We start from the raw sequence: 57,671 nt of genomic DNA on the forward strand, positions 1-57,671 counted from the left end.
CTTATAAAAAGAAGCGGGGCAGGATGATCATCCTGCCCCGCTTCTTTTTATAAGGTTACTTCTTTTGTGGAAGTATCTCTATCCAGTAGTCATCCGGGTCGTTGATAAAATAAAGCCCCATGGCTGTATTCTCAAAACAGACACAATTCATTTCTTTGTGGTATTGCCGTATGGCGTCATAGTCGCCGGCTACACGAAAGCATAAATGACTTTCGTTTTCTCCCAGTTCATAGGGGGAGGTATGATCTTTCAGCCAGGTCAGTTCCAGTAGGAAGCCGGTTTCGTTGTCCGTCAGGTAGACCAGGATGAAAGAACCGTCGGAAGCTTCCTTCCGACTATGTTCTTTTAAGCCAAGCGCTTTTTCATAAAAAGCAATGCTTCGCTCCAGATTCGTTACATTGATATTAAAGTGATCAAATCTACTTTTAATTTCCATGATTGCTATCTTGTTATTTTTTCATCAATAGCTTCACGATTTCTCCGACATACGTACGGGGTTGTCCGGCTTGCGGAGTCGTTTGTGAAGGTAGTTTCTTACATTCGATAACAGCCGAAGGGGTCGTTTGGTTCGGAGCGTATAGTTTCAGTGTATAAGTTTCTGCTTTTTCTATCGCTTCGTAGGGCTGATCGGCAGAAAGTGTGCAATAAGCTACGGCTTTACCGTTTTGATAACCCAGTGCGCCGCCTGCGTTGGCTGTCATATTGGTCATGTTGAATTCATCTTTGCCGATAGAGATCACCAGTTTTCCATTGCCCATCAATGCATATACATCACCCGGAATCTGCTTCAGATCGATTTCTGTATATCCCGGCATATCTGCTGAAGCCTTGCCGACAGGAGTTGCAGGCGTTAAAGTAGCAGCAGGAGTAGTTGACTGATCTGCTTCTGCAGTGGTAACTTTACCGCCTTGACCAATCACCAGCGGACCTGCAGCGGCAACGATAGACGGTTTCTGTGCTTCTTCTTCTTTTTTCTTTTTCTCAGACTTCGGACGAGTATCGGGAGCACCGAAGGCTACAGCTACATCCATAAAGATGTCATCGGCAAAGTCTACCGTTTTTCTGCGCCATTTAGCCAAGCCGCGTACCAGTTTGGTTTTAGCTTTGTTCAGTGCATATTCATCTGTAATCCATTCTTCTGCTTTGTATTTTTCTGTTTCGCGGTAGGTGAAACGGATTTTTTCCAGTTCTACCAAGCAACTGCCCAGTTTGCAGGTAACAGTGATCTGATAATTGACCCAAGTGCGGTCCAATGACAGGGCGCTGGAGTAAAATGTGATCCATTCTTCACCTACACCGGCGATGGTTCCTTGTGCTTCATCGCTGAAAACGACGCGGCTGTCCGGATTATTGTTTTCTTTCAGACGTTCGTTCATCCACTTCATGACAGTGTCGTAGATTTGCTTCTGACTCATTCCGGGAATCTGGAATTCCTTGGAAAATACTACTTTACCATCTACTACAGGAACAGCTCCCGCAAGGTATCTGGTATCATCTCTTTTTTCTTTGTGCGATTCGGCTCTCATTGCCATTGGCAGGCATGTGAGAAGCATGGTAAGAAACAGGATTGTTAACTTATTCATAATTATTATTGTGTTTATTTGGTTATTTCAAAACTTTCGCCCCGATGGGTGATGCTGACAAACCGGCATCCTGCATTTTCGGCAAAATCACGGAGGGCATTTCCGCCTTCGTAGTCTTCACTGAAGTGCATGGGTACAAATATAGTAGTTTTTATTTGTTCGATGAACTGTTTTGCACCTTTCATATAATCTTTTCCCATCCTGCGGTCCACTGGGAACAGCGCTAAATCGATCTTCGGTGCTTTTTCTTTTAAATATTTAACTTCTGCAAGGAAGTCTCCGTTGGCTTTTCGTATCTCCGCTTCGGTAGATTCTTCACTCCAGTGCCAGTTGTTCAGATCGCCTGCATGGAAGATGTTCCAGTCTTGCAGATGGATCAGGAACGAACTGCCGACATCGGTCGAGCCGAATGCTTCGATGCGGATCGTCTCGTCTTCGTAGGTTTCTCCTTTTTTAATATAGGTAGCGTCTTCGGGCTTTGCACGATGGCTTTTCAGAATATCTTTGGAGAAAATGTACCGGATGTCGGGACGTGCTTCTTTCCACGTCAGTATTTCACGGTTGAAGTGGTCGGGGTGAAAGTGAGTGGCCAATACATAGAGTTTACCCGGTCTTTGCAGGAGGTAGTCATGTACGATTCCCCGGTTATGTTCAGTTTCCGAAGAATCTTTGTAATAATCGATGATGACGGTCACACCTTCTGCTTCGATGGCAAAACCGCTATGATAAATATAATCCAGTGTCATGAGCTGATTATTTTTACAGTTGCAATATTACGTATTCTAGTTGGAGTTGGCAAGAAAAATCAGTGAAATCAGGGAGAAAGTCGATTGATTTCCCATTTTCCATCCGTCTTTAGGGTATACAGGAAGCGATCGTGTAACCGGTTGGGGCGTCCTTGCCAAAACTCCATTCGGGTAGGAGTGACGGCATATCCGCCCCAGTTGTCGGGCCGTTCCACTTCTTTTCCCAGCCATCGGGCAGCTTCTTTGACGAAAGCGCGTATCAGTTGCATCCGGCTTGCGATAGGCTGGCTTTGTGGAGAAATACGTGCACCGATGCGGCTTTTATAAGGGCGCTTCCGGAAATATTCGTCCGATTCCTCCGGAGAAACTTTCGCGGCAGTACCTTCGATGTGTACTTGCCTTTCAAGTTCATGCCAGACAAAGGAAAGTGAAATGTACGGATTTTGTGCCAGTTGCCTTCCTTTGCGGCTTTCGTAGTTGGTATAGAAGATAAACTTTCCGTCATGCAGTCCTTTCAGCAGTACGGTACGGGTCGAGGGTCTGCCTTCGGGAGATACGGTACCTACAATGATGGCGGTCGGTTCTTCTACGTTTGCGTCGATGGCTTCCTGTAGCCAGCGGCTGAAAAGTGAAAGCGGGTCGCAGGGAAGTTCGCTTTCCCTTAACCCGCTTTTGGTATATTCTTGCCGGATATCAGCTATATTCTTCATTCATTCAAGATTCATGATTTCTAATTCCAAATTTCTACATCGGTACTTCTATCAATAAGATATGTGAGTCCTTCAATGTTTCGAGTTCGAAACTTTTCGTATCATAGACGCCCATTCCGTCGCGACGTTTCAGTACTTCTCCGTCTACTACGATTTCTCCTTCAATCAGGAAAATGTATACGCCGCCATGACTTTGGTGCAAGTGATAACCGAGTTTCTTTCCGGCTTCCACCTTTCCGATAGAAAACCAGGTGTCTTGTAGAAGTGAAGCGGGAGTACTGCCGTCGGGCGATACAATCACTGCCAGTTCGTTCGGTCGTTCCAGCTCTTTGATGCTAAAATCCTTGTAGACAGGATGTGTATTCCGCTCTCTCGGCATAATCCATATTTGCAGGAATTCTACCGGTTCTACAGGGCTGGCATTCACTTCACTGTGGAAAATACCCGTTCCGGCACTCATCGTCTGAATCTCTCCGACAGTGATGATACGGCTGTTTTTCTTGCTGTCACCATGTTGCAGATGTCCTTTCAATGGAATGGAGATAATCTCCATATTTTTATGCGGATGGGTTTGGAACCCTTCTCCGGGGGCGACTTTGTCGTCATTCAATACGCGGAGGGCACCGAAGTTGATACGGTCAGAATCGAAGTATTCGTCGAAACTGAAGGTATGGTAACTATCCAGCCAGTCATATTGGGAATGTCCTCTTGTATCTGCTTTATGTATTACTTTCTTCATAATTTTCTCCTTTTCTAATTGTTTATATACTTCTGTAACAAGGGAAGTCAGGTAAAGGTTCTATCTCTTCACTTCATTTAGCAAAGACTTGTGGTTGATGAAATCCTTGATATTCTGAAGTGTGGTCATGGCGATATTTCCCATTGCTTCACGTGTGAAAAAGGCTTGATGCGAAGTGACAATCACATTGTTAAATGAGAGCAGACGGGCAAGCACGTCGTCGTCGATGATGCGGTCGGACTGGTCTTCGTAGAAATATTCGCTTTCTTCCTCGTACACATCCAATCCGGCAGAACCGATTTTCTTGTTTTTTAAGCCTTCGATCAGGGCATTGGTGTGAATCAATTGTCCACGACCGGTATTGATGATCATGACTCCGTCTTTCATTTTGCTGATGGAGTAGTCATTGATCAGATATTTGGTGGCTTCGGTAAGCGGGCAATGCAGGGAAATAATGTCGGAACTATGGTACAATTCGTCCAAAGAAGTATAAACGATTTGTTCTTCCCTGGCAAAGTTGTAGTCGGGATAAAGGTCATAAGCCAGTATATTCATTCCGAATCCCTTTAAGATATGAATCAGAATTTTGGCGATTTTTCCTGTACCGATGATACCTGCCGTCTTACCGTGCATGTCGAATCCCATCAGACCGTGAAGGGAAAAGTTTCCGTCTTTTGTACGCCACGAAGCGCGTGGAATCTTTCGGTTGAGAGAGAGCATGAGTGCTACGGTATATTCGGCAACGGCATAAGGCGAATATGCAGGAACCCGTACAACGGTGATTCCGGCAGTGGCGGCAGCGTTCAAGTCTACATTATTGAATCCTGCACATCGGAGTGCCAGCAGTTTTACTCCGTTGGCTGCCATAGCATGAATGACTTCTGCATCGGCCGTATCGTTGACAAAGATACAGACCGCGTCTACTCCTTGCGTCAATAGCACGTTATTCTTATTCAGATGTCCTTTATAATAACGGAATTCAAATCCGAACTCTTTGTTTTTATCGTTGAAAGAAGCTTCGTCATAAGGCTTTGTTCCGAAAAATGCAATTGTATAGGCCATAATATTTTCTGTTTTTATTCTTATTAATAAACGTAAAAACAGGGTGGTTTGTTTATCTTTACCTTTGCTCTGAATGCGAATTGTTTCATTAGAAACAGTTTTTGTTTTCAATTAAAATGAGTGGATAAACGAAAATAAGTGCACAAACATGTGTTGCGTATGCAGGAATATTGTATCTTTGCGCCCGAATTAATTTAAAAAAGATTTAGATGAGAAAAAATTTCTTGATTGGATTTGTAATGTTAATCGTTTCAATTCCAACTTTTGCCGGAGATTATCTAACTAATACGAATCAGAATGCTGCTTTCTTGCGCATGATAGCCCGCGGCGCTTCCATTGATATTGATGGAGTTTATAGTAATCCTGCCGGACTGGCATTCCTTCCCCAAAATGGTTTACAGGTAGCACTGACTATTCAGAGTGCATATCAGACTCGTGATATTGCTGCTACAAGTCCTTTGTGGACTATGGATGGACAGACTTCCGTGCGCAATTATGAAGGAAAAGCTTCGGCTCCCGTTATCCCTTCTGTCCATGCTGTATATAAGAATGGTGACTGGGCATTTTCCGGTAGTTTCGCTATCGTTGGTGGTGGTGGAAAAGCTTCTTTCAATACAGGTTTGCCTATGTTTGATGCAGCTGCTATCGGCTTGGTAAATTCTACAAGTGATATGTTGAAACCTAATATGTACAATATCAATTCAGCCATGGAAGGTCGTCAATATATTTATGGTTTGCAGTTAGGGGCAAGCTATAAGATTAATGAACACTTTTCAGTTTTTGCCGGTGCCCGTATGAATTACTTTACAGGTGGATATAAAGGTTTTCTGAATATTGCCTTGAAAGAAGGAGTAGCAGGACAGATCGGTGCTGCTATAGTACAACAAATTATGGGGGCTAATCCTAATTTGAGTTTAGAACAGGCACAGCAGATTGCACAAGAACAATCTGCACCTATGCTTCAGAAACTGAATGATACGAAGCTTGAACTGGATTGTGACCAGACAGGTTGGGGATTGACGCCGATTATCGGTGTAGACGCTAAGTTCGGTAAGTTGAATTTGGCTGCGAAGTATGAGTTCAAAGCTAATATGAATATTGAGAACAATACACATAAATTGGAATTTCCGGATGCTGCTGCTGCCTATATGGCACCTTATCAGCATGGTGTGAATACTCCAAGTGACCTCCCTTCTATGTTATCTGTAGCAGCAAGTTATGAATTCTTGCCTTCTCTTCGTGCTTCAGTAGAGTATCATTTCTTTGATGACAAGAATGCAGGTATGGCTGATAACAAGCAGAAGACATTGAAACATGGAACACACGAATACCTGGCTGGTGTAGAATGGGATATAAACAAAATATTCACAGTCAGTGGTGGTTATCAGAAAACTGATTATGGATTGAGCGATGCTTTCCAGACAGACACAAGTTTCTCTTGTGATTCTTATTCAGTCGGTTTGGGCGGTCGTATTAATCTTAGTAAGGCGTTAAGTTTAGATGTTGCTTATTTCTGGACTACCTACAGCGATTATACCAAAGAAAATCCACGTGGCTTGGATGGGGCTATGGCTTCAATGGATAAAGATGTTTATAGTCGTACAAACAAAGTGTTTGGTGTAAGTGTAAACTATAAGTTCTAATATTAATCCGCTACGATTTTATATTAAAGAAGCCGTCTCGAACATTGTTCAGAGGCGGCTTCTCATATTATATATACCTAATATTATATATGTAATAGATTAGAAAGAATATTGTACCAGCATATTCAGCCGATTGGCATGGCGAGTAGAAGAGTTGAAATCAGTGCGCCATCCTCTCAGATATTCAACACCTACTTGCATATTGCTAGTCACATTCCAGAAAGCATTTGCTACGAAATACTGTCCTTTTCGGTATGCTTCCGGATTATCACTCGGATAGTTGTTTTCAGAGTAAAGTCTGGATAAGCTGTATGTACCGGATACAAAGATATTCGGGCAAATATTATATTGCAACCCCGCATACCAGCCCAGCATCGGAAGAACCTGCATCTTGCCTTCATTATCCGGATCGGGAACGATGTCCACATTCAGATTACTTAAGTCGTTCAGATAAGAACCAATTCCTTTTCCATAATTAAACTGTCCGAACACTTGCCACTTCTTGGTTACATTAAAGGTGGTAGATGCTTGCAGGCCAAATCCGGTAGTCGAAAAAGCCTTGTCGTGCACATTACTTGAATAAGTCATGCTGCGTACGATTGCACCCAACTTAATATGACTGTTACTATTCCAGTTATACTGTGCAGAAGCTGCAAAATCCGGCATTCGTTGCGTGTTGATAGATACATCGCTATTCGTTGTACCGTCTACCGAAGGCATTTCCATGGCAACGCCGAATCTCCAGTTTTTCAGTTTATCGCACATATAACTCAGTTGAGTGGTACGATAGAAAGCGGAACCGTTCGGACCGGCAAAGTCAATTGTTGCGGGCAGAGCCGAAAGGTCCATGAATGAACCGTAGCTGTATCCGATGGTAAATCCTAAGAACTGCGCATACGCATTTTGAAGTTCAAACGTCTTCCCATCTCCACGGAAGTTTCCGGCGGTATACACCACGAAGTCGCCCAGATGCTTGGTTCGTCCTACCAATTTCAGGAATAGGGTAGAAGTGGTGATGTCCATCTGAAATTGATTCTTGGTAAAATTTCCCTTTCCGGGCTGTCCGATCAATGCCGGATAGAAATCCACATCGTCAACGATGCCGTTGAAATCATACTCTGCCGTCGCACGTACGTAGCCGCCGATACCAAGGGCGAATTTCCCTTTCTGATCCGTCAGAAGGAAGCGGGGAGCATTCGGGTCGTGAAAACGCATCTGAGAGCGGTCGTTCATGATTCGGATGATTTCATCTCCGGCCTTGTCCCTGGAGACGAACATGATGGAATTCGGTTCCTCATCCTCGATGACTACTTTCTTTTGCGCATGAGCACAGACGGGGAAAATTCCGATCCCCAGTAGCATAGCTACCATTTTAAAGCTTGTTTTCATTATCAGTTAAGTTTTAGGTGAATGCCCAATGAACAACTAAAAAAAGAAATGGTTGAGAGGGGCTAAGGAAAAATTGCCAAACTTATCGGAAGAATTGCTATTTATAATCGTTCTAAAAAAGCGGATCTTTGTATCGTACTAATTAGATAAATAAAATACGAGAATGGAAAAAGTAGATTTTACTCAAGGAATATTGGCGATGGAGTCAGACCTGCATCGTTTCGCATATAAGTTGACTTCAGACCGTGATTCTGCCAACGACTTAGTTCAGGATTGTGTATTGCAGGCATTGGATAATCATGAGAAATTTACGCATGCCAAGAATCTGAAAGGATGGATGTTTACCATCATGCGTAATATCTTTGTCAACAACTACCGGCGCACGGTCCGCGAAATGAATTTGATCGATGATACCTATTCCATCAATCAGCAAAGTTTGATAGAAGATGAAGAAGGCGACCGTTTCGAGTTTGCTTATGACATGAAGCAGCTGTATAGAGTGATCCATTCCATCCCCGAAGATATGAAAGTTCCTTTCCAGATGTTTGTAGCTGGATTTAAATACAGGGAAATTGCCGAAAAATTAGGATTGCCGATGGGGACGGTAAAGAGCCGACTTTTCTTTATCCGCAAGCGTCTGAAAGAAGAATTGAAAGACTTCTCCTGATGCAACTTTCTAATTGAGTGATGTGTTTTAAGGTCAAAGTGAAGCCTTCCTGTCAAAATACGACGAATGACAGGAAGGCTTATTTAATTTGAAATATTCTTCCGAAATACTTGGTTTATAAAATAAACCTATTTATATTTGCATCGAGTAAGAGAGATGCGCAGCTCCTTACTTTTTTTAATCTATATATGGTTTATAAAATAAACTAATTAAATCATATCAACTAATTGATTGGAGGAAAGGAAAAGATGAAACGCTTGTTATTCATTGCTTTAGGGATTATTTGTTACCACGTTGTTACTTTTGCACAAGAAGTAAAAGTAGAAGTGCGGGGTATTCGTAGTGCAAAAGGCGCTATTATGGTCATGGCACAACAGGATTCGGAATCGAAGCCGGTATATGCGATGGCTACTGCTGTTAAAGATACAGTGACTGTTGTTCTAAAAGATGTTCCATGGGAAAAGTTTTTAATCTCTCTTTTCCATGATGAGAACGGAAACTGGGAATTGGACATGAATGAACAGGGAATACCGGTAGAAGGGTATGCCCGGGAAAAATGCAAGAAAGAGGCGGATGCTTCGGCTACCGTTAAAATGAAGATGTATTATCCGGTAAATGACTAACAGTATGCGATACCTGATATTTCTGATATTGGCCGGCTTTACCGGAGTTACTGCTTGGGGGCAGACTTCGACGACTGCTCGGCCGATGGCTGTGAATGATACTCTGACAGAAGATTCCACTTATGCGTTGCAGGAAGTGGTGGTACGGACAAGTCCTGTGAAACGGAAGGCAGACCGTTTTATCCTGTCCGTCCCTCCTGCACAGAACAAAGACGGAGTCGAACTCCTTCAACAAGCGCCCGGAGTATGGTTGTCCGACGAGCGGATTTCCATCAATGGTTCTTCCGGCACGAAGGTGTTTGTAGATAATAGGGAGATAAAACTTACCGGAGAGATGCTGATAGGCTATCTCCGTTCTTTGAAATCGGACGATATTGCTCGCGTTGAAGTGCTTCCAATGGCGGGAGCCGATAAGGATGCCGATGCTCAGGGAGGTGCTATACATATTATAATGAGACGTCATACGGACAAAGGATTTCAGGGAAATCTTTCTATGAATGCTTCCTTTGCCTCTTCCTTGCAATCTTATCAGCCTAGTGGTAGCTTGAATTATCATAGTGGGAAGTGGGATACCTATGGATTTGCTTCCGGTACTTTGGTTCCTCAGAATAAAGGAGATTTGTACGTTACCCGTGATTATGTAGCGGGAGATAAAGGTTTTTCCAGTCTGACCCGTATGAAGCAGCCTTCGCGTTACGGGACGATTCGGATGGGAACAGTTTATACGATGGACTCTTCCAATAGTCTGGGAGTAGAGCTGGAGTATGTTCGTCGCGGATACATCTGGCCGTCTCAGAGTTACTCTACTCTGTCGGTAGGACCGCTGGATATGGAAAGTCAGGGTGTGTATCGTCAGAAAGAGACTTACAATATGTATACAGCTACTGCCAACTATATACATAAACTGGATAAGGACGGTTCGGTGCTGAAGCTTGTTACCGACTATATCTCTAAAGATCTGCATGGCAGAAATCAGTATCAAATTTTTCAGGAGATAGGTGCTCTAAATAAAGATACCGTTTACCGTTCCCGCTCTAATGCCACTTATCAGATCGCAACTGCCGATCTGTCGTGGAAACAACAGTTACATAAGAAATCGTTTTTCCAGATAGGAATGAAATATACCTATACGGGAATGAAAGATGATGCCTGTTACGAAGGGCTGGAACCTGACGAAAGTTGGAAGCCCAATGTTGCTTATGGATATGAACTCGATTATCACGAGAATATCGGTGCTTTATACGGAACTTATTCTCTGGATATGAAAAGAGGATCTGTTCATATTGGACTTCGGGGAGAATATACGCAAACCTCCAATGAAACAGAACGTCGGACGAGAAAATACTGGGATTGGTTTCCACATATCGATGGAAATTTCTATTTTGATGAAATTCACAAGTGGATGCTTATCGGTCAGTATGGACGCTATATAGAACGTCCGACTTTTTCGGCTCTCAACCCGAACCGGATTCAGACTTCCGAATACAGTTATCTGATAGGCAACCCGATGTTGCGTCCTACTTATATTAATAAATTCAGTATTACGCTGGTCTATAACTTCCGGTATACATTGACTGTTGGCGGCAATTTGCACCATGATCTGATCCGTCAGTTTGGTAAAGAAGATGCGGAGAATTCGGATATATCATATGTCATCAATGAGAATCACAATCGTGAGAACCATTGGTTCGTAGCCATCACTGCTCCCTGGCAGCCGCTCAATTGGCTGAATCTGAATGCCAGCTTTATCGGAGTGAGGCAAGATATCCGCATGTATCGGGAGGACGATTACTTTGGGCACTTCCTTTATTTCGCCAATGCTAATGCTACGGTCCTTTTACCGTCAGACTATTCGTTGGAAGCACAATATAATGGAGTTAGCCGGTTGTATTCCGGTAATAGCGGGATCGATCCTCGTCATACATTCAACCTGCACCTGCGCAAAAAATGGAAAGACGGGCGTTGTGTAGCTACTTTGGGGGTAGACAATATCTTCAACCGATATAATTCTTATTTCAGCAATGTACCGAGTTATTCATCTCAAAATCGTTTTGAACTGGCTTCGAGCGGAAGACTGATGAAACTCACATTTACCTGGAATTTCAATCATGGAAAGAAATCGGGTGCGGTGACTGTAGAAAAGAAATCGGCAAGTGAAAGAAGCCGTATCGAAGGAAAATAGACAAGGATTTTTGGTTTATTACGTAAACAATATTATTTTTGAAACAAAATTGATAGAATATGGAAGACAAGAGAATTTCAGAGAAAGAGAGTTTGGAACTGATTGCCCGCATGATTCGGGAGACGCAGGACAATACAGCCCGTTATGCAGCCTACCCATTATTGATATGGGGATATACTACTGTGGCTATATCACTTGTGGTATGGTACTTTTATTTGCAGACGGGAGTGTGGCAGATCAATTTTCTCTGGTTTGCTTTGCCTGTCATTGCCGGACCGCTGACTATCTTTTTTAATAGGAAAGACAAGAATAAGGGAGCAAAAAATTACATAGACCGGGTGACTGGTCAGATATGGGCTGTGTTTGGAGTAGTAGGTTTTTGTCTGTCTTGCATGGCATTTGTTGTCCGTATTGATATTCTGTTTGTAATTTCCTTATTGATGGGGATGGGGGCTACTCTTACGGGGTTGGTATGTAAGTACAAGCCGCTTAGTATAGCAGGGATGACTGGTATCGCCCTTTCTTTTTCCATGCTTTTTATTCATGGAAGCGGGGTATATCTGGTGTTTGCTGCCATCTTTATAGTGATGATGATTGTCCCCGGACATATTATGAATAAACAGATGAAGAAGCAATGTTTAAAGAACTGAATCCTATCTTGCATTCACAGCTTCGCTTGGCTATAATGTCGATTCTGCTGACGGTGGAGGAGGCTGAGTTCGTCTACTTGAAAGAGAAGACCCAGTCGACAGCGGGAAACCTCAGTGTGCAGTTGGATAAGCTGAGTGAAGCCGGATATATCGAGGTGGAAAAAAGCTTTGTAGGCAAAAGGCCGCGTACTGCCTGCCGGATCACTGCCGGAGGCAGGAAAGCGATGGAGGAATATGTGGAGACGCTGAAGGAGTATCTTTCGGGGTTGTAGTTCATGCCCCGAATAAAGTTATCGGATAACTTTGCCTTCTCGCTTTTTTCTTCTACCTTTGCACCCCGAAACAAGTAAAAAGATGTATGATGCCGTGAATAGCGGTCGTGTATTCTAGAACACCACGTAAAAAACAGGAGTTATGAAAGAAAAAGTATCAGTACCTTTTATGTTGCTGGGCATTCTCTTCAATGTATGCCTCATTGCAGCCAATCTTCTTGAAACGAAAGTAATTCAGGTCGGCAGCCTGACTGTCACAGCCGGATTATTGGTTTTTCCTATTTCTTATATCATTAATGATTGTATCGCCGAAGTTTGGGGATTCAAGAAAGCACGTCTTATTATCTGGAGTGGTTTTGCCATGAACTTCTTTGTGGTAGGGCTTGGCTTGATAGCTGTTGCGATACCTGCTGCTCCGTTCTGGGAAGGCGAAGAGCATTTCGATTTTGTATTCGGTATGGCTCCCCGCATCGTAGCAGCCAGTTTGATGGCTTTCCTTGTCGGTTCATTCCTGAATGCGTATGTGATGAGTAAGATGAAGATTGCCAGTCAGGGGCGGAACTTCTCTGCCCGGGCTATTCTCTCAACGATTGTCGGCGAGACTGCCGATTCGTTGATTTTCTTCCCGATAGCTTTCGGAGGCATCATTGCCTGGAAAGAACTGCTTATCATGATGGGACTTCAGATTGTCCTGAAATCGATGTACGAAGTAATCATCCTGCCGGTGACTATCCGTGTGGTGAAAGTGATTAAGAAGGTAGACGGCAGTGACGTGTACGATACTAATATTTCTTATAACGTACTGAAAGTCAAAGATATTTAATGAAACGACTTCTTCCGGCCTGCTTCGAGGGCTGAGAATATAAAGAGAATTTTATGATGAACAGAGAGACTGCATTGGTTGTGTTCAGTGGCGGACAGGATTCTACCACTTGCCTCTTTTGGGCGAAACGCAACTTTAAAAAAGTGTACGCTTTGAGTTTCCTTTATGGTCAGAAGCACCAGAAAGAAGTGGAACTCGCCAGAGAAATAGCCCGAAAGGCAGAAGTGGAATTTGATGTGATGGATGTGTCTTTCATAGGAACATTGGGACATAATTCGTTGACTGACACCACGATGGTAATGGATCAGGAAAAGCCCGCAGGCAGCGTCCCCAATACTTTTGTTCCGGGACGTAATCTGTTTTTCCTGAGTATTGCTGCGGTATATGCCCGCGAACGTGGCATCAACCATTTGGTGACGGGAGTTTCTCAGACTGACTTTAGCGGATATCCCGATTGCCGGGACGCGTTTATTAAGTCTTTGAATGTGACATTAAACCTGGCAATGGATGAACAATTCGTGATTCATACCCCTCTGATGTGGATTGATAAAGCAGAAACTTGGGCTTTGGCAGATGAATTGGGAGTACTGGATTTGATCCGTAACGAGACTTTGACATGCTATAATGGCATTCAGGGGGATGGTTGCGGGCATTGTCCCGCCTGTACGCTGCGTCGTGAGGGTCTGGAGAAGTATTTAAAAAAGAAGAATCAATAATATCTCTACATAGAGACTAAAAACGTGTTTTTTATTGTCACTTGTCACTTTTGAAGATTAACTCCTTGATTACGAATGAATAAAGGGTGATAATAGATGGTGATAATAGGGTGATAATAACCGATGAATGCTTTTTTATTGTCACCTTTATTGTTGCTGACAGCTGCTTGCCATTCTATTATTGGTGTTCGTTTCATTTCGGGATGTGCAAGGGTAAAGAAGGCATTGCCGGTTGTTTCAAGAAGTTTCAAGCGGTTGAAACTTTGGTTCCATAGGTTTGAAACCTTAGTTCCATAGGCTTGAAACTTTAGTTTCTATTACTTGAAACCATAGTTTCATACGCTCGAAACTTTTAGTTTCAAGGCTTTGAAACTAGAGTTCCATCATAGTGAAACACTTCATTCCTTTATAGGAAACGACTAAAAGCAACGGTCGTTTTGATAATAGGAGTACCGGATGATAATAGGAATACCGGATGGTGAAAGATGAAAGATCGGTGAAAGATTGCAATAATCAATCTTTCACCGCTGAACCATCGATGGATAAGCCGTTTCAGAGAATATGGTGACAGGTGAAAGATGTTTTGCGTTTTTTTCTATATGAAGAGAGTTTAAAACTATATTAAACAATGGCTGAATTAAAAGACCAACTTTCCTTATTAGGAAGAAAAACGGAGTATAAACAAGACTATGCTCCTGAAGTATTGGAGGCTTTCGATAATAAGCATCCGGAAAATGACTACTGGGTACGTTTCAACTGTCCCGAATTTACAAGCCTGTGCCCCATAACCGGACAACCTGACTTTGCAGAAATACGTATCAGCTACATCCCCGACATTAAGATGGTGGAAAGCAAGAGTTTGAAACTTTATCTGTTCAGCTTCCGTAATCATGGTGCATTTCATGAAGACTGTGTGAACATCATCATGAAAGATTTGATAAAACTGATGAATCCCAAATATATCGAGGTTACGGGTATCTTTACTCCACGTGGCGGTATTTCGATTTATCCGTATGCCAATTATGGCCGTCCGGGAACGAAGTTCGAACAGATGGCAGAGCACCGGTTGATGAATCGGGAATAACCAGATATAAAAATAATAATACGAGCAGAATATGACTCATAATATACCTACTGAATTGCAGAGATACGTGCAGGAAAGGATTATCCCGCAATATGCCGGCTTTGATAAGGCGCACCAGATAGACCATGCAGAAAAAGTGATCGAAGAAAGTCTGAAGCTGGCTCTTCATTATGAAGTCGATTCTGCAATGGTTTATACGGTTGCCGCTTATCACGACTTGGGTTTATGCGAGGGACGTGAATTTCATCATATCGTTTCGGGCAAAATATTGTTGGCGGATGAAACTTTGCGTCAGTGGTTTACCGATGAACAAATGCTGCAGATGAAGGAAGCGATAGAGGATCATCGTGCCTCCAACCGAGATGCTCCGCGAAGTATCTACGGGAAAATAGTGGCTGAGGCAGACCGGATTATTGATCCGGAAGTAACACTGCGGCGTACCGTACAGTATGGTTTGTCTCATTATCCGGAGATGGATAAAGAGCAGCAGTATGAACGCTTCCGGAAACATCTTGCCGATAAATATGCAGAAGGAGGGTATCTGAAGTTATGGATACCCCAGTCTGATAATGCCGGACGGTTGGCGGAGTTGCGTCAGTTGATGAAGAATGAGGAGGAACTGCGGACCGTATTTGATAAATTATATTTAGCGGAAAACTCAGCAGGATAAGGAGAGTTTGCTGTTGAATGGAGGCATGTTATTCATGATGATACGGCCCTCCATTCAATATCGTCATCGCCCGATAAATCTGTTCCACGAAGATCAGCCGTATCATCTGATGTGAAAACGTCATCTTCGACATTGAAATCTTTTCATTAGCTACCTGATACACCTTCTCCGAAAATCCGTAAGGACCACCGATGACAAATACCAACCGCTTATTCACCGTATTCATCTTCCGCTTCATGTAATCGGCAAATTCGAGTGAACGCATTTCCTTCCCGTGCTCATCAAGCAGTACGATCACATCCCCCGGTTGCAACGCTTTCAATATCAGTTCCCCTTCTTTCTCCTTCTGCTGTTCCATCGAAAGGCTCTTGGTGTTCTTCAGTTCGGGGATCACTTCCATATCAAAAGTGATGAAGCGTTTGGTACGCTGAATATAGTCATTAATAGCTGTAATATAGTGTTGTTCTACGGTTCGTCCAACGACGAGCAAAGTTGTTTTCATGCGTCTGATATTCTGATTCGAGCACAAAAATAGGCATTTTTTATGTTATTCTGCAATTAATGCTTACCTTTGCCTATCATTAGTTGAAAGTTTAAGCCTTTAAACTTCAACCCAAAAGCTTGGATTTATGAAGAAACGAGTGCTTTTAGGAATGGCCTCTTTGCTTCTTTCTGTCTCATTGCTGATGGCGCAGGAGATACCGGCAGGAGTGATTACGGCATTTAAGCGGGGAAGCTCGCAGGAACTGAGTAAGTATATGGGAGACAAGGTAAACCTTGTTCTCCAAGGCAGCTCGGCAAACGTTGACAAGAAGAAAGCAACAGCAATGATGCAAGAGTTTTTCACGGAAAACAAGGTCAGCGCATTTGACGTGAATCATCAGGGAAAACGGGATGAATCCAGTTTTGTCATAGGTACGCTGACGACTACAAAAGGAAAATTCCGTGTGAACTGCTTCCTGAAAAAAGTGCAGACTCAATATTTAATACACCAAATAAGAATTGACAAGATCAATGAATAAGGAAAAAGAACTGATCGACAAACTGATCGATCTTGCTTTTGCAGAAGATATAGGTGATGGTGACCATACCACCCTTTCGTGTATTCCCGCTACTGCAATGGGAAAATCAAAACTACTGATCAAAGAAGCCGGTGTACTGGCCGGAATCGAAGTTGCCAAAGAAATCTTCAACCGTTTCGACCCGTCCATGAAAGTGGAAGTGTTTATCAATGACGGCACTGAAGTGAAACCGGGCGACGTAGCCATGATCGTAGAAGGAAAAGTACAATCCTTGCTCCAGACCGAACGCCTGATGCTGAACGTCATGCAGCGTATGAGCGGTATCGCAACCATGACCCGCAAGTATGCCAGACAACTGGAAGGCACTCACACCCGCGTGCTGGATACCCGCAAGACAACTCCGGGAATGCGTATCCTCGAAAAGATGGCAGTCAAAATCGGTGGCGGTGTAAACCATCGTATCGGTCTGTTCGACATGATTCTGCTGAAAGACAATCACGTGGATTTTGCCGGAGGCATCGACAAAGCGATCAACCGTGCCAAGGATTACTGCAAGGAAAAGGGCAAGGACCTGAAGATTGAAATCGAAGTACGCAACTTCGACGAATTGCAGCAAGTGCTTGACTTGGGTGGCGTAGACCGCATCATGTTCGACAACTTTACACCCGAAATGACTAAGAAGGCAGTCGATATGGTAGCCGGCAAATACGAAACAGAATCTTCCGGCGGTATCACTTTCGATACCCTTCGCGACTATGCCGAATGTGGCGTAGACTTTATCTCTGTAGGAGCTCTGACTCATTCGGTGAAAGGACTTGACATGAGTTTCAAAGCATGCTGAATCTATAAGTGATGAACTGATAATAAATAAACGGTGAACAGTGCTGTTGCTATCGTGCTGCAGCTGTTCACCGTTTATTATTTACGAATCATCATTTCTTTAACTTCTTTTAGCAAAACTCTTTGCAGCATTCCTCAAATACTTGCGTCTAAAGGATAAAAACGGCGCAGACATACGTTCGATTTAAAAAAGACAATTGGCATTGGAAAACGAGATAGAACTGATAAAGGGCTGTCGGGCAGGACAGGATTCAGCCCGAAAGGAACTTTACACCCTCTATGCCAAACAAATGTTGGCGGTATGCTACCGCTATACGGGCGATATGGATGCGGCGCACGATGTACTGCATGACGGTTTCATCAAGATTTTTACCAACTTCTCGTTCCGGGGTGAATCCTCGCTTTGTACGTGGATCACACGGGTGATGGTGACACAGTCACTGGACTATCTGAGACGGGAGAAACGAGTCAATCAGTTGGTAGTGCATGAAGAGCAGCTTCCCGACATACCGGATATTTCGTCGTCGGGAGGAGGAGCAGGGATCTCCGAAGAACAATTAATGGCGTTTGTCGCCGAATTGCCGGATGGTTGCCGAACCGTTTTCAACCTTTATGTGTTTGAAGAGAAATCGCACAAGGAGATAGCCGGGATGCTTCACATTAAAGAACATTCGTCTACTTCGCAGTTACACAGAGCCAAGTATTTGTTAGCAAAAAGAATAAAAGAATATAGAAATCATGAAGAAAGAAAATGATGAAATAACCGATCTGTTTCGCACTCGTCTCGCTGATGCCGGGATGACTGTTCGGGATGGCTTTTGGGAAGAGCTTTCGCAGGATATCCCTGTGGCTTGCCAGCATCGCCGTCGGTTGATATTCTTCCGTGTGGCAGCGGCAGCATCTGTGTTGCTGGTATTGGCTGCATCCTCAGCTACTTTCTGGTATCTCTCTCCGAAAGAAGAGATGGAGGAGGCGTTTACCAAAATCGTGGTGGCGAACAGCGGAAGAATGGATGGAGATGGTGTACGCGCTAATCAGTTGCCGACGGCAATGGAACCTGTATTGCCGAAACCGGCACCTAAATCATTCGGATTATTATCGCAGTATCCGGAAGAGGGAGACTCGGTTTCCATTTCCTTCTCCATGTCTTTCTCTTTCTCGGCAACTACCACCACGGGAAATGGCAACCGATATGGCAACCAAGGTCGCAACGGTTATTGGCAGGCGAATAATGGTAACACAGAACCATCCGCCGCACAAGAAGAAAAATATACTACCGGTACACCTGCTCCGGTGGAAAACGTAAAAAAACATCGCTGGGCTCTGAAAGCGCAGATGGGGACGGCACTTCCGGCAGAGGACGGTGCCTACAAGATGCCGATCTCCGCAGGAGTCACTGTAGAGAGGAAACTGAATGACTATCTCGGAATAGAGACCGGACTGCTTTATTCGAATCTGCGCTCGGAAGGACAGCACCTGCATTATCTGGGCATCCCGTTGAAAGCGAATATTACCTTGATGGATACAAAGAAAATCGACCTCTACGCTACGGTAGGCGGAGTGGCGGACAAATGTATAGCCGGTGCGCCGGACAACAGTTTTAAAGAAGAACCTATCCAACTGGCAGTTACTGCCGGTATCGGAATCACTTACAAAATTAATGACCGATTGGCGGTTTTTGCCGAGCCGGGTGTTTCCCATCATTTCAAGACGGATTCGAAACTGGCTACGGTACGCACGAAACGGCCGACTAATTTTAATTTACTTTGCGGACTTCGCATGACGTATTAATCCTTATGAAAATGAAAAAAACACTTATGATGCTGTGGATGGCTGTTAGCCTGATGGTATCCCTGGTGGGATGCAGCAGCGAAGAAATGGACTATGAGAATCCCGATGTAACCGTTTTTGTGAAACAGCTGAAAGCGGGTACCTATAATATGAAGAATGAAAAAGGGGTCGTGGAAGTTCCTCATTTCACTGAAGAGGACATTCCCGAACTATTGAAATATGCGGAAGATCTGACTATTATTCCTTCTTTCCCGTCAGTCTACAATACGAATAACGGTAAAATCCGTTTAGGTGAATGTATGCTTTGGGTGATAGAATCGATCCGTCAGGGAACAGCCCCGTCGTTAGGTTGCAGGATGGTACTGGCGAATGCCGAAAATTACGAAGCCATCTATTTCCTGACCGACGACGAAGTGCTCGACGCGGCAGCCTGCTATCGTCGATGGTGGGAAGGGCGGAAATATCCGAAGACGACCTGGACGATTGATCCGTGCTATGACGAGCCGCTTTGTGGCTCAGGATACCGATGGTGGTAAAAAAAGAAAAATCCTTCGGGACATAAAAACTAAAAAACATGAGGCAACGTTTATTTGTATCAGCAGTCTTTGTACTGCCGACAGGGGCGTGCTATGCCCAAAAGGAAACGAATGCGCTCATGCGTGATGGGGGTACTTGAGGAATATAGAAAACAGAGGTAGAAAGATGAGTGAATTGATAAAACGTTTGATAACAGCTATGACACTGTGCCTGACAGCTTTGCTTGTACATGCGCAGGAATGGACGAAGGAGGATTCCTTGCGTCTGAGAAAGTTGCTGGACAGTGATCAGGAGCTGAATTTGAATCAGGATGCAGTCAGGCAGATTGATTTCGGCAGCGCTGTCGGTACTCCCCGCATGTCGGTGGAAAAGAAGTGGATGCTGCCCGATGAGTCGCTTCCCGAAGCATTGCCTAAACCGAAAGTGGTATTGAGTCTGATGCCCTATAAGGCAAATACTCCTTGTAATTGGGACCCCGTTTTTCAGAAGAAAATAAGAATGGATAAGAATACCTGGCGTGGAGATCCGCATTACGAAATGCGTCATCAAAGGTCGTACAGCAACTGGGCGCATAATCCGATGGCGGGAGGAGTCCGCAAATCATTGGAGGAGATACGGGCGAGCGGGGTACGTTTCCGTCAGTTGAGCGAACGGGCGAATGGAATGATGGTTAATTCGGTAGTGATGGATAGCCCGATTCCTTTGTTTGGAGGCAGCGGCGTGTACATCAATGGAGGAACTATCGGAGGACTTGATCTGATGGCGGTTTTTACCAAAAACTTCTGGGATAAAAAAGGAAAAGAACGTCGGGAGCGTACGTTGGAAGTGTTGAGAACCTATGGCGATTCGACGACTGTACTGATCAATCGCCCCATTGAACAGATTGCCCGCTGAAACTGTTTTATTAAATATGGACATGTCTCATGTTTCATGTTATCAGATTAGCACATTGAAAAACGATTAATTTATGAACAGAATTACTTCTCTTTTCGGTATTCAGTATCCTATTATTCAAGGTGGCATGGTGTGGTGTAGCGGATGGCGTCTGGCTTCCGCAGTAAGTAATGCGGGAGGATTGGGACTGCTTGGCGCAGGCTCTATGCATCCGGAGACTCTTCGTGAACATATCCGGAAATGCCGTGCGGCTACAGACCGTCCCTTTGGAGTCAATATTCCCTTGATGTATCCTCAGATTGAAGAAATCATGGCGATTGTTGCCGAAGAGGGCGTCAAGATCGTTTTCACTTCTGCCGGAAATCCTAAAGCATGGACCGGATGGCTGCACGAACGTGGTATTATCGTGGCTCATGTCGTTTCCTCTTCCCGTTTCGCGATGAAGTGTGAAGAGGCGGGAGTAGATGCGGTAGTCGCTGAAGGTTTCGAAGCCGGCGGACATAACGGGCGTGAGGAAACTACCACTTTCTGCTTGATTCCTGCAGTACGCAATGCGACCACTTTGCCTTTGATCGCTGCAGGAGGTATCGGTACGGGAGAAGGTATCTTTGCTGCCATGGTGCTGGGAGCAGAAGGGGTACAAATCGGTACTCGTTTTGCGTTGACGGATGAAAGTTCAGCCAGCCCGGTCTTCAAAGAATATTGTCTGGGTTTGGGAGAAGGAGATACTAAATTATTATTGAAGAAACTGGCTCCGACACGTTTGGTACGGAATAATTTCCGGGATGCTGTGGAGAGGGCTGAGGATGGCGGTGCTTCTGCCGAAGAATTGCGGACTCTTCTTGGGAGAGGTCGTGCGAAGAAAGGTATCTTTGAAGGGGATCTGGAAGAAGGCGAACTGGAGATAGGGCAGGTGTCGGCTATTGTTTCCCGTCAGCAGTCAGTAGCGGAAGTCATGAATGAATTGGTGGAGGCTATGCAGCGGGCAGCGGAGAAGAAATATTGGTAAAAAAACAAGTTCCGAAGTAGTGGGTTTGGAAAAACCTGACTACTTCAGAACTTTACTACTTCAGAAAGTTGGCTGATTAATCAATTTATAGGTTTATATTTTCATATTTTAGATCGAATACATCCGCTACTGCTTTATATACCACTTTTCCTTCCACTACATTCAAGCCGAGTGCTAGTGCCGGGTCATCTTTACAAGCTTTTTTCCATCCTTTATTTGCTAAAGCAATGACATAAGGGAGAGTAGCATTGGTCAAAGCCAGCGTAGAAGTATAAGGTACAGCTCCCGGAATATTGGCTACGGCATAATGAACGATACCGTCTATCACATAGGTAGGCGCACTGTGGGTCGTGGGGTGTGACGTTTCGAAACATCCTCCCTGATCTATTGCTACATCCACAAGTACCGTACCGGGCTGCATCATTGCAAGCATATTTCGGGTAATCAGATGAGGCGCTTTATCCCCCGGAATCAGCACGGAACCGATGACCAGATCAACATCCGGCAATTCCTTTTTTATCCTTAATTCGGATGCGTACAGCGTCTTGACATTTTTCGGTAATGTCTCGCTGAGATAGCGCAGGCGTGACAGATTAATATCTGCAACTGTAACATCCGCACCCATTCCCGCAGCCATCTGCGCTGCATTACTTCCGACAATACCGCCTCCGAGAATCAATACTTTGGCAGGCTTCACACCGGGGACTCCTCCCAGAAGGATACCTTTTCCTCCTTGCGGCTTTTCCAAAAAGCGTGCTCCTTCCTGAATGGACATGCGTCCGGCTACCTCACTCATAGGGATAAGCAGGGGTAATGAATGGTCTTCCTTTTCTACGGTTTCGTATGCCAGACAGATCGACTTATTGTCAATCATGGCAAGAGTCAGTTCCTTATCGGAAGCAAAATGGAAGTAAGTGAACAATAACTGTTCTTTTCTGATCAGATGGTATTCGGGCGCGATAGGCTCTTTAACCTTTACAATCATATCTGCTGTGGCATAGACATCTTCTATTGTCGGAAGCACCTGTGCACCGACGGACAGATATGCTTCATCCGGAAAACCACTATTGATACCTGCCGTATGCTGGATATATACTTGGTGACCTTGCTTCACAACTTCGGCAACTCCGGAAGGTGTCATGCCTACCCGGTTCTCGTTGTTCTTGATTTCTTTGGGTACTCCGATGATCATATTGTTATATATTAAAGGTTTAACATGGACCAATGTACGAAAAATCCCCTTACGTTGTTATTCGCAAGGGGATGTTTAAGAGCAGAATGCTTATATATAATTCGGTCAATTTAATAAACCCGGATTTGCAGCAATAGCACTTTGTGGAATGCGTAGTGTATAACGTGAATCATCTTGTTCTAATAGATAAGCTTGTCCGTTCAACACTTTTTCAATTCGTGGACGGGTGGTACGACGTAGATCGAACCAACGATGACCTTCGAAAGCAAGTTCAAGAGCCCGTTCTTCCAGAATTTCTTTAATTAAATCTACTTGATTCATAGCGTCCACAGCTTTTTTCTTTTCTGCATAACCTTCCGGAGTGTATCGCTTTTCCATCAATTGTAGCAGGCGGGTACGAGCTTCGGGCAATTTATTCATTTGTGCAGCTGCTTCGGCAGCGTTTAAATAAATTTCTCCTGTACGGAAAGTACAGTTATGCTCTGCTTTTCCGCTTTTTTTCGAGATGTACTTATCTCCACTTAAACTATAGTATTTGTTCCGGCGGAGATCCTTATTAGCATCATATTTTTCCATGAACGCAGGTATCAATATGGATGCTGAAGTAACGTCATCATTGAAAAACTCATAAGCAGTAATCATTTCTGCTGATGTATAATTATTGGGAAGTTTGGCTTCCGGATCATTGAGGTCTTCTAATGTGGATTTTTGAACTAATATGCGTTCTGCCGCATCATAGGCTTCTTTCCAGTTTCCCATGTACAGGCGTACACGTGATTCCATTGCATCCACAGATAGGGTGGAGAAGCGGTAAGCATATACGGCTTCCCATTCTTTTTGATGCATTAAGCCGCGGGCCGATTCTATGTCGGATAGAATAGCAGTATAGACCTCTTTTACGGTGTTTCGTGGCAGTACCACTTCTAGATCAAGGTCCCATTTTATGGGAATGGATTTGGTCTCTGGTGCTCCCTCTTTAGTATAAGGTTGTCCATATAGGTTAGCAAGAATAAAGTGCATGTAACCTCTTAATAAATAAGCTTCTCCAACGAGTTGATCAATGTCTTCCTGACTGCCTTCTTTTATATTATCTTTATTTGCTATTATAGCATTTGCATAATAAATCACACTATAATATACTGCCCAGCCAAATTCCCGGGTTCCATCTTTGGGACTCATATCATTCCACTTTTCAATCTCTGAGTAGAAATTTTGAGAATTACTGTTATCTGTTACCATAGCTATGTCTGTGCGAAATTCAGTGACGGATTTGTCGATGAGTTTTAGTCCGTAAGCGGTAGTCAGTAAAGCACGATATTCTGTTAGTGTAGTAGGGATTACTTGTCCTACAGGTTGAATATCCAGGTAGCTGTCACATGAAGATAGCAGGATGCTTCCTATGACAACCATTATGAAATATATTTTTTTGATCATATATATTTTTCTTGTTTAAAAGTTAAGACTTAGATTGAAAGTAACTGATTTAGGAACCGGCGTTGAATAAAGATTGCTCATTGACTCCGGATCCATGTAGTTTTTGTAACTGGAACCAAAAACAAAGAGATTTCGTGCTTCCAAACCTACAGTTGCTCCACCGATGTTTAGTTTATGCAGCCACTCGGAAGGAAAATGATAGGCCAGGCGTATGTTCTGTAAACGTATGTAACTTAACTTTTTGACCCATATATCCAGCGATTTGTAGAGATCTCTCCGAGTGCTGAATAAATAATAGTCAGCCGGATTAGTATTTAGGCTAGTTAATGCAGGAAACTTTCCATTTTTATTTTCTGGTGTCCATCTATCTAATATATCCCTATTCATATTGCGTCCCGGATCGGGATCTGCTATGTAATAAGTAGGATCTGTTTTTACATGTGCACCTAAGTTATAAGAGAAATTTAAGTTCAGTTCCCAGTTACGGTAATTAAATGTATTCATGAATCCTCCGGTGTAGGGAGCATCGGACGTTCCGGCATAACTATAAAAACCTCTCTCTGTTTCTTTATCTACGCCAATGCTGTATTCTCCGTCTAAATTTCCTTTGTCTGCCATTTGGAATAGTTCCTCAATAGTGACAGCTTCTCCATCTTTATTTTCAATGTATATCTGTCCTGTCTCTGATTTTATCCCTTTGGTTTTTAGGGTGAAAATAGCGCCAACCGGATACCCTTCCAGACTTGGAGTTACTTGATCCTTTTCAGTCATCACTTTCAAAACCTTATTTTGGTTGTATGCAAAGTTAAATGAAGTATACCATGAGAAATCTTTAGTTGCAATGTTACGTGTTTGCAAGTTTATTTCGATACCTTGATTCTTCATACTTGCCCAGTTGACAGCCATACTGGTAAATCCATTTTCCAATGGTAGCATTTTGTTACCAATGAGATCGGTGCCTTTTCTGTAATAATAGTCTACACTTAGGTTGATAGCCTGATTAAATACAGAGAAATCTATTCCGGTATTATAAGAGGCTGTTTTTTCCCAGCGTAATTTACTGTTCGGAGCACTATTGATAGTGATGCTCTCTTCATTTGAACCGGGCAAGATACTTATATTTCCATAAGTACCAACGATAAAGGGTGAAGTGTTTTTGTCAATGTTCCCTTGTAAACCATAAGACAAACGGAGAGCAAGGTTATCAATCCATTTGAACTGATTAATTAACGGTTCGTTTGAGATACGCCACAGTCCACTGACTGAGTAAATAGGTAAATAACGATATTTTTTATCTACACCGAAGAGATCGGAGCCATCCATGCGGACGCTACCTCCCAGAGTGTAGCGATCCATCAGTGTGTAAGAACCATTGGCGTAGAAAGACGCAAAAGCATTTTCCTTAAAACTTTTAGTCTTTAGTTTCCATTCATTGGCTTGTTTGGAATCTCTGAATTCCAGGTTTTTGAACGTTAATGTTTTGGGGTCATATCCATATCCGGTAGATGCTTGATTCTCGTACCAATTTTTACGGATTTCTGATCCCGCCATTATTTGTATGTTGTGGATGTCATTGAATGTGTTCTTGTATTCGCCCTGAACTTTCCATGTAATTTGGGAAGTCGTAGAATTGGTCGATTTGAGCATCCCGCCTTCCGGTATGAGATATATACGGTCGTTTCCTTTGTAATATGCAGAGTTTTCACGTTGGTTACGCAGATTGAAACTGTTAGTACCGGCATATTCTTCCCGGGATAGTTGATCCCATTGTACACCGACTTGTGAAGTAACTTTCCATTGGTCGTTAAAGCGAAGTTCTATATCGAAAATACTATTAATAGCGGTAGTAATTGATTTATTACTGGTATTTTCACGTTCTTCCAGAATATTATATCCTTGTAAAAGATCGGGCATGCTACCTGTTACGACATCATAATCATACAAGTAATTGTTATTATTGTCGAATGGTTCGAAATAAGGATTGGCAATACGGGAATAATAGACAGGATTAGTAAGCCCATAGGTATCTGTCAGAAAGGTGGTGTTTTTACGTCTATTTGCAAAAATAGAAACACCTACTTTCAGTAATTTATTGATCTGATAAGAGGTTTTGCTCGTCAGATTAAAACGACTTAAGCTTACTCCCGGAATATTCCCGTTTTCGAGAGTGTAGCCAAGGGAGTTATAATAAGTCACCTTTTCGCTACCTCCGGAAATGCTGATATTATATTCTTGAGTAATGGCATCTCTGAATAGTATATCATTCCAATCAGTATTAATACTTTTTAAGCGGTTGATTGCGTTTTGAGCTTCAGAAGTAAGCCCTTCCCAGCCTTTCTCCCGATAAATATCCATTAGATTGTATTGTTTTAATATAGCGGCTACTCCTCCTTTTTCTGAATATACAGGTATCGGATAAAATCCCCATTTATTGAAAGGTGCTTCTTTCATCATTTGAAGTTCCAAGTTTACTTTTTCCTCAGAATTTAGGAGATTAAGGCGGGAGGTCTCCAAATTAGGAGTATAGGTTAATTTTGTATTAAAATTGACAACAGGCTTTCCTGTTTTACCTCTTTTTGTAGTAACTACAATTACACCATTAGCAGCGCGAGCACCATAAATGGCGGTTGCTGCTGCATCTTTCAGTATGGTAATGCTTTCGATATCGTTTGGACTTAATCCGGCGATTGATGATTGACCGATGTTGACAATATCATTATCAGAAGATTTATTGTCCATTTTGGGAATATCTGTTCCTTCCAGAGGAATTCCATCCAGTACCCACAATGGGTCTTGTGTTCCGTTCATTGATGCAGTACCACGAATACGAATTTTGGCAGGTGATCCTGGTGCACCGGAAGTGTTTGTTACGGATACACCGGCTATTTGACCTGTCAGCGCCTGGTCAATACTTTTTGCAGCACCTACCATAGCATCCGAAACTTCAACTTTAGAGATCGCAGCTGTTAATTTTCTACGTTCTAGGGTTTGATATCCTGTTACAACTACATCTCCCAATGTATGTGCTGAAGTTTGAAGTACGATTCGGTAGCTTTTTTTGTCGCCCTGAAGAACTATAACTTGTTCTTCAAATCCGATGTAGCTACAATGAATACGGGTTACTTTATCCGGAACGGAAAGAGAGAATTTACCATCGATATCTGTAATAGTACCTAGCGATGTCTGGGATGCTCCTGCCTTTTTCAGTTCATCCGTATGAACGTAGACCGAAGCACCAATCAACGGTTCGTTATCTTCACCGGAGATTACTACCCCGGTGATAGTGCGATTAGCCGCACTGGCCATTGCCAGTGCGTTAACAAGGAAGCATATAATAATGCAAAGATGTTTTTTATTCATTAATTGTAAATAAACGTAAGTGATTGAATCGAATTATTTAATACCTAAAGCTGTATTGATACGTAAAATCATATCTTCGTAATGATAACGTGTTGCTGTATCAGACGTTCCGAGGCGGCTCTGCAATAATTTCTTAATCCGCAGTAACTCTCCGCGTTTCACGGATATTGCATCCGAGATACGATTCAGTTGGCTGCCGTAGAAGTTGAGAACTCGGTGAGCTCCCATTTTATCTTCCTGTCGGAGCGAACGTTGTTCGGCCGCATAGCAGCTGCAGAAAGGAGTGGCATGATCGAGCAAGAAATGATCGTCTGCAATCTTTTTATTGATTTTCACAGCTTCGGGCTCTGCGGCAGCTGTGAGTAATGCATCCAGAAAGTTTTTTTGCAAAGAGCGTTCCATCACATTGGGAATACCTCCTCGTTCGGTAATGCCGAAAATATTCTTGTGGAGTCCGTCCATTAGTTCCACTACGGTAAACGCTTTTTTTCCATTGACTGATTCATTTTCAATCATACGCATCAGACGGGTGTTGCCAAGCAAGTCCCAAAGGATGTAGGCTTGTGCATTCTTCAGTATCTGCGTCGGGGCGTTTTCTTGTTGTCCAACCGGGGTGTTACGGAGCAAATAGGTATATTTTCCTACTTCCGTATCGAACAACCATTTAGGATAAGTCAGTACTTCATCTGTCAGAAACTTCAAGGAAGCCTGTTGCTTCTCTTTCTCAACGAATGTGTAGGTCTGTACACCATCTCCTATGACTGTATTTTCGATATAGATGCCACCAATGTTGGCCAGTACGTGATACAGATAGTTGTTCCATTGATTGATAATTGCGTAATAGAGGCGTGAGGCTTCTTCGTAAGTCTGCCCTTTTTCTCCGGTAGTAGTCCATTGAAGGATTTGCGGAACGATGCGTTTCAGGTTGTCAATGCCAAGTAAGGAAGAACGTACGGGATCATCGCCTAAATCTTCATTCTGTGCACGTGGATCAACGGCATCACGTACATCCTGTGCTTCACTATATTTATAAAGACGGTCGGTATGCTTGCTCAGGAAATCAAATAAGATATCTTTTTCTTCTTCCGGACTATTTTTTCCGTACCAGCGATATCCATATTCGATGGCAAAGATATCGTAAGGACCGATATGCGGGGAAAGAACCTTCACGCCATCTCCCGGTTGGGCTATGTAGTTGAAGCGGGCATAGTCCATAATAGAAGAAGCGGTGGAATTTAATCGGGAAGTGAACGTTGCGGAACGTAAGGAATCAGTTGGGAACGCTGCCGATCCCATCATGTTGTGACGCAATCCCAAAGAGTGCCCTACCTCGTGGCAGGCAACAAAGCGGATAGCATCACCCAATAGTGAATCCGGCAACTGCACGCTGCGTGCTTCCGGGCAAACAGTTCCGGTCTGTACTGTAATCCATTCGCTTACCATAGAGAGCACATTGTGCCACCACATGATGTCTGCTTCCAGAATCTCTCCGGAACGGGGGTCTAACAAAGAAGGTCCCATCGCATTCTTCTTTTCTGAAGCTGCGTAGGTCAGTACGGAATAGTTCACGTCATCCATATCTATTTCCATACTATCGGTAACTTCAATGGCGATGATTGCATTCTTGAATCCGGCTTTTTCAAAAGCGATCTGCCAGTCTTCAATACCTCTTTTTATATATTTGCGCCATTGATAAGGTGTGGAATTGTCAATATAGAATACGATTGGTTTGGCGGGTTCTACCACCTTTCCTTTCAGGTAAGCCTCCCGGTCTTCCGGTTTGGGTTCCATACGCCAACGGGTGATAAACTGCTTTTTATCCGTTCTTTGCTGTGCATCGCTGAAACTCAATAGCGGATTGGTGAAATAACCTATTTTCTGATTATCAAAACGTCCCATCATTGGAGTTTCAGGTAGCAGAAGGATAGAAGAACTGACTTCTACCGTTACATATACGCTTGTTGTTCCTTCCGTCACTTTAGTAGTTAGCTCGGAAGTGGCAACTACATTGTTCGGAAAGGATTTCACGGATAAGATACGTGATAGATTTTTAATAGTCGATGTTCCCAGATTGATATTGGTAAATACATTATTAATGCTGGTTTCCGTACCGTCATAGATGTCGTTGATCTTGATCACCAATGCTGTAGAGTCCTGATTGACAGCCTCTATCTTGAATGCGGCAATAAGCGGTGATATAAAATTGTCCTTAACCGAACGGAAAATAGCATCCGTCTGAGGAGCCAGAGGTAACGGGCGTTGTTGGCGGAACATCAGTTTCCCGGTTGCTTTGTCCCATTCCATGCAAATCATTTGATTTTCATAATTTACACCCCGGTTTACTCCAGCATCGTTCAATTCAGCCGGTACTCGTTGTAACTTGTTGACAACAAGTAAATCGCGCCCTAGCAATGATGTGGGAACCTCAAAATAATAATCGTTCTTTTTTTGATAAACGGCAAACATCCCTTTTTTAACACTGCTGCCTTCCACTAATTTCTCGTAGTCGCTTTTTACTCTCTCTTCTTCTGAATTTTTTTTCTTTTTCTTTTTGAACCAACTCAGATTTTCTGTAGCAGGGGTAGTTGCAAGTGCTGAGTACGCTTCTCCACTCAGCAATATACATGCAATGACCGCTGCCATTACCTTTACATACATTCTCATTAAGTCCTTTTACTTTTAATTATTATTAAAAACAGCCGCAAAAGTAATAATATTAATAATATAATGATTACAGTTTAGTTGCGAATATAATAATAAAAGGAATTATTAACTAGGTTCATCTGCTATCATTCTTCCCGGATATTTCGTAATCTAGTTGGAATAATGTACATTTGCAGGAGTAAAAAAGTGAAGAAGATAATGAAAAGATATATTGCTGCTTTATTATTGGCCTGTTGCGTGGAGGGGTATGCACAGGAAAAAAAGCAGGCTGCCTTTGTGCCACCTTTCGACTTTCCCCTTACATTGAGTGGAAACTTCGGAGAAATTCGTTCCAATCACTTTCATGGCGGATTAGATTTTAAGACGGGAGGAACAATCGGCAAACCGGTTCGGGCACTTGCTGACGGGTATATCTCACGTATACGTGTTACCAATGGTTCGGGGTATGTGCTTGACGTCTGCTATCACAACGGCTATTCCACTATCAACCGCCATTTGAGCGCTTTTCTGTCTCCTATTGCCGAAAGGGTAAAGAAACTTCAATATGAAAATGAGAACTGGGAAGTAGAAATCATCCCCGAACCCGATGAATATCCGGTGAAAGCCGGACAGCGGATTGCGTTGAGTGGGAATACCGGATACTCATTCGGACCGCATCTTCATCTGGATGTGTTCGAGACGGAGACGGGAGACTATATCGATCCTATGCCTTTCTTTAAAAAGAATCTGAAAGATACACGTGCCCCGAAAGCGGATGGAATCATGCTTTTTCCGCAGCTTGGCAAAGGAGTGGTCAGTGGAAGTCAGGAAAATAAAACGATTCTGCCGAACAGTGAACATCCGGTGGAAGCATGGGGGGTAATCGGCACAGGTATCAAAGCGTATGACTACATGGACGGGGTAAATAATCATTATGGAGTGTATTCCGTAGTACTTACAGTAGATGGTACAGAAGTGTTCCGTAGCACCGTAGACCGCTTTTCGCAGGAAGAAAACCGAATGATAAACTCCTGGACGTATGGGCAGTACATGAAATCCTTTATTGATCCCGGAAATACATTACGGTTGTTGAAAGCCTCGAACGATAACCGTGGTTTGGTAACGATTGACGAAGAACGGGATTATCAGTTTCAATATACATTGAAAGATGCTTTTGGCAATACTTCCCGCTATCACTTTACGGTACGTGGCAAGAAACAGCCGATTGAACCATTGAATCATCGGGAAAAATACTTCTTTGCCTGGGATAAGACGAATTATCTGCAGGAACCGGGGTTGAGTCTGGTTGTTCCGAAGGGAATGCTATATGATAATGTACCTCTTCAATATCAGATAAAAGCGGATAGCGGAGCGGTCGCATTTACCTATCAGTTGAATGATAAGCCGGTCCCGCTACATGCAAGCTGTGAATTGCGAATCGGATTGCGGCGCAAACCAGTGGCGGACACTACGAAATATTACGTGGCGCGAGTGACCCCTAAAGGGACTAAATACAGCGTAGGAGGGAAGTACGAAGATGGATTTATGAAAGCATCTATTCGTGAACTGGGCACATATACGGTTGCTTTGGACACTGTTCCTCCGGAAATTATACCTGTTAACAAGAACTTGTGGGGACGAAACGGAAAGATTGTCTATCGGCTGAAAGATGAAGGAGCAGGTATCGCTTCCTATCGGGGAACGATTGACGGTGAATATGCACTTTTCGGTCGTCCCAATATTGTAAAGTCTTACTGGGAATGTGTGCTTGACCCGAAACATGTGAAGAAAGGCGGCAAGCATACCGTAGAAATGACTGTCACGGATGCTTGTGGAAATCAGACCGTTTCGAAGGAAACCTTTGTTTGGTAAACTATTAAAATGTATTATATATGAAGAAAAGAATCATTCTATCTGCTGTCCTGTTTTTGGCGGCTTTGGCGAATTCTTTCGCTTGTACGAACCTGATTGTCGGCAAAAATGCTTCGACTGACGGTTCGACTATTGTTTCCTATTCGGCCGACTCGTATGGCCTGTTTGGTGAGCTTTATCATTATCCGGCTGCTACATATCCCAAAGGGACGATGTTGAAAGTCTATGAATGGGATACGGGTAAGTATTTGGGCGAAATCGAACAGGCACGCCAGACTTATAATGTGACTGGCAATATGAATGAATTTCAAGTGACTATCGGTGAAACCACCTTCGGCGGACGTCCGGAACTGGCAGATTCTACCGGAATCATCGACTACGGAAGTCTGATTTATATCGGATTGCAACGTTCACGTTCTGCTCGCGAGGCGATCCGTATCATGACTGATTTGGTACAGCAATATGGCTATTATAGTGGAGGGGAATCGTTTACGATTGCCGATCCGAATGAAATCTGGATTATGGAAATGATCGGTAAGGGGCCGGGGGTACGTGGTGCCGTCTGGGTGGCTGTACGTGTACCGGATGACTGTATTTCGGCTCATGCCAATCAATCCCGTATTCATCAGTTTGACATGAACGACAAAGAAAACTGTATCACTTCTCCGGATGTGATTTCCTTCGCTCGCGAGAAAGGTTACTTCAATGGAGTGAACAAGGATTTCAGCTTTGCTGAGGCTTATGCGCCCCTTGATTTCGGTGCCCGTCGCTTCTGCGAAGCCCGTGTGTGGAGCTATTTCAATAAATATACTGACCATGGAAATGACTATCTTCCTTATATCGAAGGAAAGACAGATACTCCGATGCCTCTTTTCGTAAAGCCGAACCGTAAACTTTCCGTACAGGACGTGAAAGATATGATGCGTGACCACTACGAAGGAACACCGCTTGATATTTCCAATGATTTCGGTGCCGGTCCTTATAAAACCCCGTACCGCCTTTCTCCACTGAATTTCAAGGTAGGTGATAAGGAGTATTTTAACGAACGTCCGATTTCGACTCAACAAAGTGGCTTCGTATTTGTTGCACAAATGCGTGCCAACAAGCCGGACCCCATAGGCGGAGTTCTTTGGTTTGGAGTGGACGATGCGAATATGGCCGTATTTACTCCTGTTTATTGCTGTACGACGAAAGCTCCGTTATGCTATACACGTGTAGATGGCGCAGATTACATCACTTTCTCCTGGAATTCCGCTTTCTGGATTTTCAACTGGGTGTCTAATATGGTCTATCCACGTTATGATCTGATGATCGGTGACGTGCGTGCAACTCAGAAAGAGATGGAAACGACCTTTAATAATGCGCAGGAAGGTATTGAAGAAATGGCTGCCAAATTGCTGGCAAAAGATAAGAATGCCGCAATTGCTTTCCTGACTAACTATACTAATATGACCGCCCAGAGTACTTTTGATACTTGGAAGCAACTGGGCACTTTCCTGATTGTGAAGTACAACGACGGAGTAGTGAAGCGCGTGAAGGACGGACAATTTGAACGGAATTCTATCGGACAGCCTGCCGGTGTCATTCGTCCGGGATATCCGAAGGAGTTTCTGGAGGAATATGTGAAGCAGACAGGAGAGAGATATTTGGTGAAATAGTTGTCAATTATTCATTAAATAACTAGGATTTATAAACTTATTCTTTTACATTTGTGTGCTCAAGACTTGGCATATATTCAAGGATTGACAGAGAATAGAGAAATAATCATTAACCAATAAACAATAATCGAAATGGAAAATCAGGAACTTATCAAGCAGGTCACTGAGAAAGCCGAAAAATGGCTGACCCCGGCTTATGATGCCGAAACTCAGGCTGAAGTGAAACGCATGTTGGAGAACGAAGATAAAACCGAATTGATCGAAGCATTCTACAAAGATCTTGAATTTGGAACGGGTGGTTTGCGTGGTATCATGGGAGTAGGTAGCAACCGCATGAATATCTATACGGTAGGTGCTGCTACACAGGGCCTTTCCAACTATCTGAAGAAGAACTTCAAAGATCTGCCTCAGATTTCTGTAGTGGTTGGTCACGACTGTCGTAACAACAGCCGTCTGTTCGCTGAAACTTCAGCCAACATTTTCTCAGCTAATGGCATCAAAGTATATCTGTTTGATGATATGCGTCCGACTCCGGAGATGTCTTTCGCAATCCGTCACCTCGGTTGCCAGAGCGGTATTATCCTGACTGCTTCTCACAATCCGAAAGAATACAACGGTTACAAAGCATACTGGGATGATGGTGCGCAAGTACTGGCTCCGCACGATGCTGGTATCATTGATGAAGTGAATAATATCGCTTCCGCTGCTGATATCAAGTTCAAGGGGAACCCGGATCTGATTCAGATCATCGGTGAAGATATTGACAAGATTTACCTCGATATGGTGAAGACAGTTTCTATTGATCCGGAAGCTATCGCCCGTCATAAGGATATGAAGATCGTTTATACTCCGATTCACGGTACAGGTATGATGTTGATTCCGCGCGCTTTGAAGATGTGGGGATTCGAAAATGTATTTACTGTTCCCGAACAGATGATCAAAGACGGTAACTTCCCGACAGTAATATCTCCGAATCCGGAAAATGCCGAAGCGCTTTCTATGGCTGTCAATCTGGCTAAAGAAATTGATGCCGATCTTGTGATGGCTTCCGATCCGGATGCCGACCGTGTAGGTATCGCCTGCAAGGACGACAAGGGAGAATGGGTACTGATCAACGGTAACCAGACTTGTATGATGTATCTTTACTATATTCTGACTCAGTACAAACAATTGGGTAAGATCAAGGGTAATGAGTTCTGTGTGAAGACTATCGTTACTACCGAACTTATCAAGAAGATTGCTGATAAGAATAACATCGAAATGCTCGACTGCTACACCGGATTCAAGTGGATCGCACGTGAAATCCGTCTGCGTGAAGGCAAAAAGAAATATATCGGTGGTGGTGAAGAGAGCTACGGTTTCCTTGCCGAAGACTTCGTACGTGATAAAGATGCCGTATCAGCTTGCTGTCTGATTGCAGAAGTAGCTGCTTGGGCAAAAGATAACGGTAAGTCATTGTACCAGTTGTTGCTGGATATCTATGTAGAATATGGATTCTCCAAAGAATTCACAGTGAACGTAGTGAAACCGGGCAAGAGCGGTGCTGAAGAAATCAAAGCTATGATGGAAAACTTCCGTGCTAATCCTCCGAAAGAACTGGGTGGCTCCAAGGTGATCCTGAGCAAAGACTATAAGACGCTGAAACAGACAGATGCAGAAGGCAAGGTGACTGACCTTGATATGCCGGAAACATCTAATGTGCTCCAGTACTTCACTGAAGACGGAAGCAAAGTTTCAGTTCGCCCGTCGGGAACAGAACCGAAGATCAAATTCTATATGGAAGTACAAGGAGAAATGGGTTGTCGCAACTGTTTCGCTTCTGCTGATGCTGCTGCAATGGAAAAGATTGAAGCAGTAAAGAAGTCATTAGGTATTTGATTCCGTTCTTCTTCTGATATTTCAGAATAGAGAAACAATAAATAACGCCTCCATAGTCTCGAAGATTATGGAGGCGTTTCTTTTATGTAACCGCCTTTTCATCGGTCTTTCATTTCCTTTGCATTCTTTAAGTTCCCTTGCTAATCCTTCTTATGGAAATCTTGTTCTATCTAAATCATCTCAATTTAAACATGCAGGCTACGGGGATACACGGTTTTGTTGATGCTTTAGAGTGATACGTAACGTTTCATTTTCATAAGTTGTTCGTTTGTAGTTTGTGTGTACTTCGTGGCCTGCTTTCTTCATTATTTCTTAGCTCCCAACCAAGTCCATTTGTGCCAGATGGTTTCCAATGGTCCTTGTTTGTGCTTCGACAGCCACCATTTACAGAACTGTACCTGTAATAGGAAAAGAATGATTCCGATAATCAGACTGAGCGTATATCCGCAATAGGGAGCCAGATAAAATCCGAATGGGAAGTAGATGATAGCTCCCATAATAGATTGTGTGATGTAGTTAGTCAGACTCATTTTTCCGTAAAAGCGCAGGTTGGAAACGGTTTTCTGGAACTTAGCCTTCTGATAAAGTAAGATGAAGGAGGCAATCAGTACAATGGTGAATGCGAATTTCTGCCACATATCGAAAGCTGTCCCTACGGTCTGTTGAATCAGGCTGCTGTCACTTTGCATGATCTGCTCTTTCAAAGAGTAAAGCGGAGCGAAACTGATAGCTGCAATGATCAGTGCTTTGGTCCAGAATTTCAGATGAGACTCTGAAGTGACGAACAGTTCTTTGCGTCCGATGTACAGACCGAACAGGAAAAGTCCGGCAGTTTGTAAGAAACGTCCGGCACCAATGGCCCAGAACAAGCTCGCTTTCTGTCCTAATGTGACATTGCCAATGAGGAATTCCCAAAAAGTTCCGTTTTTGGTGTAATCTGCCACTTCGCTATACATGGCTCCGACATTCAGATCGGGCAGGGTATAGGCAGGATTGAACAGACTCATTATATAATGGAACCATTCAATAGGCTGTAATGAGAATAAGATAGCGGTGATTAAAATAGCCTTATCGCTCCATTTGCGTACAATAAATAGTATGATACCGACAACAACAAACAGAAGCAAAACATCTCCAGCCGGAAAGAAAGCCGCGTTAAGAGTGGCAAAACCGGCAAGTAAAACCAGTCTCCATAAAAAACGGTAGCCGAAATCTTTTCCTTTCAACTGCTGATTATGCGATTGGATATAGAAAGTAAATCCGAAAAGCAAGGCGAATATGGCATAAGATTTTCCGGCAAACAATGAGAATATTGCATTAAACACTCCGGCATCTAAAACGCTAAGCCATTCGGGAGAACTCTCCGGATAAACAGGGAAAATGAAATGTTCCAGATTGTGTACCAAGAGGATGGCCATAACTGCAAATCCTCTGAGGGCATCTACTACTTCAATTCGTGGTGTCTTTTTTAATAATTCCATGGGGCTGATTTATGATTGTTTTTTAGTTAGTATTCGTTTTACCCATTTATTGGCGGGCTTTTCGAAATAATAGTAAGAAAGTAAACTAAGTGTAATGGTGATACCGAAAATAAGGGGAACACTGATCATCCATGACACCTGCCATTGATAGAGCGCTGCCATTTTCGTATATGTGAGTATAATAAACAAATGTATCAGGTAGAAACTATAGCTGATTTCTCCACCTATTATCAGAAACCGATTGGATAATAGCCGGGATATACCTCCCTTCTGGAAGGCAAAGATGAGTATCATCAGAGAAACAGGTAACCAGTAATAGCAAGAATAACGGTATACTTTAGGTATATCTGCGGCACAAAGATAAAAAAGAAGAAATAAAGCGACGGATGCTACTTCTGACAATGTTCCCGTGGAATAAGAAATCTTTTTATTATGTAATGCCTGATAGATCTGATAAAGTAATACTCCCACAAAAAAGTCCGGCAGGCGGGTGATGGGATTGACATACCAATATGCCTTGATTTGTTCGTCGGCAGTCAGATACATACCTGCCAGCATGACCGGAAGACAGATTGAGAGTATAACCAATAGTTTTCGCCTGCTGTTTAAGAAAGGAATCACGAAAGGAAAGCAGAAATAAAATAACTGTTCGCACCCCAAACTCCATGAAGGACTGTTGAAAGAGAAGAAATAATCGGCAGAGGGGAAGAAGGGTTGTAACAGAAAGGTAGAGGCGACAAAGTGTTTGATCCAGTCCGTCGTATCGCTATATTGAACATATCCTCCTATACATGCGGCTATTAATAGTGTAAGTAGATGCAGGGGATAAATGCGGGCAATGCGTGCTACCCAGAACGTGCGTTTAGTAGTCGTTTTTGTCAGCAGTTTTTCCTGATAATTGTAGGCAATAATAAACCCGCTGAGGACAAAAAAGAAACTGACTCCAACAAATCCTTCTTTAAAGAAGTGGGCATCGAAACTTGTATCCAGAACATAGCAATGTGCTCCGAATACCATCAAGGCAAAGAATATTCGTAAAGATGTTAATGTGTTGATCACGACGTTTATCTGTTTCTTTTTTGTATTCGGCTGTAAAAGTACAGTTTTTCTGTGATATAAAAATTCACATAGATTAAAAAGAACTCAGGATTCGGAGCGCAGGCGGCTTAAATGTTGTGGAGTCATCCCAAGAAAGGAAGCTATATATCCCAGTTGGGCACGGTGAATTACATCCGGCTGTTCGCGTAGAAGTTGTTCGTAGCGTTCTTTGGCCGGTAGATATAGTCGGTTTATGTGGTGTATGTCCATGTAGAGCAGACATTCCTGATGGATAACGCGTCCCCAGTTGGCAATCTCGATATTTGTTTCATAAATCTGATTTAATTCATCAATGCGTATGGCATATAGTTTACAATCTTCCAGTAATTCTACATATTCGTATCCCGGTTGGTTGTGGTATAAGTCTTTCATCGCAAAAGTGATATCGCCTTCGCGTGAGAACCAGATCGTGATTTCTTCACCGTCACGCAGGCAATAGGAGCGGCAAAATCCTTTCTCAATAAAGTAGACGTGACGATCTGATACTCCGCCGTGTATCAGTAAGTGTTTCTTTGGCAATTCCAGCTTTTTCATGTGGCTGAAAAGCATTTCCAGTGAGCTGTCAGATACCGGATAATATCGGCGGATTCCTTTGATGATGTTCTCCATGTCTGTTTATTTATGGGAGCATTCCAGCCACCAGTCGATCATTTTCCGTGCCAGGCTCAACTTTCGTGGAAGTTCCGGCAAATTATCTCTTGTATAGAAATCACCGGAGCTTAATTCCTCTTCTTGCAATTTGATTTCTCCTCCGGCATAATCGGCAATGAATCCTACCATTAATCCGCTGGGGTAGGGCCAGGGCTGGTTGCCGAAATAAGTGATATTCTTCACGTCCAGTCCGGTTTCCTCTTTCACTTCGCGGGCTACACATTCTTCCAGTGTTTCGCCTGTTTCGAGGAATCCGGCTACAAGGCTGTTGAATCTGCCTTTAAAGTTGCGGGCATGAACGAGAAGTATGGAGTCGCCTTTGCGCACTAAAACAAGGATGGCTGTCGAGATAGCCGGATACACTTCACGGCCACAGTTCGGACAGCGTTTCATGATAGATTCCTTTTGTTCCATCGGAGTGCCGCAAGCCGAGCAGAACAGACTGTTTCTGTCCCAATGCAGTATTTCGTGGGCTTTGCCTGCTGCCTGATAATGTCCCAGCGGAAGGTATTCGTAAGAAGCGCGAAGCCCTATCATTGCATATTGCTCTGTCTCTTCAATAGGTTGGGATACGGAATAAGCTTTGCAGTTTCTTCCTTCCAGTGTGGTGATATTGTGTACTGTAGTCTTGTCTTTGATCAGGATAGGAGGAATTTCTCCGCAGGGAATGGCAAATGTACCGTTCCCCTCCTTTTCAAGTAGTAGTTCGTCTTTGTAAAAGACAAACCACAGGGATTCAGCTGTTTGATTCATTTTATATTTTTCTATTTTCTTCGCGCTGCGAAGTTATAAAAACTGTATCGATATATGTAGGGTTTACCGGATAAAATATGAATAGATTAACTTAAAAATATACTTTGTTCCACTCCAATCTCCTGAATGAAATAATTATCGTGTGAGATGGCTATCACAGTACCTGCATAGTTTTTGATGGTAGCAGTAATAATTTCGATGCTTTGTATATCCAGGTTATTGGTCGGTTCGTCCAGTATAAACATATCGGGCATATTATTACTGATCATCAGGCAACAAAAGGCAAGTCTCATTTTCTCTCCGCCGCTTAGCTTCCGGCAAGATTTATCCCATTCGGAAGCCGGAAATAAATATCGGTTCAGAATAATCTTTATTTCGTGCTCCGGCAGGTTGCGGCCATTGAAGGCATAGGCTTGTTCCAAAATACTGTTTCGATCATTGATGATCGAATATTCCTGATTCAGATATACATAGGTGAAATTTGCCTGTATGAGCGTGCCTTTCAGTGGTTGAAGTTGTCCGGTTATGATTTTCAGCAGAGTTGTTTTTCCGCTGCCGTTGCCTCCTTCTATACGAAGGCGGTCCCCGCTTTTCAGCTGGAAGCTGAGAGGAGCTTGCCAAAGTTGTGGCTGATCGGGATGATAACCGAAGTTAATCTCCTCTGCCGTAACCAGTATTTTACCGGTATGAAGTCCGGAATTGTTAAAGTCAGTCTTTAGTGCAGCTGTCGGCGAGAGTGAACTTCGGAGTTGGTTACGCTCGTCAGTTAACTTCTCGGCTTTCTCCTGATGGGCACCGGTTAGTTTGGCAGTGCTCTTTTCCGATTTGCTTTGCAAACCGTTCAGTACAATACGCGGAACACCTTTTTTCAGGTTTCTTTTTTCACCACGTACATTCTGTTTATCCCTCCGTTCAGCTGTTTCGCGGGCTACCTTGCGGGCGGTGCGGAGCGCTTTTTCTTTTTCTTCGATGCGTTGTTGCAGGGCTTCTTGCATCAGTGTTTTTTGTTCTTTGTAAAATTCATAGTTTCCACCGTAATAGCTGATCTGATGCTTTTCCAGTTCACATATTTCGGGAAGAAGATTCAGCAGTGTACGGTCATGGCTTACTACCAACAGCGTGGAACGCCATTTTTCCACCCAGTCATACAGACGTTGTCTGCCTGACGAATCGAGATGATTGGTCGGTTCATCCATCAGTATGACGGATGGATTATGAATGTCCATACCTGCGAGGAATACGCGTGTCTTTTCTCCTCCGCTGAGCAGATTCATTGGGTAGGATAGTGGGAATTGGCCCAATCCCCACGAATCGAGGGCGGCGACGGAACGTTCTTCTATATTCCAGTCGTCGTTCAATATGCTGAAATTTTCGATTGAGGCATCTCCCGCAAGGATAGCATGTAGTGCTTTCTGCTTATGGTCTATCTGTAAGGCTTGCGCGATGGTCAACGAATCATATTGCCCGAAATGTTGGGGAATATAATAGAGGTCGTCCGGTCGGACGATGACGCCGGAAGAGGGTGCTAATTGTCCGGCAATAATTTGCAGCAGGGTAGATTTGCCACAGCCGTTGTTGCCGACTAATCCTAACTTCTGCCCTTTACTGATGGCAAAGTTAAGGTCACTGAATAATACTTCTTTATCCGGATGGATATAGCTGATTTGTTGAATACTAATAGGCATGATGGTCTATTGGGTTTGAGGTTGAAAACTGGGTGAGGATAATCACGGGACAAGGGAACGACAAACACAATACTGGCTAAACAACACGAATTTCGTGATGCTTAACGATAAAGAAAAAGCATGGATGAAAAGTGATGTTTACTAGAAGTGTTGTCTTACTTAGAAATTCTCATTGTGGTAAGTATATAGTTTAACTTGGGTGCAAAGATAGTACTTTCTTTTATATATCACCGTTTTTTAGCTAAAAAAGATGTATTTCAGAGGTTCTGTTCGGTTGAATCAGAGGCTTTGTTTAGTCCATTCAGAGGCTCTGTTTACTCGATTCAGAGGCTCTGTTTTGAGTCTGTTTTAAATGATAGATATGAGTATTTGATTCATTTGAGTGTTTAATGCCGGTCTTTCTTGTTTTTCTTGCATAAATCATTTTCCCCAGTCGTACATCTAAGTATTACTCAAATGTGCGACTGGGGATAACTGTTATTGCCATAAAAATAGGCTCAGATTAGTGGAAAGACATAATAAGGTTATTAACGTATTCCTGCACGTTTTAGTCCCTCCCTTTACATTATACGTCAAATAATTGATTCAACCCCTCGCTCATACTCGGATGTGTGAAGATGAAGTCACGCAGGAACGTAGAAGTCTGTCCCGTCTTCATAGCCATTGCAACCATATTGATCAGTTCCGGAGCATCGGTACAGAACATGGTACATCCCATAATCTTACCGCTATGGCTATTGATAATAGCCTTTAGCATCCCATCAGTCTGTTGCAAGGTACGCGAACGGACAACGGAGGTTGCCGGCAGTCGGGAGACTTTAAAAGAATACCCTTTTCTCAGTGCCTCCTCTTCCGTAATTCCGATATGTGCCAATGGCGGATCGATAAATACAGCATAAGGCAGAGGATCCCTGTCGTTGATGTCACGTTTCTTGTCCCCGAAAAGCTGATCCCGGATAATACGAAAATCATCCAGTGAGACATAGGTAAATTGCGCTCCTCCTTTTACATCTCCCATTGCCCATATATGAGGGGCATTGGTATGTAATTGGTCATTGACTACAATTGCCCCGTGCGCATCGACTTCTACACCGGCTGCTTGCAGGTTCAGTCCTTCAATCATTGGTTTGCGGCCTGTGGCAATAAGGATCGCATCACCGTCTACAAAGTAAGGAGTGCCGTCCGAAGTATCCGAATAAGTCAGAGTTACCCCGTCGTGCGTATCATGGATCGATTGAGTACGGACATTCAGACGAATCTCGACTCCTTTCTTCTCCATCACTTCCCGAACGCTTTTCGCAATATCCGAATCATTGCGGGGCATGAATCTGTTTCCTGCTTCGAGAAGAGTCACTTTACTTCCGAAGCCGGCGTACATCGAAGCAAACTCCAGTCCGATATAGCCTCCGCCTACAATAATCAGGTGCTTTGGCAGAATATCCAATTCCAGAAGAGTGGTACTGGTGTACACATTTCGACTTTGCTGAATACCCTCTATACTGGGAATAATAGGTGTAGAGCCGGTATTGATAAAAATCTCTTTTCCCTGCAGTTCGATTTCTTCTTCGGGAAGAGCAACCTTCACCGTATTGGCTGAAACGAGAGACCCTTTACCTGTGTAAATAGTCACATTAGGGCGTTTGCTTAATTTCTCGTAGTTATTTTCTCTTAAAAAAGAGGTAAGTTTGTTTTTTCTGGCAATCGCCTGCCTATACATGTTACTCTGCTTATCAAAATCATTGTGATAAAGCAGGGTGGAAATCTCTGATTCGTGAATCAAAGTTTTGGTTGGTATACAGGCTACGTTAGGGCAAGCCCCTCCGTACATTTCATCGGACTGTTCGACGACAGCGACCTGCCATCCTCTGTTGGAAAGTTCGGCAGCCAGTGTTTTTCCTGCCTTGCCGAACCCTATAATAATTGCATCATATTGTTTCATAACTTCCTTTCATTAACGATTTATACTCAGCTATTATAACACATGAAGAGTATATTTGTTTTGCGTCATATCCGGGAAGCAAAGGTGTCCGTAGCGGACAGAATCAGCTTTTTTTCAGTGTTTTGAGTACGCGTTGTGACGAGTCTGAAAGAAGCACTACGGCTCCTGCGAGAATAACGATATCTTTGATAACCAGTCTTCCGGCACCGGACAATAGCGGGAAGCCAAATTCATCTCCACCCAGATTCGGAACCCAGACTTCGGGCGTGGTGACAAGGAAGGATAGTGTACCCAACGTCATAATGATGGCGAGCGTATCACCTACCAGCGCTACTTTCGGGAAGAAAATGCCCAGGAATACCAGAATACCGATACTCATGATGAGCGCTCCTAATCCATAGGAGAAAGTATAAGTGCGATTGGCTTCGTGCCAGGCGCGGTTTTCCGGAACGAAGGCTCCTTCCGGATTTTTGTGGTCTTTGTATTCAGGAGCATCTTTCGCATAGAAGAAGCTCATGAAGGGACTGTTGGCTACAAAAGGAACAATTCCGTCGGCTTCGTAGTGGAAATATTTCAGTCCACCGATCCATACGAATACGACTAAGATAGCTACACGGATAAACTTAATTCCGAAATTCTTCAAGCTGGAAGTGAAGGTAAGCAAAGCAATAAATTTCTCTTTCATTTTGCGGTCTTTTTATGGGTTTAACTTTATACCGCAAAGGTCGTGCTTTCTGCATACCCCCGAAATGGCAATACTTCCGCTTCACTTATCAATTCTTCCCAACTTCCGTATTTCTGAACTGTACGGCACTCTGTCCTGTCATGTTTTTGAAAAAACGGCTGAAAGAAGCCTGGTCTTCAAATCCCAGGATATCGGCAATTTCTTTCGCGCTCTTATTGCTGTAGAGCAGGAGGCGTTTGGCTTCCGCTTCCACCCGTTCGTGGATGACCCTTAGCGGAGAAGGCAGTTTACATGTTGAGAATATGTTCGAAAGTGTCTTCGGTGACTTGTGAAGCATATCGGCATAGTCCTGTACCTGCTTTTTGGTCCGGTAATGCTCGTCTACTAGGTTGTAGTATTGGCGGACAATCTCGAAGCCGGATTCCTTTTCGCGCGTGATATCCAGTCGCTGACGGGCGATTCGGGTGCATTGGATGATGAAACGCTTCAGCAGGATACGCAGCATTTCTTCCTGCAGGCTGTCGGAAACGGTGAACTCGTTTTCCATGGCTTCGGTAATCTGGTCCAGTTGCCGGCGTTCTTCTTCGTTCAGTGTAAAGCGGACAAGGTGGGACGAGCCGTTGAAAAGGAAGCCGCTGCACGACACTTCGTGGTCGTTTCCATAGATACAATAGAAGTTGCTGTTGAACAGCAAAGTCATATATTCACCATCTATGGACTTAAATTCAAGATGCTGCAGATGAGTCAGTGAGATAACGTCATCTTTTGAAAGTACCATCTCCTGATGGTCGATTTCTACTGTAATGCTTCCTTGGCGGACCCATATAAACTTATAGAGTCCTTTTTCTTTTTGCAAAGCTTTCTCTGTCAGATAAGAATCTGTGAGAGCGAGTGTTCCTTTTAGTTTGGTGTGATACTGTTGTAACATAATTTATTCCTCCATGGCTGATGCGTCAAATGACAGCGGTAGTAAATCGCCGATACTTTTTACTTCGTAGATACATTCTCTGCCGTATAGCAGAATGCGGATAGGCTGGCCGTATCGTTTTTCCGTTTCCAGAATCACTTGGCGGCAGGCGCCACAAGGAGGAATAGGAGTTTCTATAAAGTCCTTTTCGGTTCTTGCTGCGATAGCGAGAGTATTTACCGGTTGGTCGGGATACTGCGAGTTGGCATAGAACAGGGTAGTACGTTCCGCACAAAGTCCCGACGGGTAAGCTGCGTTCTCCTGATTGGTTCCCGTCACAATGGTTCCGTTGTTCAGCAGTGCGGCGGCGCCTACCGAGAAATGCGAATAAGGAGCATAACTGCGGGCGGTTGCTTCCATGGCTGTTTTCATTAATGACCGGTCAGCTTCGTTCAGTTCATCGTATTGATATACTTTGATTATAGCGGTAATTGTGAGGTCCTTCATATCGGTAAATAGGTTAGTTCTACATTATTAATGTTACAAAGTTAGAAAAGAGATTGATAATCCCAATTATTTTTCAGATTTTTGTGTCCGATAATCCACATATAAGTTAAAATGGAGAACAAATTGTATAGACTAGTCTTTCTAACTGCCATTATCTTCTTTGCCGTAGGAGTACAGGCACAAAGACGGAATGCACGTTATGTAGAATATATAAATAAGTATAGTGACTTGGCTGTGGAGCAGATGAAGCTTCACAAAATTCCCGCAAGCATCACTCTGGCACAGGGATTGCTTGAAAGCGGAGCCGGAAACAGCCAGTTGGCACGCAAGAGTAATAATCACTTCGGTATTAAGTGTGGCGGCAGTTGGCGCGGACGTTCGGTACGTCATGACGACGATGCCCGCAATGAATGCTTCCGTGCCTACAAGCATCCCCGCGAATCGTACGAAGACCATTCCGACTTTCTGAAAAGAGGTGCCCGTTATGCCTTCCTTTTCAAACTCGATATCACCGATTACAAAGGATGGGCACGCGGATTGAAAAAGGCAGGATACGCCACAGACCCTTCCTATGCCAATCGACTGATTACGATTATCGAAGATTACGACCTGTATAAATATGACAGCAAAGGTGTCTACTCGGAACGCAAGTTGCGAAAGAACCCGTGGCTGCTGAGTCCGCATCCGGTGTATATCGCCAATGATATCGCCTATATCGTAGCCCGTAGTGGGGATACTTTCAAGGATTTAGGTAAGGAATTTGATATCAGCTGGAAGAAGTTGGTGAAGTATAACGACTTGCAGCGTGATTATACTTTGGTGAACGGAGATATTATCTATCTGAAGAGTAAAAAGAAGAAAGCATCCAAGCCTCATACTGTATATATTGTGAAAGACGGCGATTCTATGCATGCCATCTCGCAGAAATATGGTATCCGTCTCAAGAATCTGTACAAGATGAATCGTAAGGACGGAGAATATATTCCGGAGGTAGGAGATCGTTTGCGTCTGCGTTAGAAAACTTTATGCCATACTCATGTGTTATTATGTATGATAAAACATGATTAATATATGAGTCTAAATATTGCAAAGGACAGTAAGAAACGGGTCGTCATTGTAGGCGGTGGTTTCGGTGGCTTGAAGTTGGCTAATAAGCTGAAAAAATCAGGCTTTCAAGTTGTGTTGATAGATAAGAACAACTATCATCAGTTCCCTCCGTTAATTTATCAGGTGGCCTCGGCAGGTATGGAACCGACTTCCATTTCCTTCCCTTTCCGCAAGATATTCCAGCATCGGAAAGATTTTTATTTCCGTATGGCGGAAGTACGTGCTGTTTTCCCCGAAAAGAACATGATACAGACTTCCATAGGGAAGGCGGAATACGACTATCTGGTTCTTGCTGCGGGTACGACGACCAATTTCTTTGGTAATAAACATATCGAAGAGGAGGCCATGCCAATGAAAAACGTGTCCGAAGCTATGGGGCTCAGAAATGCGCTTCTCGCCAACTTGGAGCGTGCTGTGACCTGCTCCAACAAACAGGAACAGCAGGAGTTGCTGAATATCGTTGTCGTAGGTGGTGGTGCCACGGGAGTGGAAGTGGCGGGAGTACTTTCGGAAATGAAGAAATTTGTATTGCCGAATGATTATCCCGATATGCCCAGCAGTCTGATGCATATTTATCTGATAGAAGCGGGTCCGCGGCTACTTGCCGGAATGTCCGAAGACTCATCGAGTCATGCAGAACAGTTTCTCCGTGAAATGGGAGTCAACATTCTTTTAAATAAGCGTGTCACGGATTACCGTGACCATAAGGTGACACTTGAAGACGGCAGTGAGATTGCTACCCGTACTTTTATTTGGGTAAGTGGAGTGACCGGAGTTTCTTTTGGGAATATGAATACGTCCGTAATCGGTCGTGGAGGCCGTATCAAAGTAGATGCCTTCAATCGGGTAGAAGGAACGAATAATGTATTTGCCATTGGTGACTTATGTATTCTTTCCGGTGACGAAGATTATCCGAACGGACATCCTCAACTGGCACAAGTTGCCATCCAACAAGGGGAATTGCTGGCAAAGAATCTGATCCGCCTGGAAAAAGGAAAAGAGATGAAGCCTTTTCATTATCGTAACTTGGGGTCGATGGCGACTGTCGGGCGTAATCGTGCCGTGGCGGAATTCAGCAAGGTGAAGATGCAGGGATGGTTTGCTTGGGTAATGTGGCTGGTAGTGCATCTGCGCTCTATTCTGGGAGTACGCAATAAAGTAGTGGTGTTGTTGAACTGGGTATGGAATTACTTCACCTATGATCAGTCCATGAGAATGATTGTCTATGCCCGCAAGGCGAAAGAGATCCGTGACCGGGAAGCAATTGAGGCAACTACCCATTGGGGGAAAGACCTCATACAGGAGCCACAACCGGCCAAACAAGAACCGCAACCAAACTCAAAAGAAATAGTATAGCACCGTTTTGCGATGGTGTCACTATCCGGTCGGTATAGTGACACTATAACAAGAAGATAGTGACACTATAATAACAGTATAGTGACACCATGTTTTTTTGAACGGTAAATTCGTACAAGGTGTCCGATATCGGACACCTTCTCTTTTTTATTATTCTCTGTTAATCAGTTGATTATGCTTTTGGCATAGATTTGGTATAATAAAAGGTAAAACAACTGAAAGTGAAATTGTAAATACTTAGATATGGACAGAGAAATACCCAAAGAAGTGCGTAACAAAGAACGCAATAAAAAGATCATCCGTTATTCATCGATAGGAGTGGCCGGTATAGTTGTTATCGGCATACTTATATCTGTCATGCGGACAGGAGTGGAAAAAAAGGATCTGGTACTTTCTACAGTTGATAAGGGAATGATTGAAGTTAGTGTCAGCGCCTCCGGTAAGGTAGTCCCTGCATTTGAAGAAATCATCAATTCTCCCATTAACAGTCGTATCGTTGAGGTATACAGAAAAGGAGGGGATAGTGTGGAAATCGGCACTCCGATTCTGAAACTCGACCTTCAGAGCACGGAAACGGAATATAAAAAACTGCTTGACGAAGAACAGATGCGCCGCTATAAGCTGGATCAGCTTTGCGTCAATAATCAGACGAAACTTTCCGATATGGCGATGCAGATTAAGGTCTCTGCCATGAAATTGAGCCGCATGAAAGTGGAACTTCGGAACGAACACTATCTGGACAGTCTGGGAGCGGGAACAACAGATAAAGTGCGTCAGGCAGAATTGAGCTATAACGTAGCACAACTGGAATACGAACAGCTCCAACAACAATATAAGAACGAAAAAGAAGTAGCGGCTGCCGAACTGAAAGTGCAGGAACTGGATTTCAATATCTTCCGTAAAAGTCTTGCCGAAATGAAGCGTACACTGGACGATGCCCAGATTCGGTCTCCGCGTAAAGCGATTCTTACCTACATTAATAATCAGATCGGTGCTCAGATTTCGCAAGGCGGACAGGTGGCCATCATCTCAGACTTAAGCCATTTTAAAGTAGAAGGTGAAATAGCCGATACCTACGGTGACCGGGTAGCTGCCGGAGGGAAAGCGGTTGTGAAGATAGGCAATGACAAACTGGAAGGAACGGTCAGCAGTGTGACACCCCTGTCTAAAAACGGAGTCATTTCTTTTACAGTGCAGTTGAAAGACGATAATAACCACCGTTTACGTTCGGGACTGAAAACGGACGTTTATGTGATGAATGCCGTAAAGGAAGATGTGATGCGGATGGCAAACGCTTCTTTCTATGTGGGACGTGGTGAGTATGATCTTTTTGTCCGGACATCTGATGACGAACTGGTGAAACGTAAAGTACAGCTGGGCGATTCCAACTTTGAATATGTGGAAGTGGTGAGTGGCTTACAACCGGGAGATGTAGTGGTAGTCAGTGATATGAGCTCTTATAAGAACAAGAATAAGCTGAAAATGAGATAAAAACGATCTAAATTAAATACTTATAGTTATGATAACATTGACTTCTCTCTCTAAGATTTACCGTACGGACGAGATTGAAACGGTAGCACTGGAAAACGTGAATCTGACCGTAGACCGCGGAGAATTTCTAAGCATTATGGGGCCGTCCGGATGTGGCAAATCTACTTTGTTGAATATTATGGGACTGCTTGATGCACCCACAACAGGAACTGTTGAAATTAACGGTACGCACACTGAGGGAATGAAAGATAAGCAACTGGCGGCTTTCCGTAACAAAACACTGGGCTTTGTATTCCAGTCTTTCCATCTGATTAATTCACTCAATGTGATGGATAACGTTGAGTTACCGTTACTCTATCGTCGTATCGGCAGCGGTGAACGCAAGCGTTTGGCGAAGGAGGTACTGGAAAAAGTCGGATTGAGTCATCGTATGAATCACTTTCCGACACAGCTTTCCGGTGGTCAGTGTCAGCGTGTGGCCATAGCGCGTGCAATTATCGGTCATCCGGAGATAATTCTGGCCGATGAACCTACCGGTAATCTGGATTCTAAGATGGGTGCCGAAGTCATGGAACTTCTCCATCGGCTGAATAAGGAAGACGGCCGAACTATCGTTATGGTGACGCATAATGAAGAACAGGCGAAACAGACTTCAAGAACTATCCGTTTCTTCGATGGCCGTCAGGTACAGTAATCCCCTTTTAAACTCTAAAAAAGCTAATCATGACAAAGAATATTTTTATAACTGCTGTTGCGGTATTATTAAGTGTAGCCCTTTGCCCGCTTTGGGCACAAAATGTGAGTGAAGATTGTAAAGTAGGCGAATTTTCCGCTATCAATCTGCGGTCGGTAGGTAACATTATTTTCACTCAGTCCGATACTTATTCCTGTCGGATGGAAGGTCCTTTTGAATATGTCGATAAAACAAAAGTAACGGTAAAAGGAGAAACATTGGTTATCGAATATAAGCAGAAGAATGTAAAAAACGTTAAGAACCTGACGTTCTATATCACAGCCCCTGATTTGAAGAGTGTAAAGATCGATGGTGTCGGCAACTTCAATGCTAAAGAAACCCTGAAACTGAAAAATGTAACTTTCAAACTCGATGGAGTGGGAAACTGTGAGGTGAAAAAGCTCCATTGTGATGAGTTGGAATTAATGGTAGACGGGGTAGGGAATATGAATGTCAATGTAAACTGCAATACTGTGAAAGCCAAAGTGGATGGAGTCGGAAATATCAAATTGTCCGGCAAGGCAGACAGAGCTTCTCTGAAGCGTGACGGAGTAGGCAGAATCAATCATAAAGGCCTGAAATGCCCGGATGTGAGCACGAAAGGCTGGGGATTCTGATAAGTATGAAAATGAATGAGAAGATAATGAGATTACAATGATAAAACTCTATTTCAAACAAGCATTTCACCTGTTGAAGGAGAATAAGTTACTTTCTTCTATCTCTATCATAGGTACGGCATTGGCTATTGCTATGATTATGGTGATTGTGATCACATTGCGTGCTACTATTGCACCCTTTGCTCCGGAAAGCTATCGTGACCGTATGTTGATTTTCAGGTATGCGGGATTTCAGTATAAAACAAACGAGAACTGGCAGAGTAACGGACCTGTTTCTTATAAGACAGCGAAAGCCTGTTTTAAAGAAATGGCTGCCCCTGAAGCAGTTACTATAACCAGCAGTTTCTCGGAAACGATGCTGGCTGCCAAGCCAGCGGGAGAGAAGGTTAGTTGCAGTGTATTGCAGGTGGATGATGATTTCTGGAAAGTATTTAAGTTCGATTTCCTTTCGGGATATCCGTTTGATAAGGCTACTTTTGATGCCGGTGCAACCAAAGCAGTAATATCTGAGGATATAGCCCGGCAATTGTTCGGAACATCGGATGTAGTCGGAAAAACATTCCTTTTAAATCACTCCGCTTATATGATTTGTGGAGTTGTGCGTCCCGTATCCAAACTGGCACGGTATGCTTATGCCCAGATTTGGATTCCTTTAAGTTCAACAGATGCGTTTACCGCCAGTTGGGGTGAATATGGAATTATGGGAATGGTGAGTGTCTACATTTTGGCTAAATCTCAGGATGACTTTCCGGCAATCCGTATGGAAGCTGAACGTCTCAGGGACAGATATATGGAAGGTTATCCGGATTATGAATTGCTCTATCGTGACCAGCCGGATACTTATTTTGTGGCGGCGCAACGATATTCAGCCAATAATCCTCCGGCTGTGAAGCAGGCTGTCCGTCAGTATATAATAACGTTAATCATTCTGTTGATCGTACCTGCTGTCAACCTTTCCGGACTGACATTGTCGCGTATGCGCAAACGCCTTTCTGAAATTGGTGTTCGAAAAGCTTTCGGTGCGCCCAGACGCGAACTGATGATACAGGTACTTTCTGAGAATATGCTTTATTCACTGTTGGGTGGAGTGCTCGGATTAATTCTGAGTTATGGCGCAACTTTCTTTTTGGGAAGTATGCTGTTTTCCATTGACTTTATGGGTAATGGTGTGACGGATTTGCGGACCATGTGTATGGATCTGCTGTTTGACCCGGTTGTGTTCTTGCTCGCATTTTTTGCCTGCTTTGCACTTAATTTATTGAGTGCTGCTATTCCGGCATGGAGAGTGACACGGACAAATATTGTGGATGCCATCAATGAGAGATAACCGAAACATTCAACAAACTAATTTTTAAGAAGATGCAACTGTTAAAACAAATATGGAACGAACGTCGCTCGAACGGGTGGCTGTGGGCAGAATTGCTGATTGTTTTCGTGGTGTTGTGGTATATTGTCGATTGGACGTATGCAACAGCGCGTACTTATTACGAACCGCTGGGATATGACATCACCAATACTTACTATCTGGAACTCAGTCTGAAAAACAATAAGAGTGATTCTTATATTCCGAGAGGGCAGAAGGAAACGACGACGGGACAGGACATTGTTGAACTGACTAACCGACTCCGTCGCTTGCCGGAAGTAGAGGCTGTCTCGATATCAGTGAATGCACGTCCGTATATAGGAAGTAATTCCGGCATCCGTTTTCGCCTTGATACGCTGGTGCGCAGTCCGTTGAGACGTCCGGTAACACCGGAGTTTTTTCAGGTGTTCCGTTATCAAAGTGCGGATGGACAGGGATATCAGCCTTTAATGCAGGCTATAAAAAACGGAAATGCGGTTCTCAGCGAGAATATATGGCCTGACGGTTATAAGGGTGACCGTACGTTGTTGGGAAAAGAAGTCGTGAATGTGGATGATTCTACAGACGTTTATAAAATAGCTGCCGTATCGACTAAGGTACGTTACAATGATTTTTGGCCAAATTACAGCGATCGCTATATGGCTATTCCTCTTACGGAAGCACAATTGGCCGAGATTAATGATGACCTGTATCCGCTCAATACGGAAGTTTGCCTGCGTGTAAAGCCGAATACGGCTCCCGGCTTTCCGGAGCGTCTGATGGAACAGTCGGATACCCAGTTCAGTGTGGGAAATCTTTTTATACTGAAGGTACACGATTACGAGATGATACGTGAGGATTATAATCGTACCAATGTCAATCAGATGCAGACGCGGTTTTGGATGATGGGCTTTTTGTTGGTGAATATCCTGTTGGGAATAGTCGGTACATTCTGGTTTCGTACCCAGCATCGTCGTGGAGAACTCGGACTTCGTGTCGCAGTCGGTTCCACCCGCATGGGACTCTGGCATCGTCTTAATAAAGAAGGCTTGTTGCTACTGGCACTGGCTGCTTTGCCTGCTGCAATTATTTGTTATAATATAGGTTATCTGGAACTGACGGAAGGTGGTATAGAGTGGAGTATCATTCGTTTTCTTATCACTTTTTGTGTGACAAGTCTTTTGATGGCTTTGATGATACTCATAGGCATTTGGTTCCCCGCCCGGCAGGCGATCCGTATACAGCCGGCAGAAGCCTTACGCGAGGAATAAAAAACTGAAGCTATTTGCATTGTTTTCAATATAATAACTTATCTTTGTAGGCAAAATGTTGAAAACAATGCTGTTTTTTGCTTATGAACCGACAATATTACTGTTTGTTTGTTGTTTTGTTCTTCGTTGTTTTTGCCCGGGCGGCGGCAGCAGAACATACATACAACATACTTTTTATTCAATCTTATACCTCGCAAACCCCTTGGCATAACGACCTGAATGAGGGGCTGACCAAGGGATTCAAAGAGAATGGACTGAAAGTAAATATTACTACTGAATATTTGGATGCCGATTTTTGGTCATTCAGTTCGGAGAAAGTGATTATGCAGCGTTTTTGTCAGCGTGCCCGTGACAGAAAGACGGATATGATTATCACAGCCAGCGATGAGGCTTTTTACACTCTTTTCTCTTCCGGCGATTCGTTGCCTTACCAAGTTCCGGTTGTGTTTTTCGGAATCAAATATCCCGATAAAGAACTTATAGCGAGTCTTCCCAATGTATGCGGATTCACCGCTAATCCCGATTTTTATGTGATCTTAAAGCAGGCACAAAAGGTATTTCCCCAACGGAAAGAAGTGATATGTGTGATTGACAACAGTTTTCTGAGTAATAAGGGACGTGAGGACTTCAAACAAGAATGGCAGCTTTTTCAGGAAGAGAATCCGGATTACAAGATGAAACTCTACAATACCCAGCATGAATCAACCAATCATATTATTGCGGCTATCTGTTATCCCCGCAATAGTTATGCTCGGGTTGTGGTTGCTCCCAAATGGTCACCGTTCCTTTCGTTTGTAGGCAAGAACTCCAAAGCACCGGTCTTCTCCAGTCAGAATGTGGGGCTGATGAACGGTGTATTTGCGGCATATGACGCAGACGCCTATACCTCTGCGATGTCTGCTGCAAAGAAGGCATCGCGAGTGTTGAAGGGGGAATCTCCCTTGAAACTGGGTGTGACGGAGACGGAACAGGGATTTATTTACGATTATAAACAGCTGGACTTCTTTCATATAGACCCGGATAAGGTTTCCTCCAGTGGCAGTGTTGTTAATCAGCCGTATTGGGAAAGATATAAATTATTGTTTATTCTTCTTTATCCATCTATCCTGGCATTGTTGATCGTCTCTATCGTGTGGCTCATTCGTGTCAACCGTCGTGAAGCTAAGCGACGGATACATGCCCAGACCCGCTTGTTGGTGCAGAATAAACTGGTGGAACAGCGGAATGAGTTTGATAATATCTTCCATTCCATACGCGACGGTGTGATCACATATGATACTGATCTTCATATTCACTTTACCAACCGTTCTCTGCTGAAGATCCTTCATTTACCCTCAGAATCGGGCGGACGGAATTATGAAGGAATGATGGCGGGCAGTATTTTCAAAATATACTATAACGGTCAGGATATCCTTTACAAGATATTGAAGAAGGTGGGAGAGACTGGGCAGAGTGTCATTATTCCCGATGGGGCTTTTATGAAAGAAGTACATAGCGAACATTATTTCCCGGTTTCCGGGGAAGTTGTTCCGATTCATTCAGGCGGGCAGATTACCGGTATGGCACTTTCGGCACGCAACGTATCGGATGAAGAAATGCAGAAACGTTTCTTTGACATGGCCGTGGAGGAAAGTTCTATTTACCCTTGGCAGTTTGATGTGGAGAGTAATAGTTTCATCTTTCCGCAAGGTTTTCTTGTTCGTTTTGGTTATGATGAGTCGATTACTTCCATCACCCGCGACGAAATGGATCGTATGGTTTATCCGGAGGATTTGAAGGAAATGCGTATTCTCTTTGATAAAACATTGGCGGGAAAAGAAACCAATACCCGTTTGAATTTCCGTCAGCGCAATGCCAATGGAGAATATGAATGGTGGGAATACCGTTCCTCTGTTATTTCCGGTTTGACGAGAGATTCGCTATATAATATATTAGGTGTATGCCAAAGTATCCAACGTTATAAGACAGCAGAACAGGAAATGAGGGAGGCGCGTGATAAGGCACTTCAGGCTGACAAACTGAAATCTGCTTTCCTTGCCAATATGAGTCATGAAATCCGTACACCACTGAATGCTATTGTCGGTTTCTCCGACTTGTTGAGCGATACAAGCGGCTTTACAGAAGAGGAAATAGGGCAATTTATAGCAACGATCAATAAGAATTGCGGATTGTTACTTGCATTGATTAATGATATTCTCGATCTGTCGCGTATCGAGTCAGGAACAATGGAATTTATGTTTGCCAATCATAATTTGCCTCTGCTGCTGAAGACAGTGCATGATTCTCAACAACTGAATATGCCTCCGAGAGTGGAACTGTTGCTTCGTATGCCCGATAATGAGAAAAAATACCTGGTGACAGATAATGTCCGTCTCCAACAAGTCGTCAATAATCTGATCAATAATGCTGCCAAGTTTACGACTTACGGTTCCATTACTTTCGGATATGAGGAAGATGAAGATCCCGAATATACCCGAATCTTTGTGGAAGATACGGGAGTCGGCATATCCGAAGAAGGTATCCGTCATATCTTCGAACGATTCTATAAGGTGGACAACTTTACACAGGGAGCCGGTCTTGGATTGAGTATCTGCCAGACGATTGTCGAACGTCTGAGAGGAACGATCTTTGTGACTTCCGAAGTAGGCAGGGGAACTCGCTTTACTGTACGTATCCCGAATTTCTGCGAATAAGACTGAACGTTCATTTCTGTGCATAGTGTCCGAAAATGAACACTGATACATTTCTCTAACCGATTGATAGTAAATGTATTATTCTTTTGGCACATGGTTTGATTCTATCTGACTGGAAAATACCGTGTACAATGAAAAAGAAAAGTATATTGTTTGTTCTGGCTGCAATCTGTCTGCCTTTGGCAGTGTCGGCACAGAAAGAGAGGGAAATCACCTTGAACGAAGCTATCGCTATGGCGCGTATGCAGTCTGTTGACGCTGCCGTTGCCTTGAATGAGTTGAAAACATCTTATTGGGAATATCGCACATTCCGTGCCGATCTTCTTCCGGAAATCAATCTGAAAGGAACACTGCCTAATTACAATAAATCTTACGGCTCCTATCAGAATCCGGACGGTTCTTACAGCTTTGTCCGCAACAGCGCCTTAGGTCTTTCCGGTGAACTTTCCATCGACCAGAATATCTGGCTTACCGGTGGACAACTTTCACTAACCTCTTCCCTCGACTACCTAAAGCAACTGGGTAATAGCGGTGATCGCCATCTGATGTCCGTTCCTGTTACTTTAAAACTGACCCAACCTATTCTTGGTGTGAATAATGTGAAGTGGAACAGGCGTATAGAACCTGTGCGATATGCCGAAGCGAAAGCGGAATTTATCACAGCTACCGAAGAAGTGACGATGCGGGCTATTACCTATTACTTTGATCTGCTGTTGGCGAAGGAGACTCTTGGAACCGCCCGTCAGAACTTGACGAATGCCAATCAGCTTTACGAAGTGGCTATAGCTAAACGCAAGATGGGACAGATTTCGGAAAATGAACTTCTCCAGTTAAAACTTTCAGCATTGAATGCAAAGGCTGCGTTGACCGAAGCCGAAAGTGATCTGAATGCCAAGATGTTCCAGCTTCGTGCCTTTCTGGGAGTGGGAGAGGATGAAATCCTCCGTCCTGTTGTTCCCGAGTCGGTAGATTGTGGTAAAATGGAATATAATATGGTTTTGAATAAAGCGCTGGAACGTAATTCTTTTGCCCAGAATATTCGTCGCCGTCAGTTGGAGGCCGATTATGCGGTAGCTACGGCACGTGGTAATCTGCGTAGCATTAATTTGTTTGCCAGTGTAGGATATACGGGAGAGAGTCGTGAACTTTCCAGTGTCTACAGGAACTTGCAGGATAATCAGATTGTGCAGGTAGGCGTTCAGATTCCGATTCTGGACTGGGGAAAGAGACGCGGAAAGGTACGGGTAGCGAAAAGCAATCGGGATGTAGTACTTTCGAAGATACGGCAGGAACAGATCAACTTCAACCAGGACATATTCTTGCTGGTAGAGCATTTCAATAATCAGGCACAGCAATTGGAGATAGCCAAAGAGGCGGATGGCATAGCTCAGCAACGTTACAAAACCAGTATTGAAACCTTCCTGATTGGTAAAATCAATACACTGGATTTGAATGATGCCCAGAACGCCAAAGACGAGGCACGCCGGAAACACATCTCCGAACTTTATTATTACTGGTATTACTTTTATCAGATCCGTAGTCTGACTCTCTGGGATTTCCAGGCTAACACGGAGTTGGAAGCAGATTTTGATGAAATAGTGCGACAATAGGGATTAATCGGGCTATTTGTTGCTTGTATTGAGTATTTACAATATCTTTGTCACAA

Annotated in this window: 51 protein-coding genes; 29 read left to right on the forward strand and 22 right to left on the reverse strand. The window is 43.5% G+C overall.

What is annotated here, in order from left to right; translation table 11 throughout:
* Positions 1-55 precede the first annotated feature (55 nt).
* The 6 genes from KTR07_RS18375 to KTR07_RS18400 all read right to left on the reverse strand — a co-directional run bounded on the left by KTR07_RS18375 (position 56) and on the right by KTR07_RS18400 (position 4,840).
* Positions 56-436: a VOC family protein gene (locus tag KTR07_RS18375; protein ID WP_008767940.1), complete on the reverse strand. Its 381-nt coding sequence runs from the start codon at positions 434-436 to the stop codon at positions 56-58.
* Positions 437-449: 13 nt separating this feature from the next.
* Positions 450-1,583: a DUF4468 domain-containing protein gene (locus KTR07_RS18380; protein WP_011107873.1), complete on the reverse strand. Its 1,134-nt coding sequence runs from the start codon at positions 1,581-1,583 to the stop codon at positions 450-452.
* A 14-nt stretch (positions 1,584-1,597) separates the two neighbouring features.
* Complete coding sequence (locus tag KTR07_RS18385; RefSeq protein ID WP_011107872.1) at positions 1,598-2,329, reverse strand: MBL fold metallo-hydrolase; 732 nt, start codon at positions 2,327-2,329, stop codon at positions 1,598-1,600.
* Between the two features lie 68 nt (positions 2,330-2,397).
* Positions 2,398-3,039 (reverse strand): pyridoxamine 5'-phosphate oxidase, encoded by a 642-nt coding sequence (pdxH, locus tag KTR07_RS18390; protein ID WP_011107871.1) that lies wholly within the window; start codon positions 3,037-3,039, stop codon positions 2,398-2,400.
* A 34-nt stretch (positions 3,040-3,073) separates the two neighbouring features.
* Positions 3,074-3,778 (reverse strand): pirin family protein, encoded by a 705-nt coding sequence (locus KTR07_RS18395; protein ID WP_008767943.1) that lies wholly within the window; start codon positions 3,776-3,778, stop codon positions 3,074-3,076.
* Positions 3,779-3,838: 60 nt separating this feature from the next.
* Positions 3,839-4,840: a 2-hydroxyacid dehydrogenase gene (locus KTR07_RS18400; RefSeq protein ID WP_008767944.1), complete on the reverse strand. Its 1,002-nt coding sequence runs from the start codon at positions 4,838-4,840 to the stop codon at positions 3,839-3,841.
* A gap of 209 nt (positions 4,841-5,049) precedes the next feature.
* Here KTR07_RS18400 and KTR07_RS18405 point away from each other — a divergent pair, with 209 nt between their 5' ends.
* Positions 5,050-6,483 carry an OmpP1/FadL family transporter gene (locus tag KTR07_RS18405; protein WP_011107869.1) on the forward strand — a complete coding sequence of 478 codons (1,434 nt, stop codon included), beginning with the start codon at positions 5,050-5,052 and terminating at the stop codon, positions 6,481-6,483.
* A gap of 99 nt (positions 6,484-6,582) precedes the next feature.
* Here the strand turns inward: KTR07_RS18405 and KTR07_RS18410 are convergent, their stop codons facing one another.
* On the reverse strand, positions 6,583-7,872 hold the full coding sequence (locus tag KTR07_RS18410) for a DcaP family trimeric outer membrane transporter (RefSeq protein WP_217315475.1): 1,290 nt from the start codon (positions 7,870-7,872) through the stop codon (positions 6,583-6,585).
* A 163-nt stretch (positions 7,873-8,035) separates the two neighbouring features.
* On the opposite strand from KTR07_RS18410, the gene KTR07_RS18415 reads away from it, so the two are divergent.
* The 7 genes from KTR07_RS18415 (at position 8,036) to queC (ending at position 13,805) form a co-directional block, all read left to right on the forward strand.
* Entirely contained in the window at positions 8,036-8,539 is a 504-nt protein-coding gene (locus tag KTR07_RS18415) for an RNA polymerase sigma factor (protein WP_008762155.1), read from the forward strand.
* A 248-nt stretch (positions 8,540-8,787) separates the two neighbouring features.
* On the forward strand, positions 8,788-9,162 hold the full coding sequence (locus KTR07_RS18420) for a DUF2141 domain-containing protein (RefSeq protein WP_008762156.1): 375 nt from the start codon (positions 8,788-8,790) through the stop codon (positions 9,160-9,162).
* 4 nt (positions 9,163-9,166) lie between these two features.
* The gene (locus KTR07_RS18425; protein WP_008767947.1) at positions 9,167-11,344 is read left to right on the forward strand and encodes an outer membrane beta-barrel family protein; all 2,178 of its coding nucleotides are present in this window, start codon (positions 9,167-9,169) and stop codon (positions 11,342-11,344) included.
* A 59-nt stretch (positions 11,345-11,403) separates the two neighbouring features.
* Positions 11,404-11,994 carry a hypothetical protein gene (locus tag KTR07_RS18430; protein ID WP_008762198.1) on the forward strand — a complete coding sequence of 197 codons (591 nt, stop codon included), beginning with the start codon at positions 11,404-11,406 and terminating at the stop codon, positions 11,992-11,994.
* Positions 11,979-12,266 carry a transcriptional regulator gene (locus tag KTR07_RS18435; RefSeq protein WP_008762199.1) on the forward strand — a complete coding sequence of 96 codons (288 nt, stop codon included), beginning with the start codon at positions 11,979-11,981 and terminating at the stop codon, positions 12,264-12,266. The genes KTR07_RS18430 and KTR07_RS18435 overlap by 16 nt, the downstream gene beginning before the upstream one ends.
* A gap of 142 nt (positions 12,267-12,408) precedes the next feature.
* Complete coding sequence (locus KTR07_RS18440) at positions 12,409-13,089, forward strand: queuosine precursor transporter (protein WP_008762200.1); 681 nt, start codon at positions 12,409-12,411, stop codon at positions 13,087-13,089.
* A 56-nt stretch (positions 13,090-13,145) separates the two neighbouring features.
* The gene (gene queC / locus KTR07_RS18445) at positions 13,146-13,805 is read left to right on the forward strand and encodes a 7-cyano-7-deazaguanine synthase QueC (RefSeq protein ID WP_008762201.1); all 660 of its coding nucleotides are present in this window, start codon (positions 13,146-13,148) and stop codon (positions 13,803-13,805) included.
* 44 nt (positions 13,806-13,849) lie between these two features.
* Here queC and KTR07_RS18450 read toward each other — a convergent pair whose 3' ends face one another.
* Positions 13,850-14,002: a hypothetical protein gene (locus tag KTR07_RS18450; protein WP_008767948.1), complete on the reverse strand. Its 153-nt coding sequence runs from the start codon at positions 14,000-14,002 to the stop codon at positions 13,850-13,852.
* A 431-nt stretch (positions 14,003-14,433) separates the two neighbouring features.
* On the opposite strand from KTR07_RS18450, the gene queF reads away from it, so the two are divergent.
* On the forward strand, positions 14,434-14,889 hold the full coding sequence (gene queF, locus KTR07_RS18455; protein WP_008762202.1) for a preQ(1) synthase: 456 nt from the start codon (positions 14,434-14,436) through the stop codon (positions 14,887-14,889).
* Between the two features lie 31 nt (positions 14,890-14,920).
* On the forward strand, positions 14,921-15,559 hold the full coding sequence (locus KTR07_RS18460; protein ID WP_048698205.1) for an HD domain-containing protein: 639 nt from the start codon (positions 14,921-14,923) through the stop codon (positions 15,557-15,559).
* 28 nt (positions 15,560-15,587) lie between these two features.
* Here the strand turns inward: KTR07_RS18460 and rlmH are convergent, their stop codons facing one another.
* Positions 15,588-16,061, reverse strand: coding sequence for a 23S rRNA (pseudouridine(1915)-N(3))-methyltransferase RlmH (gene rlmH, locus KTR07_RS18465; protein WP_032813279.1), 474 nt, complete (start codon positions 16,059-16,061; stop codon positions 15,588-15,590).
* A 127-nt stretch (positions 16,062-16,188) separates the two neighbouring features.
* Here rlmH and KTR07_RS18470 point away from each other — a divergent pair, with 127 nt between their 5' ends.
* The 7 genes from KTR07_RS18470 (at position 16,189) to KTR07_RS18500 (ending at position 21,652) form a co-directional block, all read left to right on the forward strand.
* Positions 16,189-16,581, forward strand: coding sequence for a DUF4783 domain-containing protein (locus KTR07_RS18470; protein ID WP_008762205.1), 393 nt, complete (start codon positions 16,189-16,191; stop codon positions 16,579-16,581).
* On the forward strand, positions 16,574-17,422 hold the full coding sequence (nadC, locus tag KTR07_RS18475) for a carboxylating nicotinate-nucleotide diphosphorylase (protein ID WP_008762206.1): 849 nt from the start codon (positions 16,574-16,576) through the stop codon (positions 17,420-17,422). Before KTR07_RS18470 ends, nadC begins: the two co-directional genes overlap by 8 nt.
* A 202-nt stretch (positions 17,423-17,624) precedes the next feature.
* Positions 17,625-18,176 carry an RNA polymerase sigma factor gene (locus KTR07_RS18480; protein ID WP_032850560.1) on the forward strand — a complete coding sequence of 184 codons (552 nt, stop codon included), beginning with the start codon at positions 17,625-17,627 and terminating at the stop codon, positions 18,174-18,176.
* Positions 18,160-19,212, forward strand: a complete 1,053-nt coding sequence (locus KTR07_RS18485) for an outer membrane beta-barrel protein (RefSeq protein WP_008762208.1) — start codon at positions 18,160-18,162, stop codon at positions 19,210-19,212. Before KTR07_RS18480 ends, KTR07_RS18485 begins: the two co-directional genes overlap by 17 nt.
* Before the next feature lie 11 nt (positions 19,213-19,223).
* Positions 19,224-19,748, forward strand: a complete 525-nt coding sequence (locus KTR07_RS18490) for a DUF4943 family protein (RefSeq protein ID WP_008762209.1) — start codon at positions 19,224-19,226, stop codon at positions 19,746-19,748.
* Between the two features lie 199 nt (positions 19,749-19,947).
* On the forward strand, positions 19,948-20,643 hold the full coding sequence (locus tag KTR07_RS18495) for a DUF4858 domain-containing protein (RefSeq protein ID WP_181981963.1): 696 nt from the start codon (positions 19,948-19,950) through the stop codon (positions 20,641-20,643).
* Positions 20,644-20,716: 73 nt separating this feature from the next.
* Positions 20,717-21,652, forward strand: coding sequence for a nitronate monooxygenase family protein (locus KTR07_RS18500; protein ID WP_008767957.1), 936 nt, complete (start codon positions 20,717-20,719; stop codon positions 21,650-21,652).
* Between the two features lie 85 nt (positions 21,653-21,737).
* On the opposite strand, the gene ald is transcribed toward KTR07_RS18500, so the two are convergent.
* From ald to KTR07_RS18520, 4 genes are all read right to left on the reverse strand, one after another.
* Complete coding sequence (ald, locus tag KTR07_RS18505) at positions 21,738-22,844, reverse strand: alanine dehydrogenase (RefSeq protein ID WP_072066506.1); 1,107 nt, start codon at positions 22,842-22,844, stop codon at positions 21,738-21,740.
* Positions 22,845-22,949: 105 nt separating this feature from the next.
* Complete coding sequence (locus tag KTR07_RS18510; RefSeq protein WP_072066507.1) at positions 22,950-24,278, reverse strand: RagB/SusD family nutrient uptake outer membrane protein; 1,329 nt, start codon at positions 24,276-24,278, stop codon at positions 22,950-22,952.
* A 15-nt stretch (positions 24,279-24,293) separates the two neighbouring features.
* Entirely contained in the window at positions 24,294-27,638 is a 3,345-nt protein-coding gene (locus KTR07_RS18515; protein WP_217315476.1) for a SusC/RagA family TonB-linked outer membrane protein, read from the reverse strand.
* A 33-nt stretch (positions 27,639-27,671) separates the two neighbouring features.
* Positions 27,672-30,302 (reverse strand): zinc-dependent metalloprotease, encoded by a 2,631-nt coding sequence (locus tag KTR07_RS18520; RefSeq protein ID WP_113748335.1) that lies wholly within the window; start codon positions 30,300-30,302, stop codon positions 27,672-27,674.
* Between the two features lie 198 nt (positions 30,303-30,500).
* Between KTR07_RS18520 and KTR07_RS18525 the strand changes: the two genes are divergently transcribed.
* The 3 genes from KTR07_RS18525 (at position 30,501) to KTR07_RS18535 (ending at position 35,689) form a co-directional block, all read left to right on the forward strand.
* Positions 30,501-32,153, forward strand: coding sequence for a M23 family metallopeptidase (locus KTR07_RS18525; RefSeq protein WP_008767962.1), 1,653 nt, complete (start codon positions 30,501-30,503; stop codon positions 32,151-32,153).
* A 20-nt stretch (positions 32,154-32,173) separates the two neighbouring features.
* Positions 32,174-33,811, forward strand: a complete 1,638-nt coding sequence (locus KTR07_RS18530; RefSeq protein ID WP_008767963.1) for a C69 family dipeptidase — start codon at positions 32,174-32,176, stop codon at positions 33,809-33,811.
* Between the two features lie 132 nt (positions 33,812-33,943).
* Positions 33,944-35,689: a phospho-sugar mutase gene (locus tag KTR07_RS18535; RefSeq protein ID WP_008767964.1), complete on the forward strand. Its 1,746-nt coding sequence runs from the start codon at positions 33,944-33,946 to the stop codon at positions 35,687-35,689.
* Positions 35,690-35,994: 305 nt separating this feature from the next.
* On the opposite strand, the gene KTR07_RS18540 is transcribed toward KTR07_RS18535, so the two are convergent.
* The 9 genes from KTR07_RS18540 to cdd all read right to left on the reverse strand — a co-directional run bounded on the left by KTR07_RS18540 (position 35,995) and on the right by cdd (position 45,395).
* Positions 35,995-37,170, reverse strand: a complete 1,176-nt coding sequence (locus KTR07_RS18540; RefSeq protein WP_008767965.1) for a DUF418 domain-containing protein — start codon at positions 37,168-37,170, stop codon at positions 35,995-35,997.
* A 9-nt stretch (positions 37,171-37,179) separates the two neighbouring features.
* A complete protein-coding gene (locus KTR07_RS18545; protein WP_008767966.1) occupies positions 37,180-38,229 on the reverse strand; it encodes an acyltransferase in 1,050 nt (349 codons plus the stop codon).
* Positions 38,230-38,313: 84 nt separating this feature from the next.
* Positions 38,314-38,877 carry a Crp/Fnr family transcriptional regulator gene (locus KTR07_RS18550; RefSeq protein WP_008767967.1) on the reverse strand — a complete coding sequence of 188 codons (564 nt, stop codon included), beginning with the start codon at positions 38,875-38,877 and terminating at the stop codon, positions 38,314-38,316.
* Between the two features lie 6 nt (positions 38,878-38,883).
* A complete protein-coding gene (nudC, locus tag KTR07_RS18555) occupies positions 38,884-39,672 on the reverse strand; it encodes an NAD(+) diphosphatase (protein WP_011107851.1) in 789 nt (262 codons plus the stop codon).
* Between the two features lie 86 nt (positions 39,673-39,758).
* Positions 39,759-41,357 (reverse strand): ribosomal protection-like ABC-F family protein, encoded by a 1,599-nt coding sequence (abc-f, locus tag KTR07_RS18560; protein WP_008767969.1) that lies wholly within the window; start codon positions 41,355-41,357, stop codon positions 39,759-39,761.
* A gap of 565 nt (positions 41,358-41,922) precedes the next feature.
* On the reverse strand, positions 41,923-43,296 hold the full coding sequence (locus tag KTR07_RS18565; protein WP_011107850.1) for an FAD-dependent oxidoreductase: 1,374 nt from the start codon (positions 43,294-43,296) through the stop codon (positions 41,923-41,925).
* Between the two features lie 103 nt (positions 43,297-43,399).
* Complete coding sequence (locus KTR07_RS18570) at positions 43,400-43,981, reverse strand: DUF417 family protein (protein ID WP_008764769.1); 582 nt, start codon at positions 43,979-43,981, stop codon at positions 43,400-43,402.
* A gap of 88 nt (positions 43,982-44,069) precedes the next feature.
* Positions 44,070-44,909, reverse strand: coding sequence for an AraC family transcriptional regulator (locus KTR07_RS18575; RefSeq protein WP_011107849.1), 840 nt, complete (start codon positions 44,907-44,909; stop codon positions 44,070-44,072).
* 3 nt (positions 44,910-44,912) lie between these two features.
* The gene (gene cdd, locus KTR07_RS18580; protein WP_008762228.1) at positions 44,913-45,395 is read right to left on the reverse strand and encodes a cytidine deaminase; all 483 of its coding nucleotides are present in this window, start codon (positions 45,393-45,395) and stop codon (positions 44,913-44,915) included.
* A 111-nt stretch (positions 45,396-45,506) separates the two neighbouring features.
* Here cdd and KTR07_RS18585 point away from each other — a divergent pair, with 111 nt between their 5' ends.
* The 9 genes from KTR07_RS18585 to KTR07_RS18625 all read left to right on the forward strand — a co-directional run bounded on the left by KTR07_RS18585 (position 45,507) and on the right by KTR07_RS18625 (position 57,615).
* A complete protein-coding gene (locus KTR07_RS18585) occupies positions 45,507-46,412 on the forward strand; it encodes a glucosaminidase domain-containing protein (RefSeq protein ID WP_011107847.1) in 906 nt (301 codons plus the stop codon).
* Positions 46,413-46,466: 54 nt separating this feature from the next.
* Positions 46,467-47,858 (forward strand): NAD(P)/FAD-dependent oxidoreductase, encoded by a 1,392-nt coding sequence (locus KTR07_RS18590; RefSeq protein WP_054959969.1) that lies wholly within the window; start codon positions 46,467-46,469, stop codon positions 47,856-47,858.
* Between the two features lie 243 nt (positions 47,859-48,101).
* A complete protein-coding gene (locus KTR07_RS18595) occupies positions 48,102-49,349 on the forward strand; it encodes an efflux RND transporter periplasmic adaptor subunit (protein WP_113748338.1) in 1,248 nt (415 codons plus the stop codon).
* Positions 49,350-49,377: 28 nt separating this feature from the next.
* A complete protein-coding gene (locus tag KTR07_RS18600) occupies positions 49,378-50,043 on the forward strand; it encodes an ABC transporter ATP-binding protein (RefSeq protein WP_016267112.1) in 666 nt (221 codons plus the stop codon).
* A 29-nt stretch (positions 50,044-50,072) separates the two neighbouring features.
* On the forward strand, positions 50,073-50,699 hold the full coding sequence (locus tag KTR07_RS18605) for a GIN domain-containing protein (RefSeq protein ID WP_008764772.1): 627 nt from the start codon (positions 50,073-50,075) through the stop codon (positions 50,697-50,699).
* Positions 50,700-50,736: 37 nt separating this feature from the next.
* A complete protein-coding gene (locus tag KTR07_RS18610; RefSeq protein ID WP_008764773.1) occupies positions 50,737-52,026 on the forward strand; it encodes an ABC transporter permease in 1,290 nt (429 codons plus the stop codon).
* A gap of 32 nt (positions 52,027-52,058) precedes the next feature.
* Positions 52,059-53,312: an ABC transporter permease gene (locus tag KTR07_RS18615; RefSeq protein WP_008764774.1), complete on the forward strand. Its 1,254-nt coding sequence runs from the start codon at positions 52,059-52,061 to the stop codon at positions 53,310-53,312.
* Positions 53,313-53,395: 83 nt separating this feature from the next.
* A complete protein-coding gene (locus KTR07_RS18620; protein ID WP_008762235.1) occupies positions 53,396-56,005 on the forward strand; it encodes an ABC transporter substrate binding protein in 2,610 nt (869 codons plus the stop codon).
* Positions 56,006-56,136: 131 nt separating this feature from the next.
* A complete protein-coding gene (locus KTR07_RS18625; protein WP_011107843.1) occupies positions 56,137-57,615 on the forward strand; it encodes a TolC family protein in 1,479 nt (492 codons plus the stop codon).
* Positions 57,616-57,671: the final 56 nt, after the last annotated feature.

The organism is Bacteroides sp. MSK.20.82 (genome assembly GCF_019052485.1).
In the GTDB taxonomy this organism is placed as follows: domain Bacteria; phylum Bacteroidota; class Bacteroidia; order Bacteroidales; family Bacteroidaceae; genus Bacteroides; species Bacteroides thetaiotaomicron.

Excerpts from the sequence above, each read along its gene's own strand:
- KTR07_RS18375 (WP_008767940.1), bottom strand. The coding sequence starts at position 436 with ATGGAAATTAAAAGTAGATTTGATCACTTTAATATCAATGTAACGAAT.
- KTR07_RS18380 (WP_011107873.1), bottom strand. The coding sequence starts at position 1,583 with ATGAATAAGTTAACAATCCTGTTTCTTACCATGCTTCTCACATGCCTG.
- KTR07_RS18385 (WP_011107872.1), bottom strand. The coding sequence starts at position 2,329 with ATGACACTGGATTATATTTATCATAGCGGTTTTGCCATCGAAGCAGAA.
- pdxH (WP_011107871.1), bottom strand. The coding sequence starts at position 3,039 with ATGAAGAATATAGCTGATATCCGGCAAGAATATACCAAAAGCGGGTTA.
- KTR07_RS18395 (WP_008767943.1), bottom strand. The coding sequence starts at position 3,778 with ATGAAGAAAGTAATACATAAAGCAGATACAAGAGGACATTCCCAATAT.
- KTR07_RS18400 (WP_008767944.1), bottom strand. The coding sequence starts at position 4,840 with ATGGCCTATACAATTGCATTTTTCGGAACAAAGCCTTATGACGAAGCT.
- KTR07_RS18405 (WP_011107869.1), top strand. The coding sequence starts at position 5,050 with ATGAGAAAAAATTTCTTGATTGGATTTGTAATGTTAATCGTTTCAATT.
- KTR07_RS18410 (WP_217315475.1), bottom strand. The coding sequence starts at position 7,872 with ATGAAAACAAGCTTTAAAATGGTAGCTATGCTACTGGGGATCGGAATT.
- KTR07_RS18415 (WP_008762155.1), top strand. The coding sequence starts at position 8,036 with ATGGAAAAAGTAGATTTTACTCAAGGAATATTGGCGATGGAGTCAGAC.
- KTR07_RS18420 (WP_008762156.1), top strand. The coding sequence starts at position 8,788 with ATGAAACGCTTGTTATTCATTGCTTTAGGGATTATTTGTTACCACGTT.
- KTR07_RS18425 (WP_008767947.1), top strand. The coding sequence starts at position 9,167 with ATGCGATACCTGATATTTCTGATATTGGCCGGCTTTACCGGAGTTACT.
- KTR07_RS18430 (WP_008762198.1), top strand. The coding sequence starts at position 11,404 with ATGGAAGACAAGAGAATTTCAGAGAAAGAGAGTTTGGAACTGATTGCC.
- KTR07_RS18435 (WP_008762199.1), top strand. The coding sequence starts at position 11,979 with ATGTTTAAAGAACTGAATCCTATCTTGCATTCACAGCTTCGCTTGGCT.
- KTR07_RS18440 (WP_008762200.1), top strand. The coding sequence starts at position 12,409 with ATGAAAGAAAAAGTATCAGTACCTTTTATGTTGCTGGGCATTCTCTTC.
- queC (WP_008762201.1), top strand. The coding sequence starts at position 13,146 with ATGAACAGAGAGACTGCATTGGTTGTGTTCAGTGGCGGACAGGATTCT.
- KTR07_RS18450 (WP_008767948.1), bottom strand. The coding sequence starts at position 14,002 with ATGAAACGAACACCAATAATAGAATGGCAAGCAGCTGTCAGCAACAAT.
- queF (WP_008762202.1), top strand. The coding sequence starts at position 14,434 with ATGGCTGAATTAAAAGACCAACTTTCCTTATTAGGAAGAAAAACGGAG.
- KTR07_RS18460 (WP_048698205.1), top strand. The coding sequence starts at position 14,921 with ATGACTCATAATATACCTACTGAATTGCAGAGATACGTGCAGGAAAGG.
- rlmH (WP_032813279.1), bottom strand. The coding sequence starts at position 16,061 with ATGAAAACAACTTTGCTCGTCGTTGGACGAACCGTAGAACAACACTAT.
- KTR07_RS18470 (WP_008762205.1), top strand. The coding sequence starts at position 16,189 with ATGAAGAAACGAGTGCTTTTAGGAATGGCCTCTTTGCTTCTTTCTGTC.
- nadC (WP_008762206.1), top strand. The coding sequence starts at position 16,574 with ATGAATAAGGAAAAAGAACTGATCGACAAACTGATCGATCTTGCTTTT.
- KTR07_RS18485 (WP_008762208.1), top strand. The coding sequence starts at position 18,160 with ATGAAGAAAGAAAATGATGAAATAACCGATCTGTTTCGCACTCGTCTC.
- KTR07_RS18490 (WP_008762209.1), top strand. The coding sequence starts at position 19,224 with ATGAAAAAAACACTTATGATGCTGTGGATGGCTGTTAGCCTGATGGTA.
- KTR07_RS18495 (WP_181981963.1), top strand. The coding sequence starts at position 19,948 with ATGACACTGTGCCTGACAGCTTTGCTTGTACATGCGCAGGAATGGACG.
- KTR07_RS18500 (WP_008767957.1), top strand. The coding sequence starts at position 20,717 with ATGAACAGAATTACTTCTCTTTTCGGTATTCAGTATCCTATTATTCAA.
- ald (WP_072066506.1), bottom strand. The coding sequence starts at position 22,844 with ATGATCATCGGAGTACCCAAAGAAATCAAGAACAACGAGAACCGGGTA.
- KTR07_RS18510 (WP_072066507.1), bottom strand. The coding sequence starts at position 24,278 with ATGATCAAAAAAATATATTTCATAATGGTTGTCATAGGAAGCATCCTG.
- KTR07_RS18515 (WP_217315476.1), bottom strand. The coding sequence starts at position 27,638 with ATGAATAAAAAACATCTTTGCATTATTATATGCTTCCTTGTTAACGCA.
- KTR07_RS18520 (WP_113748335.1), bottom strand. The coding sequence starts at position 30,302 with ATGAGAATGTATGTAAAGGTAATGGCAGCGGTCATTGCATGTATATTG.
- KTR07_RS18525 (WP_008767962.1), top strand. The coding sequence starts at position 30,501 with ATGAAAAGATATATTGCTGCTTTATTATTGGCCTGTTGCGTGGAGGGG.
- KTR07_RS18530 (WP_008767963.1), top strand. The coding sequence starts at position 32,174 with ATGAAGAAAAGAATCATTCTATCTGCTGTCCTGTTTTTGGCGGCTTTG.
- KTR07_RS18535 (WP_008767964.1), top strand. The coding sequence starts at position 33,944 with ATGGAAAATCAGGAACTTATCAAGCAGGTCACTGAGAAAGCCGAAAAA.
- KTR07_RS18540 (WP_008767965.1), bottom strand. The coding sequence starts at position 37,170 with ATGGAATTATTAAAAAAGACACCACGAATTGAAGTAGTAGATGCCCTC.
- KTR07_RS18550 (WP_008767967.1), bottom strand. The coding sequence starts at position 38,877 with ATGGAGAACATCATCAAAGGAATCCGCCGATATTATCCGGTATCTGAC.
- nudC (WP_011107851.1), bottom strand. The coding sequence starts at position 39,672 with ATGAATCAAACAGCTGAATCCCTGTGGTTTGTCTTTTACAAAGACGAA.
- abc-f (WP_008767969.1), bottom strand. The coding sequence starts at position 41,357 with ATGCCTATTAGTATTCAACAAATCAGCTATATCCATCCGGATAAAGAA.
- KTR07_RS18565 (WP_011107850.1), bottom strand. The coding sequence starts at position 43,296 with ATGAAACAATATGATGCAATTATTATAGGGTTCGGCAAGGCAGGAAAA.
- KTR07_RS18570 (WP_008764769.1), bottom strand. The coding sequence starts at position 43,981 with ATGAAAGAGAAATTTATTGCTTTGCTTACCTTCACTTCCAGCTTGAAG.
- KTR07_RS18575 (WP_011107849.1), bottom strand. The coding sequence starts at position 44,909 with ATGTTACAACAGTATCACACCAAACTAAAAGGAACACTCGCTCTCACA.
- cdd (WP_008762228.1), bottom strand. The coding sequence starts at position 45,395 with ATGAAGGACCTCACAATTACCGCTATAATCAAAGTATATCAATACGAT.
- KTR07_RS18585 (WP_011107847.1), top strand. The coding sequence starts at position 45,507 with ATGGAGAACAAATTGTATAGACTAGTCTTTCTAACTGCCATTATCTTC.
- KTR07_RS18590 (WP_054959969.1), top strand. The coding sequence starts at position 46,467 with ATGAGTCTAAATATTGCAAAGGACAGTAAGAAACGGGTCGTCATTGTA.
- KTR07_RS18595 (WP_113748338.1), top strand. The coding sequence starts at position 48,102 with ATGGACAGAGAAATACCCAAAGAAGTGCGTAACAAAGAACGCAATAAA.
- KTR07_RS18600 (WP_016267112.1), top strand. The coding sequence starts at position 49,378 with ATGATAACATTGACTTCTCTCTCTAAGATTTACCGTACGGACGAGATT.
- KTR07_RS18605 (WP_008764772.1), top strand. The coding sequence starts at position 50,073 with ATGACAAAGAATATTTTTATAACTGCTGTTGCGGTATTATTAAGTGTA.
- KTR07_RS18610 (WP_008764773.1), top strand. The coding sequence starts at position 50,737 with ATGATAAAACTCTATTTCAAACAAGCATTTCACCTGTTGAAGGAGAAT.
- KTR07_RS18615 (WP_008764774.1), top strand. The coding sequence starts at position 52,059 with ATGCAACTGTTAAAACAAATATGGAACGAACGTCGCTCGAACGGGTGG.
- KTR07_RS18620 (WP_008762235.1), top strand. The coding sequence starts at position 53,396 with ATGAACCGACAATATTACTGTTTGTTTGTTGTTTTGTTCTTCGTTGTT.
- KTR07_RS18625 (WP_011107843.1), top strand. The coding sequence starts at position 56,137 with ATGAAAAAGAAAAGTATATTGTTTGTTCTGGCTGCAATCTGTCTGCCT.